The following is a 57,671-nucleotide window of genomic DNA, read 5'->3' on the forward strand; positions in this document are numbered from 1 at the left end:
CCGTGCGCGGCCGGACCGCGGTCCAGTTCGACCCGTAGCCGGTCACGCTGACTGTCCGACAGGCGGCATGACGCACCACTGGGTCCTCGTGAGGCCAGCGCCGCCGTGCCACCGGCCTGCCAGAGCCGTTTCCACTGGTAGGCCGACTTCGTACTCACCCGCAGCCGCCCGGCRACCTCGACCGGATCGACCCCGGCGGCGAACAGGTCCGCCGMCTGCACCCGGACCACTTCCCGACGGGCACGACCCTGYGCGGTAAGCCCGCCACCATCCGCATACCTCATGCCCGATACAAGCGTCGGACACGGCCGGGTCATACCCGGACAGACCGGATGTGATCAAACAGACCCCGACCATTCAAGATCTGTAACACCGGGTTGCTTGCTCCGTCGCCATGTTCACGTCCACGGCGCCGCCATCGACCCTGGCGGCGCCGTGAACGTCCGATCCCCGTGCCGCGGTGGCGTGGGGTGGGATGGCGGACCGGCTACCGTCAGCCGCCACGCATCGTTCTCGCCGATCCCACCCGCCCTCAGAACGGCAGGCGATAACGGAACGTAACCGTCGTCGGGGCGGTGTCGCGACCGCAGGTCCCGGCCCAGGCGCCCGGAGAGGACACCCCGTTCATGATCGTTCCCTGCACACAATTGCCGAATGCGCACACAATGCGCACACAAACCCATTTCGATCTTGAATAGATGATCTTCGATTTCGCAAAACCGCAGGTCAGAGACCATCTGTCTGGAGCCGGCGAGGGGACTCGAACCCCTAACCGCTCGATTACAAGTCGAGTGCGCTACCAATTGCGCCACGCCGGCGGGCGATCTCACGATACCCGACCGCCGCACTGAGACGCTGAGGCCACCGGCCGGTTCGCCGCCGGCCCGGCAAGATCAAAAGGGTACCCGTGGCGTGCCCCGCCGGTTGCCCGGCGCGAACCCGGCGAGCACCTACAACCGGTCGACGTGTCGGCACCCGCTCCTCGATCGTGAAGCGGGCGAGGAGCTCCAGCTCGGCCCGGTCGACCCAGTCGACCCGGTCAGCGCCGCCATCGGGGTACCCCGAGCGGCACCGATACCGCCGTCCACATTCTTGCCACCGAAAAATGTGGTGCCGGAATCGGTGAACAAATTTYGTCACAGCGGTTGTCGGGCAGTTCGTGGYGGTACGGTCGAGCACGAGGCCAGGCGTGCGGGAACGCCGTAAAGTGCCGTCTCCCGTGAATCGTCTCCAGAATTATCGGACGACGAGCTCCACCAAAGAGCCCCACCAAAGAGTGATTGACGTTGCTTGTCCGCGAGATAGGTTGTCCAAAATAGCGAAGGGCCAACCATGCTGATCGTTGCGTTGACAGGCGTCGCACGTCTGTGTGCCCGCCGTCGCTGGATCGCGGTCGGCATGTGGGCGGTGCTCCTCCTGCCCGCGGTGTTCTTCGTGATCGCGGGTCACGCGCAATACAGCCACGATGTGACGGTTCCCGGTTCCGAGTCGCAGCGGGCAATGAATCTGGCGCGCAAGGTGAYTCCGGGCGGCGTCCTGCCGGACACCGAACAGATCGTGCTGCACGCCAGGCGCGGCACGCTGGCGGACCCGCTGGTGCACCGACAGGTCGAGGAGCTGCTCGCCGATGTCGGGAAGCTGCCGGGGGTACTCACCGTCGCCGACCCGTTCGGACCACTAGGCAGGATGGTGCTGGGTGTGTCACCGGTCAGTGCCGACGGGCGCACGGCGGTGGCTCCGGTAATCATGAAAGCGTCGGCGCTCGAACTCGACCTCGGCGCGATCAAACGGGTCTCGGCCACGGCCCGGTCCTACGGCGGTCCCGAGCTTCAGGTGGAGCTGGGCGGACCGGGCGCGACCGCGCTCACCTCGGCCGGCGTCCCGATCCGACCGCTGCTGGCCGCTCTCGCCGTCGCGCTGGCGGTCTTGTGCCTGACCCTGCGTTCGAGGGTGGCCGCCATGATCGCCGCTGTCGTCGCGGCCATGGCCACCGTCACCACCGTGGCCGTCACGACAGTACTGTCCCACCATGTCCTGACTACTCCCTTCGCCGCTCTGCTTGGCGGCATGATCGCCCTCGGGGTCAGCCTGGGCGGGTCCGTCCTGGTCGTGTACCGGGCGCAGACCGCGTTGRCACGGGGTGTGGGCCCGGTCGACGCGGCCACCGAGGCGATGGTGAAGTCGGTCGCCGCCCTGGCCTCCGGTGGCGTGTGCCTGAGCGTGGCGATGACCGGCGTGCTCCTGCTGGACCTGGGCCCATTCACGGGAGTCGCCCTCGCGGCCGKGGTGGCCGGGGTGCTCAGCGCCCTGGTCACCCTCACGCTGTTGCCAGCGCTGCTCGTCCTCGGCGGCACCCGGATGCTGGGCTGGGTCGGACGGCATTCCCTGACCACGACGGGTCGTGGCCTACCGCACCGGCCGGGCGTGCGATCGTGGTGGGCCAGGCAGGTGGGGCGCCACCCGGCTGTCGCCGTGGCCGTGGCGTGTGTGCTGCTTGTCGCCATGGCGGCACCGGTGGTAACCCTGCGGCTCGGTGGCGCCGACGCGGGCGCGGAGCCCACGTCGGCCACCGCGCGACGCGCGTATGACGTGGTCAGCCGCGACTTCTTCAGCGGTCTCAACGGGCCGATGCTCGTCGTCGTCRACCGGGGGGAGGGCAGCCGGACCGTCGCCGTGACCGACGTCGTCGCCGCCCTCAACACGACGCCGGKGGTCAAACACGCATACGTTTCGTTCGACAGTCCCGAGTCGGGCCTGGCCCTGATCCAGGTACTGCCGCAGGCGGGGCCCCGGTCGACGGACTCCTACGATCTGGTGCACCGACTGCGCAACGACGTCCTGCCGGCGGTACTGCGGCCCACCGTGAGCCGCGCTTACGTGGGCGGGCAGGCGGCGTTGTTCGCCGACATGGCCGCGGACTTCCGCGACGCGCTGCCGATGTTCGCGTTCGTGGTCCTGCTCGCRGTGGGCGCGCTGACCTTCCTCACGGCGTCCTCGCGCGTCACCGCCGCCGTGCTCGCCGTTTCGGAGCTGTCGTGCGGCCTTGCGACGGTCGGTGTCCTGGCGACGGTCTTCCAGCAGGACCGTTTCGCCGGGAAACTGGGCCTCCAGGCCGGTCCGATCGAACCGTTCATCCTGGTCTTCGTGCTGGTCGTCGGGTTCGGCCTATCCCCGGGCATGAACCTGAGCCTGCTGAGCAGACTGCGCGAAACCGATGCGCCAGGCTGGCGGGCGCTCGAAGGCGACGCGGTCAGCCGCGGCCACGCCGACGTGGGGCACGTCGTCCTCACCATGAACCTCATCATGATCCTGGCGTTGTCGGTGGTCGTGGCGCAGCCGTCCCGCACGCTGAAGCTGCTCGGGGTGGGTCTGGCGGTCGGTGTGGCGCTCGACGCATTCGTGGTGCGAGCGGTCGTCCTCCCTGCGCTGGTGCACCTGGATCGGCGCCGTGAAACCGCTGGCGGCGTACCCGCGCAGCGCCGRCCGGCGAGGGCGGCCACGAGGTCGTACGACCCGCCGTCGGCGCCATCCCACGCGGGCAACGGCACGCGCGGCGGCCGTTTCTCCCGGAGGAGTACATAGGGATGGGGCCCGGGCGTGTTGCGTTACTTCCCCGTTATCGGTAGGTAGGGCCGCGCGAAACCTTCAAAAGTTAGATCATCCAATTCTACGGCTTACGGGCCACGGCGCCGTATCCATCCACTGCGGCAAAGCCCTCGGCGCCGTCCGGCTGCCACTGCGAGATCGACACCACACCCGGCTCTAGAAGGTCCAGACCGTCGAAGAAACGGGCAACCTGATCCGGACTGCGCAGGATGTAGGGGACCGCGCCCGTGTCGTCATAGCCCTGCTGGGCTTCGTCGAAGCCCTCGCTGGTGTTGGTGCTGTCCCACAGCAGTAGATAGCTGCCGGACGGGACGGCGGCCACCACCCGCGCCACGATCGCCCGTGCCTCATCAAAGTCGGCGACGTGCCCCAGGATCCCCATGAACATGACGACGATCGGCTCGTTGAAGTTCAGTACGTTCTTGGCACCAGCAATGATCCGGTCCGGATCGTGGAGATCAGCGTCGAGATAGGTTGTCACACCTTCCGGTGTGGTGTTGACCAGCAGGGCGCGGGCGTGTACTAGTACCAGCGGGTCATTGTCGACGTACACGATGCGGGAATCGGGTGCGATGCGCTGGGCGACTTCATGGGTGTTCTGCATCGTCGGCAGGCCAGTGCCGATGTCGAGGAACTGGTGGACGCCCCTCTCGCCGGCGAGGTGGGCCACAGCCCGGATGAGGAACCGCCGGGACTCCTTGGCCAGGGTGACGATCCCCGGGAACACCTTGATGTAGGCGTCGCCGGCCTCGCGGTCCACCGGGTAGTTGTCCTTGCCGCCCATCCAGTAGTTCCAGATCCGAGCTGAATGCGGCGTCGTCGTGTCGATCTTCGAATGGCCCGTCGGGTTCCCGGTGCCATTGTGCTGCTCAGCCACGTCTCTCCTTACGCTGGCTCGGCCGGGCGAACCCGGCGAAGCAGGAAGATCCAGTCGGAGTGTGGCCTGTGGGCCAACCTCGGCTACCGATTTTAGGGTATATCATCGCAAATAGCGGCGGATCAACTGCTGGGACATGTACTCTCGGCCGGCCTGTGGGGCGCCAGAAGTCGGCTTGGGCCTGTGAGCTGGGACGATGTGCGGCGCGGCTGCCGGCATCATGGTCACCTGCGTCGGTGTGGCTGTTCTATCTGTTCTATCTGTTCTGTCTGATCTTCGTTCGGGTGTGTGGGRCTGGCTGGTGCTGCTCGGCCGGTCGTCGRCATCCAAGGACATCGAGTTGCTCGTGCTGCGGCACGAGGTCGCAGTGCTGCGCCGCATCCACCCGAAGTCCGTTCCTGATCCGTGACCGGGCGGGACAGTTCACCGCATCGTTCGACTCACCGCATCGTTCGACGCGGTCCTCGCCGACGCGGTCCTCGCCGACGCCGGCATCACCGCGGTCGCGATCCCGCCCCGAACTCCCAGGCGGACGCCTACGCGGCCCGCTACAGCGAACGACGCCCCACCGTAGCCGCGATCTTCAGCCACCACGGCCCGACCAGCCCGTTGCTGATCTGACCAAGAAAAGGACCACACGTCGCCCCGCCCTCGGCGGCTTGATCAACGAATACGAACGGGCCGCCTAAAAGCCTAGATCAACGCCGATGACCCAGTTCTGGCACCCCGCAGGTTTCGGTCGGTCGATTTGACGCGTCCGGGCCCACGTCCTTCTATGACTTCATGACTGTGAGTAGTCAGTTGATTCGAAAGGTGCTGCTGCCTGCCGTCGGGCTGGGGGTCTTGTCGGCGCTTGCCGCGACACCCGCGGCCGCCGACGGTGGCCGCGGCGGGCCGACGCCCGGCTCCGGCGCYGCGGAGACCTTCCTTCAAGCGACACTCATGCCGTTGAACCATTCCGGCGCCCGCAGCACCGCTACCGCGATCCTGCGGGGCGACCAACTCACCATCTCGATCTTCAGTCGCGGGCTGGCGCCGGCTCTGCCGCACGCGCAGCACATCCATATCGGTGGCCGCCACGTCTGTCCACCGCCGAACGTGACCGGCACCGGCGTCCACGGCCACTTCCGGACCGTTGACGGCAACCCGTGGCGTGGCCCGGTCGCGGTGTCGCTGACCACGTCCGGCGACACCAGCCCGGCCAGCGAGCTGGCGGTGGCGAGGTTCCCGGTTGGGAATGCGACCTACCACCGCACGTTCACGGTCACCCCGGCGGTCGCCGCGCAGTTGCGGGCCGGTGAGGGCGTGATCGAACAGCACGGTGTCGACTTCAGCCACAACGGCCGCTACGACGGCCCCGGCCGCAGCGAGCTCAATCCGGCCCTGCCCGAGGAGGCGACCGACCCGGCGGCCTGCGGCCGGCTCGTCCCGGCGCCCGATGGCCGGCGGCACGCCCAGGTGAACTGATCGGCCGTCGTGGCGCAGGTGGGGCACCTGCGCCACGACGGGCGACCGTAACGAAGTCAGCGAACGGATGGGTTCATCAGCGTGGCATCCGGCGAGTCCGCCGGGGTCGTACGTCGGCCGCCCAGCCGCGGCGTCCAGCGGGGCCCTGGTGAACGAGCGCCAGGCCCGCGTCAGTGAGCATCGGTTGCAGACCACGCAGGATGTCGAGATAGGTCGCGCGTGCTGCGAGCGCCACGCCGGCGCGTAGTTCCGGGCGTCGGTGCGCGGCGGCGCCATGGCGCACCACGGCCAGCGCCGCCATGCTGGCCGGGCCAGGAGTGGGGTTCGGGTCTGCCGGCGGCGGAGGCTTGCCGCCGCCGAGTGCCTCGGCGAACCGCAGATACCAGTCGCACAGCTCGGTCGTCTCCACCGTGACCGCTTCCTGGGCTGCGGCCAGATCGGGCAGCGCGGCGGAGATCTCTATGGTCGAGGCGATCATGTTGACGCCGCCCCCGGCCCGCAGGATGTCGGCCGGCCAGGGCACGTCGCCGGCGTGCAGCAGCTGCGCGGTCCGGCGCAGCCGCAGCGCCCCGCCGACGACGGTCATGAGCGCGTCGACGTCGAGCCGGCCGTCAGGCTGCTCCGACAGGTACTGAYGGACCGCGTCGTCGAGCAGCCGCCCGGCGCGGATGGCATCGCGGGCCGCGGCGGCCACCTGCTGGTCCCGGCTGGGACGGCGGAGGGCCGCATCGTCCGAGCCCGCGGTGTCGGCGTCCTCTGTTCGGGATGCGCCGGCTGTTTGGGATGCGCCGGCTGTTCGGGAGGCGCCGACCCGGCTCACGAGCACACCGATGGTGTCCGCGGGGCCGTCCGGATGGCCCGACATGTCGGTATAGGCCGGGTCCAGCCAGGGCGAGGTTCGCGGCCGGGCGCTGGGCGGATCGTCATCACCGGGTGCCCGCATGACGACCAGGGCGAGGAAAKCCGCGCCCATCCGATAGGCCGCGGCGGCACGGTGCCGGATTACCGCCGCCGCTCCTCGCGGCCACAGCAGCGCTCCCACGGCCAGGCTAACCCCGAAGCCGATCATAACGTCCTGAATGCGGACCAGCCCCACCCGCCAGCCTAATGGTTCAACGATGTTGAAAAGGATGAGGATGGCAACGGTGAAGCCTGCCTGGCCCAGCGCGAAGAACGACTTCCGTCGCATGTAGYCGGCGACGAACACAGCCAGCGGCAGCAGCGGCCACGATACTACGGTGTGGGTACCGATCAGGGCGACGAACAGGCCACCCACCACAATGCCGATCCCGGTGCCCAGCAGGTCCCGCAGGATCGTCGAGCTGGTCGCCACCACGTTCGACCGCAGCACCGACAGGGTACCCAGCACGACCCAGAAGCCGTGCTGCACCTCGGTGTTCTGGGCCAGGGCGACAGCGAGGGCGAGCCCCACGGCGCCGCGGACGCTGTTGCGGAACCACACCGACCGGATGCTGGCATATCCGGCGGCCAGATCGGTGGCGGCGGCGCCTCGCCGGGTGAGCCGCCTTAGCCTGGCGGGCCAGCCACGCKGCCGCACCCAGGAGCGCAGCGCCGGTGYCGGCGCGGTCACCTGCAGCACGTTCGTCGCCAGCTCCCGGGTCCCCCGGGCCAGCCTGCGCAGCCGGAACGCCTCGGCGATCGCGAGGTCCGCCGGCGRCTGCTCCGACTCGGCGACCACGAGATCATCCATCTTCTGGGCCGATCGGGCGCTCCACCCGTCAGCGTCCGGCGCCGGCCGGCTGACTTGCCCCTCCAGGTAGTCCAGCAGGGCCGTGCGCATCCTCCGCTCAGCCCGCTCCAAACGGTCCAGGCCGAGCCTCTCGCTCGGCCGTGGACCGCGGTCGAGTCGATCGGCCGCGGCGGCGAGCGTGGCAGCGGCGGCGGTGTGGATCTCGGCAGCTTCGCGGGGGAAGCATGCCGCCGCGATCCGATTCCGGTCCGCACGCGGTTCGGCGAACGGGACCAGCCAGTTGACGTCCACGACGAGATACCCCAGCGCCGCGGTGCGCCCGCCGACACCGCTGGGCCGGTGCGCGGTCTCGGCGAACCTGCGGCGCAGGTGGAACACGTCGGTCCAGATCCGGGGAACTTCGTCCGCCCCGGTCCCGTCCGCCCCGGTCCCGTCAGACTGCGGAAAAGGCATGGTCGTCCACGCCACCCCGGCGGCCATCGACCGACACGCCTGGGCCAGCGCGGCACGCAGCCGTGTTGGGGGCCGCTCCGTCCACAGCACCATGGCCGCGGTGACGGCCACCACCATGGCGGCCCCCCAGCCGGCGAGCCGTTCCGGAATGGCGGACACCGGGCCAGGCGTCATCACCGACAGGACGAAGGCCATCAGCGTGGCCCGTCCGGCGGCGGCGAAATACGCGTTGAGGACCCCGGAAAACAGCACGACCAGGGCGACCAGCGCGGTCACCGGTGCYGCCAGCCAAGGTGTCCGGGAGCACAACGCGCCGATGACGATGAGCGAGACGGTGATAAGCACGAACGCGACGTAGGCCAACAGCCTGGTCTTGGTCGGCCCGGTGAAGTCGATGAACTCCAGCAGGGTGTAGGCRCCGAACCAGGCGAACAGGCTCAGCCGCACGTCCCCACCAGCCAGATAGGTGACGGCCAGCAGCGTGGGGGCGATGAAGGCAACCCGGACGGCCGCCTTGAGGTTGATCAGCCCGGGGTCGTCGGGGAACGCTCTGGTGAGCCGTCCCAGCCATCCGTCCTGCATCGGCCCCTCCACCTCTGCCCTGGACCATCGCCGTACCTACTTAAACCGTCCTAGCCGAACTGTCCTAGCCGACGGYCGGTGAATTTGGGGKACCTGAGTACGGTCTGYGGTCCCTGAACCGTGCCTGGCTTCCCACAGTTCGGCCGCTGCGCGATCATGCGGATCCGACCTCGTGAACGTTGGTGGTCACCGCGCTCGCCGGCCGTGCTGTCCTCGATCAGGGGCACCTACGAGGAGGCTTATCCAGGCCTCTCAGCTCAGATGATCTAGATCATGCATTGTCGTAGGGCAGGGCGCCGCTAAGGATCTTGATTGAAGGGTTCTGAATAGTCCTCCTGATCTATGTGGAGGATCTCCGGTCCGCGCGGCGGCACCGGTCGACGTCATTGCCTCCGTCGATGAGAATCTTGCCTGTCGGTATGCGGAGGCCTGGCACGAGGTCATTGCCGAGGGGCCGATCGTCGTGGCGCGGCTGTCAGCCTKGCCGAGCTATGTTCGCGTTCATCCACGGCCTGGAGGTCAACACCGGCGACCCGGCCGARCCGGAGCGTCCGCTGACCTGGGGTGTCGAGCCGGTCGTGCACGGACTTCGATGCTGTGCTCGATGGCCTGTCGCCGAGGGACCATGTTCGTGGTGCGCCCAGGCCGATCGGGCGCTGGCTGGCACCCAGAGCCAGGCGCAGAGTAGCGACGGAAGCCGCGCGGGCGGGGTTGTTCGCGGCGGCGCGTGCACTGTACTCCGCGCTGGAGGCGGACCTGGCGGGCAGCGCCGCGGCGGGGTCGACAGCCGACGCGCTCGAGGAGCTGATCCACGATCGGGGCAGGGAGGTGCAGCGGGCGCTGCTGCAGGCCTGTCTGGACAGGCTCGCCGAACGGGAGACGCGGGCCGGGGTGGCGCCGGTCGCCACGGTGGAGCGGTTCACCGGGCAGCGGGTCGGCGAGCGCCAGGCGGTCGAGCTGGCCCGGAACTGGCTGACCGCCAAAGCCCCCTACCTGACCGCCAAAGCCGCCTACCTCGGCTACGACACCGCGCTCGCCAACGGCTGGCCGATCGCGACCGGCGTCGTCGAGGGCACCTGCCGCCACCTCGTCAAGGACCGCCTCGACCTCACCGCCACCCGCTGGGGACTCGAATGAGGTATGAGGCTCACTGAGCGAGCGTCCGTTTGGGTTGATGGTGGTCTGTCTAACTCTCGGGGCGGCGGGGTCCACGTACTGACTTTTCTGGACCGGCACCTGCCGGCAGGCCGAGGGGCATGCGGACGGATGACCACCCGCCCATCGTCCAGGATTTCCGCCGCTCTGAAACGTTGTTCAACCGAGATTTCAAGAATCCTGTACAGTGCGGCACTTTGTTCCCTTGGTGCGAGTTCCACCCTGCTGCGGTCATCTTCTCAACCAGCACGAAGCGATGTGCTCTGAATGCGACTCGCAGGTGCCGGACGTCGGATGCATGAGGATACATTCATATCGGTTCTCGGGTTTGACGTCGMCCGACTCGGCTGCGGTAACGTCCCTCCCGTGCCGGCCGGTGCTGGCCGACACGCATCCGGATGTTCTGCTCGAGAGGAGAAAGAGGGAAAATGGCTCAACAGCAGCAGGTGCAGCAGGTGGAACAGCAGCTGCGGCAGAACTGGYGGCAGATTCGTTACCGTATCCTTGACCAGTTCGGTCAGGTGAGCCCGGCGGACCTTGACTCTGCGACGAGCGTCAACGACCTCGTCCAGCGGATCGCGGACAAGACGCACCACAGCGAGCGGTACGTCGAGAACCGACTCCTGGAGCTTGCGGGAGTAGGCGCGGGTGTTCAGGGTGGAGGAATCGCTGGGGAGCGTTTCGCCTCGGGGCTGGGCGGCGAGCAGCAGCAGCAGGGCCAGCCGTTCGGCGGGGGTCAGCAGTAACCCGACAGACGGGTGATCCGACGACACCGTCCGGAACACGAAACTCCGCCGGGTTGTCGGGATAATTACTGGTTCCGATCGTTCGATTCCGGTCGCTCCGGGGGTACAGCTCAGGCCGTCGCCTTYAGGAGCGACCGGAATTCGAGCAGTTCATCGATCAGCTCGATGGTCTTCCCATCGCGTGGTAGCCGCCGCAATTCGGCCAGCATCGCGTCGGTTTCCTCGAGAGTGGGACGCTCGTTAATAGTGGCGGCTATCGTCACAATGTCGTGCATAGCTGTAATCACCTCACCGTGCTGAGATTACCGGTTGGCCTGCCCGGCTCGAGGGTGGAAGCCGGGTGATACGTAGAAGGAGGCTCGCACGGTAGGGTTTCTGGGGCGTAAATCAGTGTTTCCTTCGCGTTAATGTATCTCTGATGAAGCTACAAAACGTGACGAATGATGCGTCGCGGGYTCTGCACCTCACTATCCGTAGGGCCTCCGCGGGTTCACGGATCTTGCTCCGCGGGTTTATGGATCTCGGTKACCGCCCGCGTGCGCACGCACTTCCTTTCCTACCGCCCCGGGTGGCCCGACGGCCGTCCAGCCGCCCGCCACCGACCGCATCCGGACCGTTCCTGAAGCCTGGCATTGTCCGCCGCCTCGTGGACGCCCTRCCCAGCGGTGCCTACCTCGTCCTCACCCATGTCCTCACCATGCAACCGCCGGCTTCGACCCGGGTCCCGCGGCCTGCACGACCGCGGCCTGCACGACGTTGTCGGATTCCGCGTCGTCGAACTGAGGGGCCTGGACCGGCTGGCCATCGATTTTCGTTCATGGGCCCGACGCCGTCTGGCTGCGGTGCCGGTGTCTGTGTGGGCGGGCCACCCCGCCCACACAGACACCTCCGGGTGAGCGCCGTAGGAGGGGTACATCGCTCACCACATCTCCACGTATCACCCAACAATACGCGGACAGGCCATAAGCATCTTGGGCTGATGTTGCCCATCTCGGGATGGTCCGTCTGGGCGGGGTTGTCGTTCTTGTCGCGTAAGACGCCTCTCTCGGTCGACAGGTTGCGACCCTCGTGCCGCCTTTCGTGATGTCACACCCAGATCTCTACGGAGAGTAGCAAGATCTGCACGAATCGAAGCGATCGACGATACCATCCGGTCATAGGATCACTGGATCGACAATTCAGTCGGGTTATGGAACAACGAAGCGGGTCGGCTCGTCGTCTATCGCAGCGGAACGGATCGGCTCTGCGGCGGCGACGGCCGCCGCGGGCCGCCGTACCCGGGCGGTTCCCCCCGCCGCCCGTGGGCGGACCGGGCCGGTTGCCCCCTCGCCCGGCACGGTCCGCCTCCATCAACCCACGAGGAGCCCATTCCGGTGATTGAGCACGCTGTCCGCATCGCTCGGACGGTCCTCGTTCCCCGACACCACTGGGCTAGGAGGCAGCGCGTGACCCRCATGGGCGACGGCCGCGACAGTACGTCTGGCGACCGGTCCGCGGTTGCCACGTTCTCAGCCTCCTTCCATGATGTGGTCGCAAACGTCGAGAAGGTCATCCGCGGCAAGCGTGAGGTGGTGGATCTCGCGACGATCTGTATGTTCGCCGACGGCCATCTCCTCGTCGAGGATGTCCCCGGTCTGGGGAAGACCTCCCTGGCCCGCAGCCTCGCCGCGTCGGTGGGCGCCGGCTGTCATCGCATCCAGTTCACGCCCGACCTGCTGCCCGCGGACATCATCGGGACGATGGTCTACAACCAGCGTGCCGGCGAGTTCGGACTCCGCGCGGGCCCGGTGTTCACCAATCTTGTCATCGGCGATGGGATCAACCGCGCCTCGCCGAAGACGCAGTCGGCTCTGCTGGAGGCCATGGAGGAGGGGCGGGTCACCGTCGATGGGACCGGCTATCCGGTACCGCGGCCCTTCATGGTCGTCGCGACGCAGAACCCGATCGACCTGGACGGCACGTACAGCCTGCCCGAGGCCCGCTTGGACCGGTTCCTCATGCGACTGCGGATGGGATATCCCTCCCTCGCTGCGGAGCTGGAGATCCTCGATGGTCGGCAGGTGGGTCGGCGCATCGAGGATCTGAGACCGGTGATGCGGGCGGAGGACGTGGTKGCCCACGCGGCCCGGACACTCGCCATCCATGTGGCACCCGCCCTCCGGCGGTACATCGTCGATCTGGTCGCCGCGACCCGCACGCTGCCGGATGTCGTCCGCCTGGGGGCGAGCCCACGAGGCAGTATCGCGCTGCTTCGGGCCGTCCAGGTGCGTGCCGCGTCGCAGGGACGGGCCTTCGTGACCCCCGACGATGTCAAGGTGCTGGCCAAGCCGGTCCTGGCACACCGGCTGGTGCTGAGCCCCGAGGCGGAACTGCGCCGCGTCATCGCCGAGGACGTCGTGGACGAGGTCGTCGAGACCATCCCGTCCCCGCGTCGTCTCGTCGGCATCTGACCGTGGCACTCCGGTCGGCCGACATCGGGTGCCGGACGGGCCGGCGGATGGACCTTGGACTCCGCCGGATGGACAGCATGGCCTCGACGGTGTGGCCTCGACCGAGGGGCCCGTTCCCGGCCGTACTCGCGCAACGGCTACAGATAGCCCGAACAGGCCGGTACCCCCGGAATGGGCTCGTTCTGTCCGTCCAGGGTGACGACTGTAGCCRGTAGGTACTCCCATGCCTGGCTGTATCCGTGTTGGCGCGGATGTCCGGTGGGGCGCCCGGTCGCCTTGCATGCGCGCACGAAACGACGCTCGGCCGCGGGATCCCGCAGATCGGAATGCATCACCTTGACGGCGGCCCGGCGATCGAATATCTCCTGTTCCGCGCGGTAGACCGTGCTGAAACCGCCGTGCCCTATCAGCTCGAACGATCGGTACCCCTCGATCATCACCGGCTCCACGCAGTTCCCGCGTCTCGTCGCGTTCTGGCCCGTCGCGTTCTGGCCCGTCGCGTTCTGGTCCGTCGCGTTCTGGCCCGTCGCGTTTCGGCCCGTCGCTCAAGCCCAGCGCAGTCCCGCCCCGCCCACCCTGCTTGCGACGTGGGCGCACCCGGGAGAGTGGGCTTTGTCCGAAAGATGGGACTGTGCCCGGAAGATGGGACTGTGCCCGGAAGATGGGACTGTGATGGTGCCTGCCGGCGTCGTGGGGGCGCTATGCCGCCCCGTGCGTGTGGCGTTGCCGATGACCGCACCGATGTCCRTGCGGTGCCGCGCCGCATGCCGTATGGAAGAACGATGCAGGAGGAACGCGTGGCGGACGAGCGTCGGCCCTTCGCCGACGACAGCGGGACCCCCGAATCGGTCTGGCAGGGATGGGATCCGGGGTGGGCGGAGCTGGACCTGACCGTTCCGCCCACAAACGCGGTGATCGTGGCTCCCCACCCGGACGATGAGGTGCTGGGCATCGGTGGTCTGATGACCATCCTGTCTACGCTGAGTGTGTCGCTCACCGTTGTTGCTGTGACTGATGGTGATGCATCCCATCCCGGATCTCCGACGCTGTCGCCGGCCGAGCTTGCGCGGCGACGGGTGGCGGAACAGCATTCCGCTCTCGCCGAACTCGGCCTGGCCCAGGTACCGGTGCATCGGGTCGGCCTGCGCGACGGGCGGGTCGCCGGGCACGAGGAGTTGTTGGCCGACCAGCTGGAACCGTTGCTCACCGCCGACGGGTGGCTGCTCGCGACGTATGCCGGGGATCGTCATCCAGATCATGAGGCGACGGGTCGGGCGGCGGAGATCGCCGCCGCGCGGGCGGGCACCCGGCTGCTCGAGTACCCCATCTGGACCTGGCACTGGGCGGTGCCGGACGACCCGCGAGTTCCTTGGGCCAGGGCGCGACGGGTGCATCTTCCCGTCGACGTGCATCGGGCCAAGCAGCGAGCGGTCGACTGCTACCGCACCCAGATTGCTCCGCTTTCAACCCATCCGGCCGATGCTGCGGTGCTTCCGGCCGAGGCCTTGGCGCGGCTCCTGCGCCCAGCCGAGACGGTCTTCGTCTGACCGTTGCGGGTCATGAAGCATGAGTAGGCGCCTTGCTCGCAGCCACCTGTTGCCGGATGGCGGCCCCACAGCCGGAGCAGGTCTTCGAGCTCACGTCCGGTTGCCCATGCGGTGACACGGGCAACCGGACGGTCAGGGCCGGGACGCCGGTCGGCGGGGGAGACCCGCGCGTACACCGCGGCGGCTCCCGCGGGGCGTTCGACGGCGGACGGCTCGACCAGGATCAGCTGCCCGACCGGGCGCGCCGGTACGGGCAGCTTCCCTTCCCGAAACCAGCGGTAGGCGGTGACGTAGTGGGCACCCGCACGCTGCGCCCCCTGCTTCAAGTTCACYCACACATCGCATCACTTACTCAACAGCCAGCAGGTCGCTGCCCCGCGGGGACATCTCCCGCAGCGGCAGGCTGCGGTCGTCGAAGGCCGCGGTCGTCGAAGGCCGCGTCGTCCGCGGCGGTGATTCCGAAGACGCTCGGCCTGGTGCCGATCCAGCGATTGATCAGCCAGTGCAGCAGGTTGATGGTGACGATCGCCGGAGCGACGACGGCGGCGACCCCGGGAATCGCCGGCTCCAAGGCCAGGGACAGCACGATACTCGTGATGCCGTTCTGTTGGGAAGCGGCCAGATAAACCCGGTCACGTCGGGACATGCGGTGGGTCAGAAGGTAGCCGACGAGACCCTGTGCGGCGAAGGCTGCGGCTCCCAGAGCGGCCCCGTGGACAAAGGCGATTCCGCCGGAGAGAAGCAGGMCGAGCGCGACCGCCGCACCATAGAACGCGACCCGTACGGTCCTCTCCACGAGGTGGGGGAAGAAGTCGTCCCCGCGCTCGGGGAAGAGCTTGGCATCGGGACGGAGGATCAGCCCACCGATTGCTACCGCCAGCATGAGAAAGAACCCTGCTGCCACCATGATCAGACCCGTTGTCAATGCCAGGGCGCTGGTCGCGTTTCTCTTGGCGCCCCGCCACAGCAGGGCGGTGAGGGTGACGAGGCCGAGGTTGAGCGCCAAGCCGACGAAGAAACCGCTGACTCCCGACGGTCCACCGAGATCCGGCGTCATCGCGGGCTGGTCCTTGACGAACGTCGAACCGACCGCTGTGACCAGGGACACAGTAAGGAGTACCGTCACGGGATCGTCGAAGGCAGCCCAGCTGCGCAGGAGATCCTGACCGCGTTCGGACATTCGCGAACCCGAGGTGAGCGTGGCTACCGACAGGGGATCGATCTGGGCGACCACCACGCCAAGAAGAAGGTACAGCGGGTCGCCGAGCGCGAGGGCCAGGGCGCCACCGATCAGCAGGGCCTTGAGGGCGACGCCCACGGTGACGACGAGCACGATCCGGCGGATGTCCGCCCAGGCCGCGCGGGCGATCCCCAGCGTGGCGCCRTACAGGCCGACCGCCAGCAGCACCGCGATGGCCATCCGATAGCCGTGCACCTTCGAGATATTCGGCAGGTGGAACAGCTGAAACAGCGCGCTGAGCGCGACACCCACCCCGATCAGGCTGACCAGGGATGCCAGCTGGCCGAAGGACTGTGCTCTCTGGAGCGATCTCATGGCCCGGTCGGGTTCCAATGGTGGAACGGCTGTACCGGTCTCCCCGCTGGCACCCCGGCGACCGCCGGGCTGCCKGGATGCGGATACGCATCCGTGCCCTGCGTGTGGAGYGACGGGATAAGGGCGCATCGACCTCTGAACAGTGACCGAAGGCCCTGCATCGAGCTCTACCTCCCCGTGATGTTGGACGGCGGAAAGAGGAGTTCTCCTCCTACTTGCCATCGCCCAGAGTGGTCGCCGTGCAATGAAGCTAGTGCAATGAAGCTCGCGCAGCCGGCATCCGTAGGTTAAGTCCAGACGCCGCACCGGTTCAACCCCAGGCGGTGGTTGCCACATGATCAATTGCCATGGCGAATTTTTTGCCGGGTAGTCGACGATGACGGCTTACTGGCCGTCTTCCTATCCAGCTYGTGTGATGACGCCCTCGTGTCTGTGTCCGCGTTCGGCCTGCCCGGCCGCACCTTTCATGGCGGGCGTCGGCGTCGGATGGTGCAGATGAACCGTATGATGCGCGTGCAGTCCGGCGACCCGGCGATACCTCGCATTTCATCTGTGTAGGTGTCGTCCGCGCGGGTGGGAGAGCATCGGGAGGGCATTCCAGGGGGCATGGCCCGGTTTTTCGACGTCAGTCCTGAAGCACATCTCGGAATCTTGATGTTTCTTGATATTTTTTGTAGAGTTGTGACATGTGTCTAAATATATAGTTATCCGCGGTCGTATCGCCTACCGGCGGGCGGCCTTGACGCCGAGGCCGCTGCCACCGCCCGCGGGATCGGATGGCGGACGAACGATGAGCCCGTGAGCCCGTGAGCCCGTGGTCGGGGCCCACGGCCCCACGGGTTCGTGTGTTCATGTTGCGGACAGGTTTCGGTGGGGGACGCTGGTTGGCCCGCGGGGCCCCCGCAGCTAGTGTTCGGGGAGTGGAATCGTGGCTGAACGCAGCCGGCGTCGAGGGGACCGGCGCCAGTTGGGAGTCGATCATTCGCTACTGGTAGGCATCCCCGGGTCATCCGTGCCCCGTCCCACAACTCCATACCGATGCCGCTCACGCCCGTGCGGGAGAGTCCCGGTCGCTCGCCGTTCGGGACGCCGAAGGAGCAAGYTCTCCCCATAAACTCTCAGGCCCCCAACCGCCGGGTCAGGCAACTCTGGAAAGTGGACGCCGTGGGGTGTCCCGCCGACGGTGAAAGCCGCGTTCCCCGCCCGCAGCTCCCCGGACTGCCGGCGKCGGCGCTGGTGAAGCTCTCAGGTCAATGACAGAGGGGGAGGCCCGCCGCGGCGCCGGCATGATCCGTCGTCGCCCGACCTCCGGAGCAGTCATCATGCCTGACGTCACCCAGTACGACGACACCCCCTATGCCGATGGACCGGCCACGGCTGCCGATGGACCGGCCACGACCGCCACGACCGCCACCATCAGTCCCGCGTCGTCGCACGCGCGGTCGGGGGCGCCGCGACAGGGCAGTGCCGCGGCGGTGGGCAGGAACGGTGCGAGGCGGCTGCCCGCCGCGGCCATCCCGCGGTTCGCCGATCGGCACATCGGCCCGGACCCGTCATCCCAACGGGAGATGCTGGATGCGCTGCGGGTGGAATCACTGGCCGCGCTCACCGACGCGGCCGTCCCGGCAAGCATCCGTGACCATGATCTGGATCTTCCCGCGGCGCTGAGCGAGCCCGCGGTGCTCGCGGCCCTACGCGCGTTCGGTAGCAGGAACCGACCGGTTTCCTCGATGATCGGGCTGGGATTCCATCCCGCGGTGATGCCGGGAGTCATCCAGCGCAACGTCCTGGAGAACCCCGCGTGGTATACGGCGTACACGCCGTACCAGCCGGAGATCTCCCAGGGCCGCCTGGAAGCGTTGCTCAACTTCCAGACGATGATCACTGATTTGACCGGCCTTGCGGTGGCCGGAGCCTCCCTGCTGGACGAGCCGACCGCGGCGGCCGAGGCGATGCAGATCGCGTTTCGGACGGCGAAGGGTTCCCGCGCGACGTTCCTCATCGATGCCGACACCCTCCCGCAGACCGTCTCGGTGGTCGCGACCAGGGCGGAGGCGCTGGGGATCAATGTGGTGGTCGCGGATCTCGCAGCCGGACTCACGGCCGTGGGCCCGGCGCAGCTGGATGCGGCCTTCGGCCTGCTGCTGTCCTATCCCGGGCCGGCGGGCGTCCTGCGGGATGTGCGTGCTGTGATCGCATCGGCGAGGGAGCGCGGCATCGTCGTCACGATCGCCGCCGATCCGCTGGCGCTGACCCTGCTGCGGGCGCCTGGCGACCTCGGCGCGGACATCGCGGTGGGGAGCACGCAGCGGTTCGGACTACCGCTGTCCTTCGGAGGCCCGCACGCCGGCTACCTCGCAGTGCGCAAGGGGCTGGAACGGTCCCTGCCGGGGCGGCTCGTCGGGGTGTCGGTCGATGCGGACGGCGCACCCGCGTACCGGCTCACCCTGCAGACCCGTGAGCAGCACATCCGACGGGAGAAGGCGACGAGCAACATCTGCACGGCCCAGGTGCTGCCCGCGGTACTCGCCTCCATGTACGCGGTCTACCACGGCCCGGAGGGCCTGGCCGGGATCGCGCGTCGCATCCACGGGCACGCGGTGCGCCTCRCCGAAGGCCTGCGCGCCGCCGGTGTGACGGTGGTGCACGACGCGTTCTTCGACACCGTCCTCGCCGCGGTGCCGGGCCGGGCCACCCAGGTGGTTGCGGACGCGTTGGCGCGGGGCGTGAACCTGCGGCTGGTCGACGACGACCACGTGGGTATCTCCTGCAACGAAACGACGGGCCAGGCCGAGCTGGAGGCCGTCCGGTCGGCCTTCGGGGTGGGCCCGGAGGCGACGGCGGGCATCACTTGGACCGGGACCGGGACCGGGACCGAGATCCGGACCGGGGCCTGGACCGGGTCCGTCGCGGCGGCGAACGATCATCTCGTGGCCCGCGCGGACCAGGCGGACCAGGCGGACCAGGCGGACCAAGCGGCGGACGAGCCGGTGGCGCTGCCCGCCGAACTGGTGCGTACGGATCCCTACCTGCAGCATCCGGTGTTCCACGACCATCGGTCGGAGACCGCGATGCTCCGCTATCTGCGTCGACTGTCCGATCTTGATCTGGCTCTTGACCGGGGCATGATCCCCCTGGGGTCGTGCACGATGAAACTCAACGCGACCACTGAGATGGCCGCGGTCACCTGGCCGGAATTCGCTGACATCCATCCATTTGCCCCGTTGGACCAGGCCGCCGGATACCTCGCGATGATTCAGGACCTGGAGCGTTGGCTCGCGCAGATCACCGGATATGCGGGGGTCTCCCTCCAGCCAAATGCCGGCAGCCAGGGTGAGCTCGCCGGGCTGCTCGCCATCCGGGCCTATCACCGCGATCATGCTGTTCCCGGATCCGTGGTGCGAAACATCTGTCTCATTCCCTCCTCGGYGCACGGGACGAATGCGGCGAGCGCCGCGATGGCGGGAATGCGGGTGGTCGTCGTCTCCTGTGACGACGACGGAAACGTCGACCTGAACGATCTGGCCCGCAAGGCCCGCGCGAACGCGGACGCCTTGGCCGCGCTGATGGTCACCTACCCGTCGACCCATGGTGTGTACGAGGAGGRCATCGGGCAGGCGTGCGCGATCGTGCATGAGGCCGGCGGTCTGGTGTACGTCGACGGAGCGAATCTCAACGCTCTGGTGGGGCTCGCCAGGCCGGGGCAGTTCGGGGCCGACGTGAGCCACCTGAACCTGCACAAGACGTTCTGCATCCCGCATGGGGGCGGGGGTCCGGGGGTCGGCCCGGTGGCCGTGGTCGAGAAACTCCTGCCCTATCTGCCGAACCACCCGCTGCGGCCGGAGGCAGGACCGGCCACCGGAGTGGGCCCGATCTCGGGATCCCCGTGGGGCTCGGCCGGAATTCTTATGATTCCGTGGRCCTACATTCGGATGATGGGGGCGGACGGCCTGCGCCGGGCAACCTCGGTGGCCGTCCTGAACGCCAACTACATTGCCCACCGGCTGCATCCGTACTATCCGGTGCTCTACGCGGGCCGGGACGGGCTGGTCGCCCATGAGTGCATTCTGGACCTACGGCCGTTGACGAAGCTGACCGGCGTCACCGTGGACGACGTGGCGAAGCGTCTCATCGACTACGGTTTCCATGCTCCGACCATGTCATTCCCGGTTGCCGGAACACTGATGGTCGAGCCGACGGAGAGTGAGGATCTCGGCGAGATCGATCGTTTCTGCGACGCAATGATCTCCATTCGGGCCGAGGCGGACAAGGTCGGAGACGGTATCTGGCCGCGGACCGACAATCCCCTGCATAATGCTCCGCATACTGCACAGATGGTTACCGCCAACGAATGGTCACACGCTTATCCGCGATCGGTGGCGGCCTATCCCGTCGCTTCGCTGCGGGCCGCCAAGTACTGGCCCCCGGTACGTCGGATCGACGGCGCCTATGGTGATCGCAACCTGGTCTGCACCTGCCCACCGGTGGGATCCTTCGCCGCGGAGCCGGTCGACGAGCAGATTCTCGCCGGAGCCCGCTGAGGACGGGATGCCGGCGCGGCCGCCGTCGATTTTCTCCATCGCGGCGGCGGCCGATGCGAGGTCGAACGGTCTCGCTGGGTAGTCTGCCGCGACTTCTGAACCCTTCCCTTGCGGAAGGGTTCAGAAGTCGAACTCTTTCGTGACGTAAGGATTATCGGTCGAGCGGGGTCGAGCGGGAATGAAGTGGACTTGAAATTCCTGTTACTGGTCTTGACCGTGGATCATGTTCGCCCAATAGTGGTGTACTGACTGTCATAATGGGTCATTCGGCGATGACACTCCRGCAGGTCACCGCTTGAACAACAGGAGGTCGCGGCGGATGGATCCTCGGATGGAAAAGCAGCTGGCAAGGGCCCGGCGGGTGGCGGTCGACATCGGCCTCGGCCCGGCGCTGAAGCTGGTGCGTGACAACGTCGTTCCTACCGCCCGCCRCAATCGCAGCGACGACCGGCATCTGGCGCTGCTGCTGTCCTTCGTCCTCCGGGAGGACTCGAACTGTATCGACGTGGGCGCRCACAAGGGTGACGTTCTGCGGACCATCCTCCGGCACGCCCCGGGAGGCCGGCACGTCGCCTATGAGCYGTTGCCGCACATGGCCGCGGCGTTGACCACCGATTTCCCGGCGGTGGAGGTACGACAGGCCGCGCTCGCCGACCAGCCGGKGGTGCTGCCCTTCACCTACGTCCGCAGCAGGCCCGCCTACAGCGGGCTGCGTGATCGGGTGCCCGACAGTGAGGACGTCGAACGGATCGAGGTGGCCGTCGAGACGCTGGACGACGCGATGCCGGCCGACTACCGGCCAACCTTGATCAAGGTTGACGTCGAGGGGGCCGAGTACGGGGTGTTCAAGGGCGGCCAGAAGTTGATCGGCTCCAGCCGGCCGCATCTCGTCTTCGAGTTCGGTGCCGGTGCCCGGGACTACGGTACGACGGCCGACGAGATGTACACGCTCGTCGACAATGATCTCGGACTGCGCATCTTCGATCTGGACGGCGACGGTCCTTACACGTTGCCCATGTTCCGGACGACCTTCGCGTCGGGGGCGCACTTCAACTTCGTCGCCCACCCCTGACCCGCGTCGCGGAAACGTCCGCGACGGCGGTCGTCGGCCTGACTTGCCGATCATCGGCTCGTAGTGGTCCGGGCGAAGCTCGCCCTTCGTGACCGCGCCAGTCGAGATCCGTCCGGACGGGGCGAATCCCGCACAATGATCGGACAAATGATCGGACAATAGTGCCCATCGGGCTTCAAATGTTCCTGTACGAAGAGCAACCATTCGATACGGTTTCGGTAGGTCGCGGCGTCCGACCCGTCGAAACCAGACGGGTGGGCTCAGTGGCGCTGTAGGTGCCGTGAGCGGCAACGGAATGCCGCAAGGCACCACAGGCGTACGTGGCCGGTACGCGTACCACCCGTACGTCCACACTGAGAGGCTGCTCATGGCCCGGTCCCTCCGKGGCGGCTGTTCACCGCCAGCCGGTCCTGCACGGTCGACAGGTTCGATTCCCTCGGTCAACCCGACAACGAACGCCCATCAACGGCATCACGTTCAGCTGGACGACKCACCGGCCCGGACCTCCCGGTGGACCCCGGCGCCGCTGCCACGTCCGCTGTCMCGCACGGATCCCGCGTCGCGAACCGAGGGGTGATGCCGGCTCCATCGTGGCGGCGCGCTTGGCGTAGCCACGTCTGGCTTGTCTATCTCTGTCTCGGTCTGATCGCCATCCTCGTCTACGGCCAGTTTCCCACGACCGGCGGCCCACGTGCCGTCCGGCTGGTCATCTACCTCTGCCTCAGCGCCTCGGCCGCGGGGGCCGTGTTCCTCGGCCTGCGACGCCAGGAGTTGGCCGACCGACGTCCCTGGCTGCTGATCGGAATCAGCCAGGTGATGTACGCCATAGGCGATGGTGCCTTCTACATCTTTCACTATGTGCTTGACATCACAGAGTATCCGGCCTTGCCGGATGTGTTATATCTGGGCCACTATCCGCTGTTCGTCGTCGGTCTCGTTCTGCTGACCCGGCGACGGACCCAGGAACGGGACATCGCCGGCCTGCTCGACGGATCGATGTTCCTGCTCGCGGCGGTTCTGTTGTCCTGGCTCTACCTGATCGCGCCGCAGGTGCGTGCGGACCATGATCTGTTCGTCGGCGTCACCTCGGTGGCCTATCCGGCGATGGATCTGGCGCTGYTGGGGGTGGCCATCCGTCTCGTGCTGGGGCACGGGAGCCGCCCACCCGCCTTCTTCCTGTTGGCGGGCAATCTGCTCGCCAACCTGACCGCCGACACCATCTACGTCGTGCAGCAGACGAACGGGACCTTCGAGGTCGGCAACTACCTCGACGCGATCTGGTTGACAGGCAACCTCGCCCTCGGCGCCGCCGGGTTGCATCCGACCATGGTCGACCTCACGCGGCCGGCGTCCCCGCGTGCGCAGGCGCGCAGCGGCCGGCGCCTGGTGGCACTGTCGAGTGCCGGGCTGGTGGCTCCGACCGTGCTGGCCGTGCAGGTGATCCGTGGTGATCTACGGGATCTGCTGGTCGCCGTGGCCGTAAGTGCGATCATGATGATTCTGATCATCGTTCGGATGGCGGGCCTGGAGGCCGACCAGCGGCGTCTGGCGATCACGGACGGGCTGACCGGCCTGCKTACCCGCCGCTATCTGGAGACCGAGATGAGGTTGGCGGCCGGTCGGGTACGACGCACCGGATCCGGAATGGGGCTGATCCTCGTTGACGTCGACCACTTCAAGTCGGTGAACGACCGATTCGGCCATCCGGCTGGTGATCAGGTGTTGACGGAGGTGGCTCGGCGACTGCTGGTCGTGACCCGTCCCGGTGACGTCGTCGCCCGTTACGGGGGTGAGGAGTTCGCGCTGCTCACGCTGAATGTCCGGGGAGACGCCCTCGCCGATATCGCCGAACGTCTGCGCCGCGGCGTCGGACGAGAACCCGTCCGGATCGTCCTGCCCGCGCCGCGAGTTCCGGATCCGCCGGYCCGCACGGGGGAGTCCGGGGCTGCGGGGTCTGCGGAGCCGACGAGGGCGCGCGGCCAGGCCCGGTCGGGTGCCGGTGTCCGGGGAGACACCGGCGAGGAGTCGCTGCTGATCGCTGTGACGGTCTCGGTCGGAGCGGCGGCCCTCCCCGATCACGCGGACGACACCTTCGCGCTCGTCGCAGCCGCGGATCGCGCGCTGTACGCCGCCAAGGCCGCGGGACGGGACCGGGTCGCGGTCGGCTCCGCCAGACCGGGCCATGACGTCGGTGGGCATGACGTCGGTGGGCATGACGTCGGTGGGCATGACGTCGGTGGGCATGACGTCGGTGGGCATGACGTCGGTGGGCATGACGTCGGTGGGCATGACGTCGGTGGGCATGACGTCGGCGAGAGGGTTGGTTCGAGTAGACAGCCCCCAGCCCCGGATGCCGTATCCGCCGTGGTGTCCCGGCGTACGCGATGGTGAGCGCGGCCACGGCGGCGGGCAGGTCGGCGAGCGCCGCCCGATCGTCCGTCCTCGGGATGGTCCGGCCGCGCGCCGGTCTTCCTTCCATGGCCATGATCGAAAGAGAGTAGGACGCCGTGAGCGATTCTGCCCATCCGGTGGCATCGGCGGGCCGTGTGGGGGTAGTTCTTTCGGATCGGTCCTGGAGTAACCGTTCCGGGCGCTTGGTCGGGTACTCTCCGTGGCACGGCGGGGTCATGCGCCGTGCTGGTGCGGCGCCGAGTGTTCGCTCCTTGTCCCAGAAGCGGTGGTTGTTCCCCCTCGAGAAAGATGGGGAGTGACGGACACGGTCGTAAGACCGATACTTTGACGCTCCAGCACCTGCATGTGGCGGACCGATCGTTCCCGGGTGGTCGAGAGGCGGAAGCGGTGAACCGGAACACGCGGGGAGGTACCGGCTACGACTCGGGCGGATGAGGCGTTGTGAACGGAGGTACGCAATCATGCGGTCCGGGGTGGCCGGGGGATTCCCTACCCAGCCCGTCTGATACCGCCGGCAATGCCGCACCAGATCCCCATCTGGACGTCATCACCGGTACGGGCTGTCCGTACCGAAGAAAGGTCACGAGAGAGGGGCGTCCGTGCGAACGCTCGAACCCACCAGCCTCGACCTCGACTCAATCGAGGTCGACAAACTCGCCAAGGGCATCACTCTGAGTCTGCTCATCCCGGCCCGTGGCCCGGAGGCGGCTCGAACTCTCGGCGACATCATCGCACTCAACCGGCAACGCTGGATGCAGGAGCGTAGCGTGCTGGACGAGATCGGCGTGGTTGTCGACCCGTCGTCGGACGGGGACGAACATGGCCTGATGCGCATCGCGACCGACGCGGGCGCCAGCTGGGTCGTGCGTGGGGAGTCGGTCCTGCAGCGTCACGCGGGCCGAGAGGCCACCACGACCGGCGGCAAGGCGGGTGCGATGCGTAGTCTCGCCTATCTTGCGTTCGGGAGTCGGCTCATCTTCCATGACGCCGATCTGGAAAGCTATGATCCATATACAGTGGGTGTCCTGGCTGCCGCCGCGACTGCCGATAACGCCCCGCTTTTCGTCAACGGAAGTTCGCGTAGAGTGACTGGCGACGGGCAGCCCGGGGGGCGAACCACCGAGATGYTGCGGTCGCTGTTGTCGAAACAGCTCGCCAGGTATGTGCCRTCCATCACTCGGACAATCCAGYCGCTGATCGGGGAGTTCGTCATCGACGCGGACGTCTTCGCGGCGCTGGCGTTCTCGCGGGGGTACGGCGTCGAGACGTCACTGAAGGTTCTGGCTCTCGATCTGCTCGACTACTCCGATAGTCTCCAGGTCGAACTACCGATCAAGTATCAGGTCGGCCAGCACTACCACAGCCTGGTCAAACAGTTCCATGAGATTAGTTTCACAATCGATGTCCTGGAGGCGTACTTTCAGCGTCGGCGGGTCGACCCGCACGTCGCCATCTGGCAGATCGCCGACAACTACGACCTGCTTTTCCCGGGTCGTACGTATGCGTTGCACCGGCCGCCGGGCTACGACGACACCGACTTCGTTCCGCGGCTCGGCTTCTACCAGCCGTTGGCCACGGCACCGGCTTATCAGGCGCGGTTGCCGGAGATCAAGAGTACCCGTCGGGTCGCGCTCGACGCACTGGGGCGGCGAATGCGGACCTCGGCCTGACCGTCCGGCGGCCGGTCGCCGGGCAGCTGAACCGCTGCCCGGCGACCACCGGACCGTCAATCACCGGACCGACTGGCCGGCACCGGGTGGTCACTTCGCGACCGGTCGGCCGGCCGGCGGGACGGGCATCACCGTGGCGAGGTTGTACCCGCCTCGCCACACGCGGATGATCGCGTCCGCCATCTGCCGGTCGAACAGTTCGTCGATGTCGTCAAGGGCGGGGGGGAGGTGCCCGAACATCTCCAAGGAGATGAAGCCGTGYAACTGGGTCCAGACGGCCAGGCACACGGCGAGTCCGGCGGCGTCGATCGCGACGTCGTGGTCGCGTCCCCAGGCTTGCAGGCTGGCGCGCATCGGCGGGGTGAGCTGGGCGTCCACCGCGGCGGTGTCGATCATGCCGGCCCCGGTCGACTCGCTCATGCAGCGGAACAGCACCGCGACCGCGCGGTGCAGCTGTGTGATCATCCGGTCGTTGGTCGACGTGGCACAGGGAATGCCGGGACCGAAGATCAGTCCGTATTCCGTCGGGTGGTCCAGGGCCCAGCGGCGCTGCGCGCGGGCGACCTGGAGCCAGCGTCGTAGGTKGTCATGCGGATCGGCCGCGTCGAAGGYCGCCTCCAGGGCCTCCGCCAGCGAGGCGAACCCGTCCGCGACCAGTTCGGCCAGCAGGATCTCCCGGCTGTCCACGTAGCGGTACAGGGCCGATGGGGCCATGCCCATCACCCGGGCGACCCCCCGTAGGGAGAGCGCAGCCGGGCCACGCTCGGCCAGCTGGGCGCGCGCGGTCTGTTTGATCTCGTCGAGAGTGGCCTGCCGCAGTCGTTCGCGACGGGRAACCGGACTGCTCACCACGGTCATGGTGGGTCTCGACGAGAACGCTGTCAACTTTGCGAACGGATGCGTCTTGACACGAGCAGCGATCGCGAACACTGTTCTCTTCAGCATCGCCTGCTCTTCGGAGGGTTCCGTGTTTACTCCGCTCGTGACGCGCCGCCCGCGTCTGGTCCTCGTCCTTACGCTCCTCGTGCTGCTCGGCGCCGGTGGGCTCGCGGGCGGTGCCTTCGGCAAACTCCAGACGGGGGGGTTCGACGATCCAGCGTCGGACTCCTCCCGAGCCGAGGACGTCCTGGACGCCCGCTTCCACGGCCGCCCGAACCTCCTCCTGTTGGTGACCGCCCGGGCGGGCGATGTCGACGACGCGGCGGTCGTCGCCGCGGGGAAGGAGGTTGCGGCCGATCTCGCCGCCCAGGCCGGGGCGAGGGACGTCGTGTCCTACTGGACGGGGGGCGGTCCGGCGCTGCGCTCGCGGGACGGTCGGCAGGCGCTCGTCGTCGCCAGTGTCCAGGACGATGACCAGGCCGCCGACATCGTTGATCATTATGGGTCGTGGGCGGACGCGCCGGGGGCGGTGACGGTCCGACCGGGTGGGGCCGCGACGGTCGGGGAGGACATCAGCGGACACGTCTCGGCCGACCTCGCCGCCGCCGAGTCGTTCGCCATTCCCATCACGTTGGCGTTGCTGGTCATCGCGTTCGCGGGCGTGGTCGCCGCCCTGCTGCCGCTGGGTATCGGGCTGCTCGGCATGCTGGGTGGCTTCGCCGCGCTTTCGGTGATCGGTGAGCTTACCGACGTGTCGATCTTCGCGGTGAACCTGGYGACGGCCCTCGGCCTGGGGCTGGGCATCGACTACTCGTTGCTGATGGTCAGCCGGTTCCGGGAGGAACTGGCGGCGGGTCGGGACCGCGCCACCGCGGTGGAGGGGACGGTCCGCTCGGCCGGCCGGACGATCCTGTTCAGTGKGGCGACGGTGATCGTGGCATTGGCCGTGATGCTCGTCTTCCCGCCGTTCTTCCTGAAGTCGATGAGCTACGCCGGGATCTCGGTGACCCTCGTCGCGATGCTGGCCGCCGTCGTGGCCCTGCCGGCGCTGCTGATGGTGCTCGGCGAGCGGGTCAACGCCTGGGGGATCGGCGGTCTGCTCGGGCTCGTGCGGCGTCGCCGCGCCGGTCGTGCCCGGGGCGGCGAGGCGATCGGGCCCGCGGGCGCGGCGGGGTCGGCGCCGGTCGGGTCGGCGCCGGTCGTGGTGCGGGAGGCGGCCGACTCGCCGTTCTGGCGTCAGGTCGCCGGCACCGTGATGCGCCACCCCGTGCTCACCGGCCTGCCGGTGATCGCGGTTCTGCTCGTCCTCGGGGCGCCCTTTCTGCACGTGAACTTCGGCACCCCGGACGACCGGGTGCTGAAGCCGGGCTCGGCGGACAGCCGGATCGTCGGTGACGCCCTGCGGGGCGCGTTCGCCGCCGACATCGGCGGCGCGCTCGACGTCGTCGTCCAAGCCACCGGGCCGGGCATGATCGACCGGTCCGCGCTCGCCTCCTACGCGACCGCGCTGTCCGAACTGCCGGACGTGGCCCGGGTCGACAGCGCCCTCGGGTCCCACATCGACGGGCGCCGGGTCGTACCGCCCGGTCCGGCCAGCCGCCGGTTCGCGATCGCCGGAGCGGATTCCCTCCAGGTCGTACCTGCGGTGGACTATGCGTCGGACCATGCGCAGGCCCTCGTCCGGGCCGCGCGTGCGGTGCCGGCGCCCGTGGGGACCAGCGTGCTGATCGGTGGCGCATCCGCCGTCCTGGTAGACGGCAAGACCACGATCGCCGACCGTCTCCCGGTCGCCCTCGGGCTGATCGCGCWGGCGACCTTCGTGCTGCTGTTCCTGTTCACCGGCAGCGTGCTGCTACCGGTGAAGGCCATCGTGCTCAACGGGCTGGCGATKTGCGCCGTGTTCGGCGCCTCAGTGTGGATCTTCAGTGACGGCCACCTGTCCGGGTTCCTCGACTTCACCCCAGGCCCGCTGGACACCTCCATGCCGGTCCTGCTCTTCTGTATCGCCTTCGGGCTCTCGATGGACTACGAGGTCTTCCTGCTCTCCCGGATCAAGGAGGCGCACGACGCCGGCGCGCCCAACACCGAGGCGGTCGCCACCGGGCTCGCCCGGGTCGGGCGGATCGTCAGCACCGCCGCCGCGCTGCTCGCCGTCACCTTCGTCGCGTTCGGTACCTCGTCGGTCCGGTTCATCCAGATGTTCGGGATCGCCACCGCGCTCGCGATCGTGCTCGATGCCACCCTCATCCGCGGGGTGCTGGTCCCCGCCTTCATGCGGGTGGCCGGCGACTACAACTGGTGGGCCCCTGGCCCCTTGCGGACTTTGTATCGGCGGTTCGGACTACGCGAATACTCCGTCCCGGAGCAGGGCGGGGTCAGAACCGTTCAAAGCCGCGCCGGCGCTCCCAGTCGGTGACGGTCCGCTCGTAGCCGGCGAGCTCGACTTCGGCCGCATGGGCCAGATGGGCGACGACCCGATCACCGAAGGCGGCCCGGGCCACCGCACTGGCGCGCCATCGGTCCACCGCCTCCCGCAACGTCGCGGGCAGCCGTGGCACGTCCGGCATGGTGAAGGCGTTGCCCACCCGTCCGGGTTCGAGCGGGAGACGGTGCTCGATGCCGTAACGGCCGGCCGCGATCATCCCGGCGACGGCGAGGTAGGGATTCGCGTCACCGCCCGGCACCCGATGTTCGACGCGCAGGCCCGGCCCGTCGCCGACCACCCGTATGGCGCAGGTCCGGTTGTCCCGTCCCCAGCTGACTCCGGTCGGAGCGAATGAGCCCGGTGCCAGGCGCTTGTACGAGTTCACGTTGGGCGCGTACAGCAACGCGAAATCGGCCATGYAGGCGAGYTRCCCGGCCACGAACGAGCACATCAGCGCGGACATCCCGGCGATGTCGTCGCGAGAGCCGGGGGGTGGGAAACCGGGGGGTGCGATGCCCGGTGGGGCCAAGCCGGGGTGCCGGACGAGCGCCCCCTCACCTTCGGGGGACGGCGCGAACACACACGCCCCGTCCGTCCCGCGCAGGGACAGATGAACATGGCAGGAGTTCCCCTCGCCCTCGTCGTACTTCGCCATGAAGGTCAGGGCCTGCCCGCCCGCCGCGGCGATTTTCTTGGCGGCGGTCTTGTAGAGGGTGTGGTTGTCGCAGGCCTGCATCGCATCGGYATACCGGAACACGATCTCGAACTGTCCCGGATGGACCTCCCCGCGCGCGGACTCGACCGCCACCCCGATGCCGGCCATCGCCCGCCGGAGGCGTCGGACCAGATCGTCCAGGCCTTCCGTGCCGGAAAGCGCGTAGTCGATGTTGTAACGGCTGGCCGGGGTGAGATCGGTATAGGAGCGCCGCGCAGCTCGACGGTAGGACTCGCGGAAGACCAGGAACTCCAGCTCCGTCCCGGCGAAGGCGGTCAGACCGGAGGCTGCGAGCGCGTCGAGCTGTCGACGCAGYACGGCACGGGGAGCGACGCCCACCGGGGACCCGTCCGGCCAGAACGCGTCCGCGAACACCACCGCGTCGGACGGATGCCAGGGTGCGCGGCGCAACGTGGTGAGGTCGGRCTGGAGCCGTAGATCACCGAAGCCGTCGTACCAGGGCGAGTGGGGGTAGCCTCCGTCGGTCTTCATGTCGACGTCGACGGCGTGCAGGTAGGTGCAGGCGCCGAGGCCATCGGCGAGCACCGGTCCGGTGAAGTGCTCCGGGGACACGGCGCTGCCGACGAGCCGGCCCTGCAGGTCGACGGTGGCGACGATGATCTCCTCGACCGGTTCGGCTCCGGCCAGCAGGTCACGCAGCACTCCCCGGCCGGCCGCGTTCTCCCCGAGCGCCTGATCGGACGATGACCCGGGGCCGATCGGGCGGGGCTGGACCCGCGGTGCGGGCCGCCCGATCGGCTCAGGTGGCTCAAGCGGGTCCGGGGGGTCGGGACGGGCCGGAACCTGGGCCGATGGCGGGGTCGGAACCGGCGACGATGTCATGCGTTCTCCGTTCATGCCGTAGGCGGCGCCGGTTCCGTCGGGGCTGCCGGTCGCGCCGGGCCCGTCGTGAGGGTGGACACATCGTGCAGTGGGTTCGCGACCTCRCCGTGTATCAGGTCGAAGCCTCCGTCCCGGTCGGCGCGATCGTGGAACCCGGCGCCCGCGAACTGCTCGCGGTTCAGGCAGACCCGACCGAACGCCGGCCCGAGGAGATCGATCGAGGCGAACCGCTCCCGCAGGGCCGGGAACCTCGCGTGGTACTGGTCGACCGTCGCCCGCACGAGCCGCCAGAACTGGTTCTCGTCCACATCGAGATGATCCGCCACGAGCACCGCGAAGAAGCGGAAGTGCCCGGYGAACACCGCCGAGAGCAGGGAGTKGGCCAGGACCGGGCCGGGCCACCGCCGGCAGTGCTCGACCGCCTCCGGTGGCATCCCCCGCCGCTCGGGGAACTCGCCGGACACCAGTTCGATGTCCGCGCCGAAGTCCTTCACGGCTATGCGGCGGGGCATCTCCTCGGCATCGAAGATGCACAGGACGTTCTCGCCGTGCGGCGTGAAGGCCACGCCGTACCGGTACAGGTAGTGCAGCAGCGGCGGCAGGAGAGCGGCGAACAGCGCGGCGAGCCAGTCGTGCGCCGGCCGGCCCGAGCGGGCCACGAGCTCGGCGACGACTGCCCGACCGTCGGAGCCGACCGCCAGCAGGGACGCGAGGCTGCGCGCCCGCTCCCCGCCGTCGAGAAACCGCTCCACCGGATCACGCCAGAGCACGCCGAGTAGTTCGTGGAGGCGGTAGGGCGCGTCGGGGACGGCGTCGTAGGCCGGGTGCCGGACGGTGGCGCCGGCGACCTCCGGAAGCGGGAGAACCCGGGTCACGTCGCGCAGGAAGGGATCCGCGTCGCGAAGCCCGAGCAGCCAGCTCGACATCGCCGGCCCGGCGATGGCATCAGCCGCCGACATCCCTCGCCACACCAGCGTGTTACGGATCATCAGCGCGAGCTTGACGTTCCGCCGGTCCGGCCGGTCGACGTTGGCGAGGGTGCGCACCGCCTGCAGGGGCAGGTACCGGTCCGGTGCTTCGCCCAGCGGTACCAGCAGGCCGGTGGCGATCTCGGCCGCATAGAGCGGCACGATTACGTTCTCCCACTGCCACGGGTGGACGGGTAGCCAGACATAGTCGGCGATCGTCGTACCGGCGGGTGGTCCGGCGGGTGGGGCGGAGAGGGGCGCGGGGCCCGGCCGGCGTGGCTCGTCCGGCAGGGCGCCGCGGAGCACATCGGTGAAGTGGGCGCGGGTCTGCTCGTCGAGTTCCGTGGTGAGCAGGTCGGGCACGGTCGGCGCGCCCTGGCCAGAAAGGTCGATGGCCTTGGGGGCGATGGCGCTGTACCGCCCGATCGCGCGGTGTGCGGCCACCCATCGCAGTCGGAAGGGCCGGCGCGCCTCGGGGGCGTAGACGGCCGCGGCCGCGCCGAAACCGAGCCGTCCCTTGTTCGCGACGAGACAGGGATGGCCGGTCTGGTACCCATCGAGCGCGACGAACGGCAGATCGGCGAGATCCACCGCGGGAATCGCCGTTCCGAGCAGATGATGATCGGCTGCCTGGGTGGCGAGCAGATCGCGTACCACGTCGGCGAGGACCGGATCGGACCAGCCGAGCAGGACCTGCATGTCCTGGAGAAAGCGGATCGGGTCGTCCGCCGGTGCGGTGCCCGGAACGGTCGGTGCGGTGCCCGGTTCGGGGGGGCTGCCGTCCGGGCCGGGCGGCGTAACCGAGCGGGTCAGCGTGGCGGCATCGATCCACCAGGACCCGAATGTGCCACGTCGGGCGGTGAAAGCGTATGTGACGCCCCCGGCTCGGAGCCGGTAACCCTGGATGGGACCCCGTCCGATCGGGGGGTGCCTGCGCCCGTCCGGGGTCACGCCGCGCACSGCGGGATCGCTCGTCCGTGCCGGTGCAGTGGGTGGCGGCCCGCCCGGGGAGCCCGCCGGCCCGGCCGCGGCATCCGCTGGCTCGTCGGGTTGCGGACTGAGTAGCTCCTCGTAGGCCATTTCGGCGATGAGCTTGGCCAGCAGGGCACGGCCGGCCTGCCGCCATCGGTCCGCCGACCCGGTCCGCCCCGGGGACGGTGCCGCGGGCGGTGGCGCGGACCATGACGTGGTCAACGCCCGGCCGTCCCGGCCGTCTTGGTCGGGGCCGGATCGCGCGGCCGTACGCGCCGCTCGCCTAAGGCCTGGCCGTTCCCGTCAGGCTGGCCCGACCGGGTGGGGACCCCGAAGGTCGTGAACGCCGACGGCGACGGCAGCCGGTAGGCGTCGCCGCCGGTCAGGTCGTCGAGGATGACCGCGGCGCGCCAGGCACCGAGGCCGAGGTCGGGCGTCACGACGCCGTGCGTGTGCAGCTCCGCGTTCTGGACGTAGACACGGCCGGTCAGACCGGCGTCGGTCGCCACCCGGTACCGGGCGTCGACGCGGAAGCGGCCCCTGTCGTCGACGTCGATCAGTCCGGCCATGGGATCGAGCAGGGTCGGCCGGCGGGCGGCGTATCCGGTCGCAAGCACCACCGCGTCGGTGTGGACGGGAAAGGCGCGGTTCTGATCGCGGTGGCGGCAGCCGAGAGTGATSTCACCGCCCCGGTCCCGCTGCGAGGCCGTCTCCACGACGACGCCCGGCAGCAGCGTCGCCGCCACGTCCGCCCCGCCGATCGTCCGTTCGTACAGCAGGTCGTAGATCTCCGCGATGGTGTCCGCGTCRATCCCCTTGTAGAGCTGCCACTGAGCCGGAACGAGCGTGTCCTTGGTCGTCTGCTCCAGACCGTGGAAATAGCGGACGAAGTCGGGGGTGAACTGTTCGAGGCCGAGTTTGGAGTACTCCATCGGTGCGAAGGCGGGGGTGCGGGTGATCCAGGTCAGCTGATGGCCGGTCACCGGTTGTGCGCGGAGCAGATCCGCGAACACCTCCGCCCCGGACTGTCCGGAGCCGACCACCGTGACCCGGGAAAGYCCCGCCAGCGCGGAACGCCGCTGCTGGTACTCGGCCGCATGGAAGGCCCGCCCGTTCGGCATCCCCGCGAAGGCCAGCGGCATGATCGGTTCGGTTCCGATCCCGAGGACCAGGTGCCGAGCGGTCACCACCCGTGTCGGGGACGCKCCGGACTGCCCTGCCTGATCGGACCGGTGGGGCTGGACGATCGTCACTTGGAACAGGCGGGTGTCGGGATCCCAGCGGACCGCCTCGACACGGGTGCCGAAGTGGGTGGAGTCGAGACCGTCGGCGACCCACCGGCAGTAGTCGTCATACTCCCGGCGGGGGATGTGGAACCGTTCGTAGAGATAGAAGCGGAAGAGCCGGTCATGCTCGCGCAGGTACGCCAGGAAGGACCATCTGCTGGTCGGGTCGATCAGGGTGACGAGATCGGCGAGGAACGGCACCTGCAGGGTCGTACCTTCCAACAGCAGGCCGGGATGCCAGCTGAAGGCCGGCGCCTGGTCGAAGAAGACGGCCCGCAGGCCGGGYAGCCCGTCGGCCAGGGCCGCAAGCGACAGGTTGAACGGCCCCAACCCGACCCCGACCACGTCGTAGGGCGGTTCGCCCCCCGCCGGCAGACCCGCGAACGCCGATCCGTCGTCGACGGTACGCGGGCGCTCGCCGCGAGCTGTGGACGGGGCGCGGAAGGTCACGAGGCCTCCAGGAGCGGGTTGGGGATCGGCACGTACACCGACTGAGTGGCCACCGGTCCGACCAGTTCGTCCCGCCCGTCCACGCAGGTGCGCAGGTTGGCCTTGCATGGCAGGGTGGGGGAGTCGAGCAGCCTGGTGATCAGTGCTCGGCGAGCGGCGGGTGGTCGCAGCCCCCGCCCGCGTGGGCCATCCTCGTCCAGCCGATGGAGCAGGCCACGCACCCGCCCGAGCAGGCGGCGCTCGTCCGCGACACCCGCGACCCCGAGCGCGCCGGCGAGGGCGAAGACGTTGTTCACGAACAGGTAGTAGATGGTCCTCTCGGCCACCAGCGCGTCATCGAAGATCGCGTTGAGCCCGGTACCGAAGCCGGGCAGCAGCTGCTGCACCTCCGCCGTGGCGGAGGTGGCCACGTAGTAGCCCTGGCTGTCGCGGTACCAGCCGGCGATCGGCCAGCCCGCCGCGTCCAGGGTGACCAGGGTGTTCTGCAGGTGGGCCTCGACGCCGATCCCGAAATGCAGGTAGAGGTCCACCACCGGGGCGGCTACCACGGTCAGGTAACGGTCGAACCAGGCGTCGGTCAGCGTCGGGAGGGGATCGCTCAGCGAGCCAGCCAGCGTCGTGAGGATCCGGGGAAGCATCGCCGTCCGGGCCCGGCCACGGCTGTCCGTGGTCCGCTCGGGCCTGGGCGCGATGAGTGCCGCGGCGCACACCACCCGGTCGACTGACCCGAACGGATTGACCCGGACGGCGGTCTCCAGCCCGACGCCGTCCTCGTCGCGCCCTCCGTCGCGCCGCTCGCCGGACCCGATCCGCAGCGGTGTTGCGGGGCCGGTTCGGGGCCGACCCTCCCCTCCCGGTCGGGTGACGGCCACCCAACCGGGCTCCCCGATGAGGCGGAAGTTCGGATGTCGGGCGGCGAGCGCCGCGCCGAGACCGGCGTCGATCAGCCTCGCGGTCATCGCGCCGAGCCGCAGCTCGTCGAGCTGCAGCACCCGGCGCGAGTTGGTGATCCGCATCCCCAGCGAGAGCTTGAGCATCACCGGGATCTCCGGCCGCCAGACGGTACGCAGCGACGAGGTGGGATACCACCGGTGCCCGGACACCCCGAGGTCGATCAGGCGGCCGTCCGCAAGCAGCTCGGCGACCGGTTCCCGCCTGCTGACCTCGTCCGCCTGCCAGGGATGCGCGGGTACCACGACGTAACCGGCGGGAATGTCCGGGCGATCGCGTCCGCCGGTCCGAGGGGACCCCGTGAGCCCGGGTGGGCCATGTCGGTCTGGTCCGGAACCGGACGCGGCCGAGAGGTCGGACTTCGGCTCCTCGGCCCCAGCGTCTTCCCTGGCCAGATCCGCCAGCAGCCGGATCAGGCCCCGGCCGTTCGTGCCGAGGGCCTGGTCCCGCCCTCCGGAGCGGGTCGTCGTACTGCCCGAGACGGTCACCACGGAGGGATGGGCTGCGAACCAGTGCAGCGCAAAGGACCCGCCGACTTCCGGAGAGTAGGTGGCCAGTGCCTCCGGCGAAGCCCCCTGGCGACTCTTGGCCGCCGGATGGAACGGATGACCGGTGATCAGGGCCTGCTCCGCGGCGAGGAACGGGGGGATGGTGGCCGGGTCCGGCCCGGGACCGCGGGCCGCGAGGCAGCTCGCGATCCAGCCGGCGGAATCGATGATCCTTCCCAGCGCCTGGGCGCCGAGGGCCGGCGGTAGCCCATCCCGCGTGACGACCTCTCGGACGAGCAGCGCGGCGAGCAGGCCCGCGTCCACCGGGGCTGGTTCGCGGGCCGCGGAAACCAGGCGTGGTGGTCCGAACCCGTGCCATCCGGCCGGGGAGTGGTGCGTCAACGTCGCCCGAACGGACAGGCCGGATGCGGGTAGGTCGATGCCGAGCGTCCGGGCGTCTGCCGGTAACCGGACGCCTGTCTCCCGCACCCAGCACCGCAGCAGAGTCTCCGTGACGATCTCGTCCGCGATGGTCGCGTCCGCGATGGCCTCGGACTGCGGTCGATCGCCGGTCACGACCGCCGCCGGGCCCTGGTGGAACCACCGGCGGCAAGGACGTCCCCGGTCTCGGCGATCAGCCCGAGCAGCGCGTCGACGTCCGCCGTGGTGGCGTCGGGATTGAGCAGAGTCAGCTTCAGGAAGACCGCGTGACGGGGACCGAGTTGGGTGCGCCCCACGACGGCCCGGCCGGCGACGAGCAGTTCCCGGCGCAGCCGGGCGTTGATCCGGTCCACCCGGTCGGGGGAGGGCGGGCCCGCGGGRCCGGATGCGGTGGGGCCGGACGCGGTCGGATCCGAGATGGCCTGTGGCGGCCGGTAGCGGAAGACGAGGGTGCTGAGTGTTACCGGGAAGGCGAGTTCGAGACGGGGGTCGGCGCGCACCGTCCGTGCCGCGTGCTGCGCGAGATCATGGCAGGCATCCACCCGGGCGCCGAGACCGTCGCGGCCGAGGGCCCGAAGGGTGACCGCGATGGGGAAGGCGTCCGCGCGGCGGGTGGTCCGCAGCGACCGGCCCAGCAGGCTGGTGAAGCCGGCCGCCTCGTCATCCTCCGGGTTGAGGTACTCCGCCCGTGTCGCGAGGCTGGCCCARCCGTCGTCGCGGGCGGTGAGGAAGACCCCGGCCGGCGCCGGCTGCCAGCCGAGTTTGTGCAGATCCAGTGCGACCGAATCTGCGAGGTCGAGTCCGTCCAGCAGGCCGGCCAGCCGCTCGGACAGCAACGCGCCGCCGCCGTGGGCGGCGTCCACGTGAAACCAGCAGGCCGCCCTGCCGGACCTTGCCTCCATGCCCGATGGCCTGCTCGGGTCCTGCGACCCACCTAACCGGAGGCGATGTTCCTCGACCACCGCGGCGATCTGCCGAAGCGGGTCGACCGCGCCCGCATCGGTGGTACCAGCGGTGGCCACGACGATGGCCGGCCCGGCGTGCGCGGCCAGGGCGTGACGGAGCGCCTCGACGCGCATCCGGTGCCGGTCGTCGGTCTCGATGACCAGCACCGGAGGCGCGTCGATCGCGAGCAGGGACGCCGCCCGATCAATCGAGAAGTGTGCCGCCGCCGAACGGAACACCCGAGGTGCCGGCCGGTCCGCTCCTCGGTGCCCGGGGCCTCCTTGGTGCCCGGCATCGTGACCTGGGGCGGCCGGGCCCAAAGCGTCTTGCCCGGTCGGGCCACGGCGGGCCGCGTCCCGACCGAGGAACAGGCCCATCAGGTTCGATTCGGTCCCACCGGTGGTGATCGTGCCGGTGGCCCGGTCCGGATCGAAGCCGACCAGTGCGGCCAGGGTCGCGACGACCTCGGTCTCGATCGTCGTGGCCGCGGGAGCCTGGTCCCAGGAGTCCAGGGACGGATTGAGGGCGCTCACGGCGAGGTCGGCGGCGACCGCGACCGCCAGCGGAGGGCAGTGCAAATGGGCGGCRCACCACGGGTCCGCCGGGTCCGCGGAACCGGCGGCCAGGGCTTCGACCAGGCCGGTCAGCGCGGCCGACGGGCCGATTCCGGTCCTCGGTAGCAGGGTCCCTGTACTGTCCGGGGGGGCCGGATCGGCCGGGGCCGGATCGGCCGGGGCCGGATCGGCCGGAGTCAGGCCGAGGGCAGCTCTGGTCATGGCGCGCACCACCGGTGGACCACCGGCGGGCAGCGGGCCGCCGCGGATCCGGCGGCCATCGTCGAGGGCGGCCAACGCGAGATCGACCATCGGCCGTAGCCCCGGGAGGATGGGGATCTCCCGCCTCCGTGGACCGTCCGTGGACCCCCCGTTCCTCCGCCCCCGTTCCTCCGCCGACGTGGGCTTTCCGGCTGGTGCGGACTCTCCGGCCGGCGCGGTGGCGACAGGTGTGTCAGGGCTGCGCGGGGGGATCATCCGGCGGATCCGAACCGGACGTGGGCCTGATCGGCGGGTGGGTGTCCCAAAGCCGCGTGGACGGAGAGCCTGCGGACGGCGGCATCGATGGCGTCGGCGAGGATCGCGAGGACGCGATCGCCCTCCTCATCGCTGAGGATCAGCGGTGGCAACAGCCGGACGACCGCGCCGTGYCGCCCACCGAGCTCGATGATCAGGCCGCGGCGCAGACATTCGGCACGTACCAGACCGGCGAGTCTCGCGTCGGCGGGATGCGCGCCGACGAGGTCCGGGGCTGCGGTCGGATCGACCATCTCGGCGCCGAGCATCAGCCCGCGGCCGCGTACGTCGCCCACCTGCGGCCGGTTCCGGGCGATCTCTGCCAGGCCGGTGAGTAGGCGCGTGCCGAGTCGGGCGGCGCGTTCGTCGAGACGGTCCTCTCGCACCAGGCGCAGCGTGGCATGGCCCGCGGCCATCGCCAGCTGGTTTCCACGGAAGGTGCCGGTATGTGCCCCGGGCGCCCAGGTGTCCAGCTCAGACCGGTAGGCGATGACGGCCAGTGGCAGCCCGCCGCCGATCRCCTTGGACATGACGATGATGTCGGGGGTGATGCCGCTGTGCTGCGCGGCCCAGTACTTCCCGGTGCGACCGACTCCCGTCTGGACCTCGTCCAGGATCAGTGGGATGCCGCGGCGACGGGTGATCTCGCGGATGGCGCGGAGCCAGCCGTCAGGAGCGGGAACCACCCCGCCCTCACCCTGAACCGGTTCTACGATCAGTGCCGCCGGCCTGACTACCCCTCCGGCCGGGTCATCGAGGAGACGTTCGATGTAGCGGGCGGACAACTCGGCACCGTCCGGACCGGGGGCGCGACCGGACCCCACCCCGAACGGGCACCGGTAGGGGAARGGGAACGGCAGCCGTACGACGGATGTCGATGGCGGCAGAGGATCTTTGACGGCGACGTTCCCGGTCACGGCCAGGGCACCCGCCGTCATTCCGTGGTATCCACCGGTGAACGCGAGGATGGTCTGGTTGCCCGTCACCGTCTGCGCGAGCTTGATGGCCGCCTCGACCGCGTCGGCGCCGCTCGGGCCGCAGAAGTGCAACTTCACATCGCTCCCCATGCCGGCCGGCAGGCAGCCACGGAGTTCGTCGGTGAAGGCGTCCTTCTCGGGGGTGGCGAGGTCGAGCGTGTGCAACGGGGCGCCTCGGGCAAGCATCGATGTGATCGCCTCGGTTACCACCGGATGGTTGTGTCCCAGCGCGAGCGTTCCGGCGCCGGCCAGGCAGTCCAGGTAGCGGCGGCCATCCGCGCCGAGAACCATGGTTCCGGACGCCCGGACAGGCACGATCGGGAGGGTCCGCGCATAGGTCCGTGCCGCCGATTCGCGCTGACGCTGACGCGCGAGGATCGTGGCCGGGTTCGCGGCGTCCGTGGGTGCGGACCTGGGACCCGTGGTGGGGGCTGCAGGCGTGGACCTGGCGGCGACGGGGGTCGTGGTCGGGGGGGTCGTGGTCGGGGGGGTCGTGGTCGCAGGGGGCGTCGTCGTGGCTCTCGTGGTTACGGAAGGCACGGTCGCGGGGGGCGCCGTGCGGCCGGCTGAGCCGCCGGCGGCGTCACGAGCGGAAACCGTCATCGCGGGCGACTCCCTTTCGCGCAGGCTGATTGAGGGAAGCCTAACTTAAGCCAGTCGCACCATGGTTGCTCCGCGCAAGGTTATGGTGGTGCCAAGCAGACGTGGTGGTCTCTTCATAGTCCGTCCGGGGGAGTCGGGTTGCGGCAGAAACATCGGCCTCAGGCTGTGGTGTTTGCGGCATGTCCACTACACGCCCGTTGATCAGAATCAGACAACCGGTTATGGCGGTGACGAACGTCCCGCGACCGTCCGGCGGCACGGAAGCCGGATGCGGTCCGTGTGATGTATCAGGCACCGTTTGCGGATCCGATCCGTGTTTCGTCGCCCCACCATCGGGCTAACCGACAGCGTCGGGTCCAGGTGGAGACCACCYATCCGAGACCACTGTCTGGACCACCCTTCTGGACCATGCGTCCGCACTCGGCAGCCCGCGCCACACGCCATCGCTCCTGTGCGCCTGGCGGCAGTGCGCCTGGCGGCAGTGCGCCTGGCGGCAGTGCGCCTGGCGGCAGAGGGGATTGTCCTGTCCCTGGCGAGGGACGCGGCTGAGCTCGGACAACTGATGGAGTCTCGGACGACTGATGGAGTGACGACTGATTGGAGTGAGGAGTCGATCTGGTGGACCTGCCGCCCTCGGCCGCGCCGCTGCGCGCCCTGCCCGCCGAAAGCCTCCCCCGTCCGGTGTTGACCGCGGTGCGTGCCTGGCCGGCCGGCGCCGGAGAGGTCAGCGCCTACTTTTACGACCCGGCGGCGGCCGCGCGGAACGCCGCGGCGCTGCGGGCCTGCCTGCCCATGTGGGCGGAGGTCTGCTACGCGGTCAAGGCCAACAGCTTTCCGCCGATACTCGACGCCCTGTTGCGTGGGACCGGTCCGGACATCCCTCGGTCGGGGCGGGAACGGAGTGACTCCAGCCCGGGCGCCACCCCGACCGACGCCAGGAGCGACGCCAGGACCGGCGCCAGCGGTCGGGGCATCGACGGTTTCGAGGTCTCCTCCGCGCACGAGGTGCGCCTGGCGCAGGCAGCGTACGGCCGGGTCGACTCCGCCCGACGTCCCCGCCTGGTCGCATCCGGACCGGGAAAGTCGATGACCCTGCTTACCGCGCTGGTCTCGGCCGACGTCGACGTCGTCAACGTCGAGAGCTTCGGCGAACTGCGCCGCCTGGACGCCGTCGCGGCCCGRCTCGGCCGTCGGGTGCGGGCGGCGGTGCGCGTCAACCCGGCCCAGGTAGGCCTGGCAGGCTCCCTCCAAATGGGCGGTCGGCCGAGTGCGTTTGGCATCCCCGAAACGGAGGTCCCCGCCGCGCTCGAACTCGCGGCGGATCTGGCCCATATCGACGTCGTCGGATTCCATGTCCACGCAGTGTCCGGCAATCTCGATGCCGCCGCCCATCTGGGCTACGTCCGGTGGTGTCTCGATTTCGCCGTCCGGACGGCTGCCGTGGCCGGGATCGAGCTGCGGATGGTCGACGTGGGCGGTGGATTCGGGGTTCCGTTCGAACCGGACCGGCGCGGTGACCGGCCCTTTGACCTAATCCGATTTGGTGAGGGACTAAGTTCGCTGCCGGTGCCGGACGGAACTCGGGTAATCTTCGAGCCGGGGCGGATGCTGGTGGCCGACTCCGGCTGGTACGCCGCCGAGGTGATCGACGTCAAACATTCCTACGGGACGGAATTCGTGATTCTGCGTGGCGGAATTCATCATTTCGCGCTGCCGACATCGTGGGAGATCGTCCATAACTTCGCCGTCGTGGAGAGATCGGGCCGGAACGGTGGGCCGGAGCCGGAGCACACGCGGGAGGCGGTGGTCGAAGGTCGTCCGGTGACGGTGGTCGGGGAGCTGTGCACGCCGGAGGACACCCTCGCCCGTGACATCACGGTCGATCGGGTGCGGCCGGGTGACGTCGTCGTCTTCCCCATGGCGGGTGCGTACGGCTACGAGTTCGCACTGCCGGATTTCCTCGGCCACCCCCGGGCCCGGCGCATCGAGCTTCGGGGAACACGGCATGCTCCGTTCCCCACCGATCGGTCGAGCTGATCGGATACCCGGGAGAGGAATGTTCCTTCAGCACCAGGTAGCACCAGGTTCAAGCTCATCGCTCCAGCCGCCATGGCAGTTATTTCTGACATTCTAGACAATATTACTCCAAGTCGCATTTTTCGGGTTATTGACAATCTGTTGATGGGGCGATACGCAGTGTTTATCGACTTGGYGCCCAAACGGGACATTGCGGACGGCGGGGGCCGATGTGTCGTGGTTCTGGCCCGTTCGGCTGGTCAAAAGTAGGACTTCTGTCACAATGAATAGATAACTAGCAATCTATAGTGGCATTCCTATCAGATCAGCCGTGACTGCCGATCGGGAGTCACATCAGGACACGGCCGGGAGTATCGATCGGGGAGAAGACCCATGTTTTCGTACCTACATCGTCTCAGGACCATCAGCGTGCTCGGCGCGGCGACCCTTGTCGGCGGGCTGCTCGGCGGCGGTGGCTACGCCTACGCGCAGAGCGGTTTCACCGGCAACCCCTGGGTGTTCCGGGCGACCAACCAGAGCGCTGAGGGGCTTCGTATCCAGTCGACGGGCGGGCCCAACGGCCAGCTGTTCATCGTCTACGACCATCTGAACCAACCCATCTTCGCCGTCAACAAGGCCGGCGGCGCCGGCGTGTTCGGGGACAACTTCAACGTCCACCAGGGCAACGACATCCTGCATCCCTGGGTGCGGATCAGCGTCACCGATCCGCAGCCCGCCGACTGCGTGACCACGGGCCAGCTCGTCATCGGGGGCTCGACCGGTTCGGGTGGCCGCATCTGGCGGTGCGTCGTCGGGCAGGGATGGACGTCCGTCGTCTGACGGGACGTGGCCCGCGGCGGGGCGAGGCCCGCTTGGACGATCGTGACGTCACGCGGCGTCACGATTCAGTGCCGCATTGCTTTTCAAGTAGCGCACGCCCTTTTGTAACCGGCGTCACAGAACCTCTGCGCTGACCCGCTGACCCGCTGAGCCGCTGAGCCGCTGATCGGGTGATTCGCCAACCATGCCGGACCCATCCGCTGCGGGGGAGGGCCGGGCGGGGAATGACGTGACGGCGTCAGGGGCCGTTGGTGATGATCGTGACGGCCGCCTCGGCGTCGTTTGGCCGGGCCGCCTCCCAACCCGCGCGTGCCGCTCCGGTGCGGCCTGATCCGGCACGGTCCGATCCCGGCCGCCTCGACAGGACCGGGAAGGGGGACATCCCGAAGGCGGACGACAGCAGGGCCGATGCGGAGGCGGCCGGGGGACGTGGCGCGGGACGGATCGGTGGGGAGTACCGGGCGGCCGGGGCAGAGCGGGTCACAGTGGTGGGTTCGGTGGGTTCGGTAGGTTCGGTGGGTTCGGCGGGTGACGACCCGTCGGCGGACGACGGCCCCTCGGGCAGCGAGGAGCTCCCGGCGCCCGGGGAGGCCGCGCCGTCGGCTTCGGGGACGGAGGCGGACCGCCGACCCACCACCGGCGCCGGCGGAACCGGCACGGGCAGGTCGAACCACAGGTACTTCCCTGACTCGACCGCCACCGTCCCCCAGCTGCCCGCCAACGTGTCGAGAACCAGCAGGCCGCGACCGCCCTCGGCGTCCGGCGCGACCTCACGCCGCTGCGGCAGAACCGTCGAGGTGTCCGACACGGACGCGTGGATCAGACCGGGCCGTATCTCGATAAGCAGCCACAGCGGCGGCTGCCCGTATTTGACCGCGTTCGTCACGAGCTCGCTGACGAGCAGCTCGGCGGTGCCGCGCAGGTCCTCGGGAAGGTCCGCCAGCCGGATGCCCTCGCGGAGCACCCTGCGGGCCTGCGGGACGGCGGAGGGCAGATAGGGGAGCTCGGCGAGTATGTGGGTTGCGGGTGGGCAACTGGACGTTGCCTGCCGTACCACATCCATCGGGACCGAAGACGCGCTCATCGACCACCAAGCCTGTGCGAGGATATCGAGGTGGCTCTACCCACTGGGTGGGGATTGAAGCCTCTGTTTCCGGATCGCACCTCTTGAGGCTATGTCGATCTGGCATCCGGTGCGGTGCCGGTGGCGCCTCCTTTCCGTGGGCCTTCGTGCCCGCGGGGCCCGGGGGGACGCCCGCGGGCGTAGCGGAGGCGCCTCGGAGGTACCCCGAAGCGTCCATCATGCCGGTCAGCCGGGCACGCGCGCCACGAGGATCGCGACATCGTCGCGCAGGTTGCCGCCGGCAAACCGCTCGGCGGCGGCCAGGACGCGATCCGCGATCCCCTGCGCTGACAGGCCTGCGCATCCCCCGATCGCGTCGAGGAGCCGGTCCTCGCCGAGCAGCTTCCCGCCATTGCGGGCCTCGATGACCCCGTCGGTGTAGAAGACCAGTGACTCGCCCGGGCGCAGGACGATCTCGAACCCCGGAAACGAGACCTCGTCGTCGTCGAGGACGCCGAGCAGGGTTCCCGGGCGACCGACGAGCGAGGCGCGCCCGTCGGCGTGCAGCACCACCGGCTGGGGATGGCCGGCGAGGAACAGCCGSAGTCGGATCCTGGTGCTGGTGCTGGTGCTGGTGCTGGTGCTGGTGCTGGTGCTGGTGCTGGTGCTGGTGCTGGTGCTGGTGCTGGTGCTGGTGCTGGTGTCGGTGTCGGTGTCGGCGGGCTCGCCCTCCGCGGGTCCGCCGGCCGGCGCCATGATCGTGGCGGCGGCCAGGGTGCAGAACCGACTCTGCCCGTTCGGATGAGACGACGCGGCGTCGCGCAGGGTCCGGTTCAACTCGAGCAGCACCTCGCCGAGCTCCGTACCCCGGCCCGTCAGCAGCCGCAGGACGGCGCGGGCCACCCCGGTCACGGTGGCGGCCTCTGCACCCTTGCCACAGACGTCGCCGATGGCGATCGTCCAGCCGAGCGGACCCCACAGCAGGTCGAAGAAGTCGCCGCCGACGTCGAGACCCGCCGACTGCGCGGCGCCGTAGGCGGAACCGAGATCCAGTCCCTCGATCATCGGCAGCTCCGGTGGGCGCAGACCCGCCTGGAGCGTGCCGGCCAGTTCCACCTGCCGGCTGTAGAGCCGGGCGTTGTCGACCGCGAAGGCGGCCCGGCGCGCGAGGTCGGCGAGCAGATCGATCTCGTCCGCGGCGAAGGCGTTGCCCTCGGGGCGRCCGAGCGCGAGCACCCCGAGTACCCGCCGCCGGGCCCGCAGCACCATCACGAGCGCCGGTCCGCCGAGCGCGGTCAGTGAACGCACTCGGTCTCCGCTCGCGGAGCGCACCGCCGCCATCAACGGGCCGTCCGGGTCGACCGCGGCAGCGGTGAGGGCGCCCGCCGCGTTCTCCTCCGCGTGTGCCGCCGCCCACAGGGCGGGATCGGCGTTCTCCCGGTGCAGGTACACCGCGCACCACTGGGCCAGCCGCGGGACCGGCAACCGCGCGAGCAGCGCCAGCGAGCGGCTCAGGTCCAGGCTGCCCGCCAGCAGATCGGACGCCTCGGCGAGGAAGGACAGCATCCCGATGCGGCGCTCCTCGGCGCGTCGCATGTCGCCGCCGCCGAGGGCCAGGGCCATCCATCGGGTCGTCAGGCGGATGCGTTCCAGGTCCAGCCCGGCCGCCGCGGCGGMATCCATCCGGCGGACGTCGCCGGGGACACCCACTCCGCCCGAATCGCTGGTGCCGCCCGAATCGCTGGTGCCGCCCGAACCACTCGGGCGGCCGCCGGCCGCCGGCCAGAGCAGCAGTTCGCCGAGGCTCTCCTGCGTCGGATCCAGCGGGAACAAGAGCGCCTCGGTAACCGGGCCGACGGCCCCGAGCGTGGCCACGGTCTCCGACCGGCCGCCGTCGCGCCCGGGACGCCGCACCAGCCCGGCGGTGACCGCGAGYGCGTCCACCAGCTGCGCGAGCAGCTCACTGACCTCGCCCTCGGCGGTGAGGGCACGGGCGGTGTCCCGGGCTATCAGCCGGACCGGACGCGGCGCCGGTACCACGGGGGCCGGTACCGGGCGGGGCGCGGGACAGGTCACAGCCACAGCGGGACTGGTCACAGCAGCGGTGGGCGAGCCGTCGCCGGCGGTTTCCAGGCGGAACCAGACGGTCTTGCCACCGCGGCCGTGCTCGGTCCCCCAGCTCGTCGCGAGCGCGTCGACGAGGGCGAGGCCGCGGCCGTCCTCGCGCAGCCCGTCGATGCCGAAGTCAGCGTCCTCGACCTTCTTTACCCGGGCCATGCCGATGCGGACCGGATGCCGGTCGGTGACCCCGACCCGCACGCCGTCACCGTCCGCGCGCACCTCCACGGTGGCCGAGGTGCCCGCGTGCACGACGACATTGGTGACCAGCTCGGTGACGAGCAGAAGCGCGGAGTCMAGCAGGTCGTCGTCCAGCTGCCCGTGCAACGCCTCGAGCAGGAAGCGCCGGGCGGCCCGGGGGGAGTCGGGCGTCGGTGGCAACGCGATGGCGCGCGCCGGCATCGTCCCACCCCCTGCTGCGCCATACATGTACTCAGTCTCTCCTGCGTTGTCCATCGTGAGGCGGATACTGGCGGCTGGTGTCACCTGTCCACCGACGCCGCCCCACGCCGGTGCCCGTGGGAGACCGCCCTTGACCCGGGCCCTCCGCCCGGCCCGGGACCCGAGACGATCGTGTCGACTGAGCTCAGGTAGGAGACCAATGAGCCCCGCATACGACCCGCAACCCTCGGCTCGTCATGATCTGGATGCACCAGGCGGTGACGCTACCGCGACCATCGTGCCCCATGCATCCCTTCCCGTGGACGACACTCGGGCGTCGCGGGCCGCCGCCGACGAGCTGATCGCGGATCTCCTGCACGGGCTGACCCGCCTGTGCGAGGGCGACTTCTCGACCCGCCTCGCGGCGCGGGACGGCTACGCCGGTGACGTGGTGCGCAAGTTCGACGAGCTGGCCGCCATCCAGGAGCGCCACGCGCGTGAGCTGGCCCGGGTCAGTAAGGTGATCCGCCGTGACGGTCGGCTCACCCTGCGGATGGAGGACCTGGGCAACCCCGGCGGCTGGTCCGACATGACGCAGGCGGTGAACTCCCTCATCGACGACCTGGCCCGGCCGACCCACGAGGTGGCGCGGGTCATAGCGGCGGTGGCCGAGGGGGACCTGTCCMAGCACATGGCGTTGGAGATCGCCGGCCAGCCGGTGCGCGGGGAGTTCCTGCGGATCGGCACCACGGTGAACACGATGGTGGACCAGTTGTCGTCGTTTGCGGACGAGGTGACCCGGGTCGCCCGTGAGGTGGGCACCGAGGGCAACCTGGGCGGGCAGGCCAAGGTCAAGGGCGTCTCGGGGGTGTGGCGGGACCTCACCGAGTCGGTGAACTCGATGGCGGGCAACCTGACCAGCCAGGTCCGTAACATCGCTCAGGTCACCACCGCGGTTGCGCAGGGTGATCTGAGTCAGAAGATCACGGTGGACGCCCGCGGTGAGATCCACGAACTGAAGTCGACCGTCAACACGATGGTCGACCAGCTCTCCGCGTTCGCCGACGAGGTCACCCGGATGGCCAAGGAGGTCGGCACCGAGGGCAAGCTAGGCGGCCAGGCGCAGGTCAAGGGCGTTTCCGGGGTCTGGCGCGACCTGACCGACTCGGTCAACGTCATGGCCGGCAACCTCACCACCCAGGTTCGCAGCATCGCCGAGGTCGCGGCGGCCGTGGCCCGCGGCGACCTCACCCGGCAGATCACCGTCGACGCCCGGGGCGAGGTCGCGGGCCTCGCGCACACCCTGAACACGATGGTGGACCAGTTGTCGTCGTTTGCGGACGAGGTGACCCGGGTCGCCTGGGAGGTGGGCACGGAGGGCAACCTGGGCGGGCAGGCGCACGTGCGGGCCGTGTCGGGGGTGTGGCGGGACCTGACGGAGTCGGTGAACTCGATGGCGGGCAACCTGACCAGTCAGGTCCGCAACATCGCGCTCGTCGCCACCGCCGTCRCCCGCGGCGACCTGTCGCAGAAGATCACCGTGGCGGCCCAGGGTGAGATCCTGGAGCTCAAGGACACCCTGAACACGATGGTGGACCAGTTGTCGTCGTTTGCGGACGAGGTGACCCGGGTCGCCCGCGAGGTGGGCACCGAGGGCAACCTGGGCGGGCAGGCGCATGTGCGCGGGGTGTCGGGGGTGTGGCGGGATCTGACGGAGTCGGTGAACTCGATGGCGGGCAACCTGACCAGTCAGGTCCGCAACATCGCGCTGGTGACCACGGCGGTGGCCCGCGGCGACCTGAGCCAGAAGATCACCGTGACCGCGCAGGGTGAGATCGCCGAGCTGAAGGACACCGTCAACACGATGGTCGACCAGCTCTCCTCGTTCGCAGCGGAGATCACCCGGGTGGGCCGGGAGGTTGGCGTCGAGGGCAAGCTCGGCGGTCAGGCCACCGTAGCCGGAGTCGCCGGAACGTGGAAGGACCTCACCGACAACGTCAACCAGCTGGCGTCCACGCTGACCATCCAGCTGCGGGCGATCGGCGACGTCTCCACCGCGGTGACCCGCGGTGACCTGACCCGGTCCATCTCGGTGGAGGCCGAGGGCGAGGTCGCCGAGCTCAAGGACAACATCAACCAGATGATCGCGCGACTGCGCGAGACCACCGAGGTCAACGCCCAGCAGGACTGGCTGAAGTCCAACCTGGCCCGGATCGGCAGCAAGATGCAGGGCCAGCGCGATCTCTACGCGGTCTGCCAGATGATCATCAGTGAGATGACGCCAGCGGTCAACGCCCAGCAGGGCACGGTCTACCTGCTCGACTTCATCGAGGGTGACAAGCTGCGCTACGTCGCCGGCTACGGCTCGGTGCCCCGGCGCCGCTCGGACGGCACCTTCCTGTTCGGCGAGGGACTCATCGGGCAGGCGGCCCTGGAACGCGACCGTATCCGAGTCGAGCACGTACCAGCCGGCTACCTCAACATCCGCAGCGGACTCGGTGAGGCGCCGCCGTGCGACCTGGTCGTCGTGCCGGTCGTGTTCGAGAACCAGGTGCTCGGCGTCATCGAGCTGGCCTCGTTCTCGCCGTTCTCCGAGCTGCACYTCACCCTGGTCGACCAGCTCGTCGACACCATCGGGGTGGTGCTGAACACGATCATGGCGAACGCGCGGACGGAGGAGCTGCTGGCCCAGTCCCAGCGGCTCACCCAGGAGCTGCGTTCGCAGTCGGTCGAGCTGCAGCGGACGAATAACGAGCTTGAGGAGAAGGCGGCGCTGCTCGAGGAGAAGAACCACGAGATCGAGCTGGCCCGCATCGGGTTGGAGGAGAAGGCCGAGCAGCTGGCGCTGTCGTCGCAGTACAAGTCGGAGTTCCTGGCGAACATGAGCCACGAGCTGCGCACGCCGCTCAACAGTCTGCTCATCCTCGCCAAGCTGCTGGCCGACAACCCGGACCGTAACCTCTCCCGCAAGCAGATCGACTTCGCCGAGACGATCCACTCCGCCGGTTCCGAGCTGCTCGAATTGATCAACGACATCCTGGACCTGTCGAAGGTCGAGGCCGGCAAGATGAACGTCGATGCGACCACCGTGCGCACGGCGGCGCTCTGCGACGCGGTCGCCGGGGTCTTCGGCCCCGTGGCGGAGGAGAAGGGCCTGTCATTCCAGGTCAACCTCGCTCCCGACGTGCCGGCCGAGTTCGTCACCGACGAGCAGCGCCTCCAGCAGGTGCTGAAGAACCTCCTGTCGAACGCGGTGAAATTCACCGACACCGGCACCGTCCGGCTGGACGTCACCGTCGCCCGGCCGGATCTGCCCTTCCTCTCGCCGAGCCTGTGTTCCGCGGGCACGGTGTTGTCGTTCGCGGTCACCGACACCGGAATCGGGGTCGCCGTCGAGAAGCTTCGGATGATCTTCGAGGCGTTCCAACAGGCGGACGGCACGACGTCGCGTCGCTACGGTGGCACCGGGCTCGGCCTGTCGATCAGCAAGGAGATCGCCCGCCTGCTGGGCGGGGCCATCGCGGTCTCCAGCGTGGTCGGCCGTGGGAGCACCTTCACCCTTTACCTGCCGTCGGCCCCGCCGGCGCAGACGCCGCCCTTTGGGGTCACGCCGGGCGAGCCAGACAACGTTCTCATGATCGTCGATCCGTCGGGTCAGTACCTCGGGCGGCGGTCGGGTGAGGGAGTGGACGCGGAACCGGGTGGYGGACCCGCGCCGTCCGCCGGCCGCGATGCCGGGCCCGCGAACGGATGGCAGAACCCCGACGCCGACCGGTTCGGCACGGCGGCACTCGCGCCCTCGTCCCCGTCTTCGTCTTCGTCCCTGTCCCCGACCCGTTCCGGGCCCGGCGCGGGGGGAACCGCCGGGCACGGGGACGCGGGTGGGATCGGCGGCGCCCACTGGTCCGCCGCGGCCAGCGGACCGGCGGAGGGCTCGGCGGCCTTCACGTCGGGCTGGCGGCCGAGCGAGCCCGTCACGGTGGGGACTCCGTTCCTCACCGAGTCCACCGAGTCCACCGAGTCCGCCAGCCGCCCGCTGACCGAGGGATCGGAAGGATCCGATCCCCTGGTCGGCACCACGGTGCTGGTCGTCGACGACGACGTCCGCAACGTCTTCGCGCTCACCAGCGCGCTGGAGATGTACGGAATGCGGGTCCTCTACGCCGACAACGGTCATGATGCGATCCGTATGCTGCAGCAGGACACCCCGCCCGTGCACCTCGTGCTGATGGATGTGATGTTGCCGGGCATGGACGGCAACGAAACGACCTCGATGATCCGTGACATGCCGGCGTTCGCGGACCTGCCGATCCTGGTGCTGACCGCCAAGGCCATGCCGGGAGATCGGGAGAAGAGCATCACCGCCGGAGCCACCGACTACATCACCAAGCCCGTGGATCTGGAGCATCTCCTCGGGGTGATGCGGTCGTATCTGTATTGATCAGATCGCGTATGGTGCGCATTCGGGTGGCTATCGGTGGGGTGGTGAGATGCCGCCGGGAGCGATCAGTGATCATGTAGGGGTGGCGACGCCCACCACGGGTCGGCAGGGCGATCGCGAAGGAGGAGGCAGGCGGGTGACCGAGCGGACCGGCGGTTCCGTCGACGGYGAAGGTGGGCCGAGCACGGAACGGCCCCGCAGCAAGATCCYGCTGGTCGACGATCGAGCGGACAATCTGATGGCCCTGGAGGCGATTCTCGCCTCGCTGGATCAGGATCTCGTCACGGCGTCGTCGGGTGAGGAARCTCTCAAGCGTCTTCTGGTGGACGACTTCGCGGTGATCCTGCTGGACGTCCAGATGCCGGGGATGGACGGTTTCGAGACAGCGCACCGGATCAAGCAGCGGGGGCGTACCCGAGACACTCCGATCATCTTTCTGACGGCGATCGACCGCGAGCCGCATCACGCGTTCCGCGGCTACGCTGTCGGCGCGGTCGACTACATCGCGAAGCCTTTCGACCCCTGGTTGCTCCGGGCCAAGGTCAGCGTCTTCGTCGAGCTGTTCGAGAAGAACGAGCGGCTGGCCGAACTGGTCCACCAGCGTGTTCGCGACTTTGATCTGATGACGGAGATCGCGGAGCGGCTGATCGCGTTGGACGTCCTGCTGGAGGGCAGCAGCCGCAGCTCCGCCGAGGAGACCCTGGCTGCGGCCGGGGCCGAGGTCCGCGGACTCGTCACCCGGTTGCAGCCCTTCGCCCGGCCGACGAACGCCTGATCGTCCACGCCCGTCGGCGGGCATCCGGCCTCCCGCCAACATTAGGCGGGATGGCGTGGGTGTGGGTGCTCGACCACCACAAGGGGGCGCCCGGCCCATGGCTCGCGCCGATAACATGAATTTGTCGACCAGATCCGCCGCCGTGCCGGCACGGCCGGTTTGTGCAGTCGTAGGAGGTTTCGTCGTATGGCGATATCCCGGCGCAACCTCCCTGGGCTCACCGGGACTGATCTCCAGACTATCGGTCCGTATACAGTTGAACGGAAGCTGGTCGACGCCAGGACAGGACCAGTGTTTCTTGCACGTAACGGCGAGGCGCGTCCGGTCCTCGTCAAGACGATTACTGCGCCCTTCGGGCGGGACGCAGAGTTCCGTCGGCGCCTGCGCGTCGACCTCGACAACATCCGCCGGTTGGCGCCGTCCTGCCTCGCCGCCATCCTCGACCTCGACACGGGCGCTCGCCCCCCATACGTCGTCGCGGAGTTCATCGACGCTCCGACTCTCGCCGCAACCGTCGCCGGCGGCGCAGCGTTGTCCGGACCAGACACCTACCGGCTCGCCGTCGGGCTGGCGACGGCTCTGGCCGCACTGCACGAATTGGAAATTTTCCTCGGCGACCTGAAGCCTATCAATGTGGTTCTTTCCGGGCAGGGAGTGCGGCTGGTTGACTTCGGGCTCTTCCGAGCGATGAATGCGGTAAGCATCAATAATCCGGGCGGACCGCCGTCCGGTATCGGAACACTTGCGTTCATAACGCCCGAACAGGCTCTCGGGYAGACCGCCACCGTCGCATCGGATGTCTTTACCTGGGGCGGCATGCTGTTGTTCGCCGCGACCGGCCGGCCGCCATTCGGTGCCGGAACGCCCCGGGTCCTGCTGCAGCGGGCCGTCTACGCGGAACCCGACCTGTCCGTGTTCTGCCCGGAGCTGCGAGAGCTGGTCGCGGCGGCGATGCGCAAGGACCCGAAGCGCCGGCCGGCCGCGGCCGAACTGCTCGAACAGCTGATGGCCTATCCGACACGAAGCGAGGCGGAGCCGGCGGTCGAACCCACCCGGCGTCTCGCCCTGCCGGCGGGTGTCATCGAGACGCTGGTGCCGGTGCAGACGAGGCGGACGGTCGAGTCCGAGACGAAACCGGAGGTCGTAGGCACGAGCGACCTCGCCGCTCCTGCCATCGGTGCCATCCACGGCCTCGAGATCGTGCTCGAAACCGTGACCGTACTCGAAACCGTGACCGTGCTCGGGACCGGGCCGGCCGCGGAGATCACGGCCGTCCCGCCGGCCGCGGAGATCACGGCCGTCCCGCCGGCCGCCGCGGTCGCCCTCGGCGCCGTCCGTACCGGAGCAGAACCGCGGATGCGTCCGTCGTCTCCCGGTCCGTCGTCTCCCGGTCCGTCGTCTCCCGGTCCGTCGGCCGCTCTGGCCGGTGTGCCCGCCCCACTGCCCACCGCGGCCGCGAGAGCGCGCGCAAGCTACGTCCAGGAGGGCACCGGGAATGTCTCCGCCTTGTCATCACCATCGTCACCGCGGGATCACCTGGACCGCGGGTGGCTTCGACGCGTGCTCTCGATCGGCGTGGCGGTCTCGGTGCTCGTCCTCTCGACCGTTGTGATCGTCGATACGCTGCGGGAGCGCAGCGCGGCGGCCACGTCGCGTGAGGCGGCCCGTGGCGCGATGCGCCTTCTCGACCGGGAACCGGATCTCGCCGGCCAACTCGYCGTCTCGGCCTACCGCATGGCTCCGACCTCGGCTGCGGCGGAGGCGCTGGTCAATGCGAGCATCCGGCAGATCGGGCCGGCGACGGGAGCGATCCGCGATCTGCTGATCACCCCGGATGGTCGATATCTGATCATCGTCGGTGACTTCGGCGGGTCGGTGTGGAACATCATCGGCCCTGGCCGGGTGCGCTACATCACCGACCTGCCCGCGGTGGCCGCGGCCATGGGAGATCGCAGCCCCCTCGCGGCCGGGGTCGCCCCGGCGGCCGCGGTGAAGGGCCTGCTCGCCGTCGCGCTGATACCCGCATCCGGTCCGGCCACGGGTGTGCGGGCGTCCACGATCATGGTGACGGCGGGGACGGACGGGGTGATCCGGTTATGGCGGCTGGCCCAGCCCGGGTCCACGGACGACGGTGACCTTCAGTCGGCGATCAACACCGGTCAACGGGTGAGTCTGCTCGCCGAGTTGCGGGGACACACGGGTGCGGTGGCGAGCGTCGCGGTGAGCGGGGATGGTCGAACCCTGGCCTCGGCGGGCGCCGATCGCGTCGTCCGTCTCTGGGACATCGGCCATCCGCAGAATCCTCGCGCCCTCGCCGAGCTGCCCCAGCCGGCGGAGGTCACCAGCCTCGCCTTCACCCCCGACGGCGACTCGCTCGCGGTCGGGGGGGTAGGCCATCTCTCCGTCTGGGATGTGACCGCTGCCGGGCAACCGCGCCGCCGGGCCCAGCTGACCGCCCCCGCCACTGTCCGCAAGCTCCTCGTCAGCCCGGACGGCCGGTGGCTCGCCGTGGCGAGTACCTCCGACGGCGGCTCGCTGACGGAGATCTATGGGCTGGACAGCCCCCGGGGACTGCACCGCCTCACCGCCATCGCGAGCCGGCCAGGCCAGGCCGGTTCGATCGCGCTCTCCGCCGACGGGCGGGTCCTCGCTGTCAGTACCCCGGCCGGTCAGGTAACGCTCTGGGACATGCGCTCACCATCCCGGCCGGTGCAGCGGGCCACCCTGCCGGTCGGCACCGCGCCGACGGCGACGGTCTTCGGACCTCTGGGACATGAGGGCGTCCTCGCAGTCGTAGCCGGTGACGCCGTCCGTCTCTGGCAGCTCGACCTGCTCGCGGCCGAGGACGAGATCTGTGCCAGGGCCGAGGGCCGCATCAATCGGGAGCAGTGGCGGACCTACCTCGGTCACCGGCACTACGACCCGCCCTGTGACTGACCCGCCCGGTGACTGACCCGCCCGGTGACCGGCCCGCCCGGTGACCGGCCGGGTTGGTCGCGTTCCTCGTGATGTCCGGCCTGCTGCTGGTGGTGGTGCCGCGGGTGCGGGCAGGTGAGGATGCCTCGGGGAGCCGGCAGGCGGCGGCTATCGCGAGAAGTGGCGCGCGGCGCCGTAACCGGGGCCCTGTTCCGGGCGGCCCGTCCGGGACGTCCATCGCCACTGGACCGAGATGCGTCCGGCGACGTGCTCCGGGACCCTGGGCACCGCGTGCAGCCAGTCGGCTTGGGCCCGACCTCCCAGCACGATCAGATCACCGCCGGCCGGGGAGAGGTCGCGAGCGCCGGATGCCTCCGGGTCGTTGAGGATCCGTCGGCCGGGCKGCAGGTGGCGAGACTTGATCAGGAACGGTCGCCGGGCACCGAGGGTGAGGATGGCGATCACCGTGTCGTCGAGCCAGCGCATCTCGCGGTCCCGGTGGAAGGCGACGCCGTCGGCTCCGTCCCGGTACAGCGACAGGCCAAAGCCGTCGAACTCCACGCCGTAGGTCCGCCGCAGGGTCCGGTAGGCGTCGAGCAGGGCGGGAAAGGCGACCGGCCGACCCCGCGGGATCCAGGCGCTCATCCGTGGTTCGGTGACGTGGCGTTCGTAACGCCACATGGTTCCCTGTCGCCAGGGGATCTCGGCATGCAGGGTCTCGTACAGCTGGTCGGCCTCGCGTAGCCATCCGCGCGTGACGTCGACCCAGGACCGGTCGTCCAGCCAGATCCGTTGCACCGACGCGGTGCGGTCGACCGCACCGTTGGCGGGCACCGCGGTGCCGTCGGTCTCGCTCGTCACCCGGCCGACGCTACCCGGCCGACGCCATCMGGCAGGCCCCGGTCCGGGGCCGTCCGGCGTAACCTGCGAGATCCAGGAGGCATATTCCGTGAAGGTGAACAGGCGAGGATGACCTGCGCAGCACCCGACCCGGGGACCTCGACGAACCTCGAAAGCGATGTCCGTCGTCTCACCGCAACCGCCTTCACCRCAACCGCCGTGGTCAGGACCGAACGAGCCGCGCGATCGCGGCCGACGCCTCCCGGATCTTCTCGTCGGCCACCGGACCGCCTTCGGCGGCGGCGTGCGTCACGCAGTGCGTCAGATGGTCCTCGAGGAGCCCGAGGGCGACCGACTGTAACGCCCGGGTCGTCGCCGAGACCTGGGTGAGGATGTCGATGCAGTACTTGTCCTCGGCAATCATGCGCTGTAGCCCCCGGACCTGGCCTTCGATGCGGCGAAGCCGAGCGGTGTAATCGTCCTTGGTGTTGGTGTAGCCGTGCATCCATCGCGCCTTCCCGTCCAGGTACCCCCCTACGGTACCTGGGCCGGAGCCGGTCGTCGGATTGGGATTCGGTGAGATACCGGCGCCAACCGCCGACTGGAATTCGAACCGAGGCTCCTCCCGGCBGTGACACGTCCCACAATCATCACCGTGAGTGAGAATTCTCCGCCCGTGCGGTATCAGCGGCGCGGGTCCTCCAGGACAGGCTCGGGTTGCCCGTTCACGTCCTGCCCAACTGCGCGGACGCCGCCCCGCTGGCTGGGTACCCGGCACGGATCGTTCCTGGCAAACCGCACCCGGCGCCCCATAATTGCGCCAGGAAAGTGCCGAGTGGTGCACTTTCTMGCCCTGGTGGCGGGGGCTGGTGGTGACGAGTGGGTTCGCCGMCGGATCAGCGGTCGACGTGGTGCGGTGGAAGATCGGCGAGGAGTCGTTCGATGTCCGGGTCCTCTTCCTCGGACAATGACTCGTCACCCCAACCGATCTCGCGTTCGTCGTCGAACAGCTTGTCGTCGTGCGGCTCTGTGGCCCCCATGATCTTCCCCTCGTGTGGCGCAGGTTGTTCGCAACGGAGGTCCCGGCGCGGGATACGGCCTGGTGCCGCGGTCTGGTGTCGCGATCCCGACAGTGCTTCGGGTGAATCGTTTGCAGGATTGGATGCGGGATTGGACTCCGGCCGGGTACGGGTTAGGGCCGGCCGTTGTTCGGCGGGCTGCCCGGAGTGTGCTTATTACTTCCCGATGGCCGCCGGCATGCTACCGAGCGGGCGGCCACCCGGCCACCCGGCCACCCGGCCGCTTGGCCGCCCGCTCGCCGCCGGTCAATCTACGCCGCCGCTGCCGTCTCCGGTGGGTGCCGCCGCTAGGGCGTGCCCGATTATCTCGACGACCAGGCGCAGGGTCGCCCGGCTTCCCGCCAGGAAGGCATCCGTCTCCCGCTGGGACCAGGCAGAAGCGAGTATCCCGGGCTCCGGTACCCGGGCGGCCAGGAGCGCCCGTATCGACGCCCGGTAGCGGCTCACCGTGATCGGCGGATCGCCGACCGGATCTTCGTCGTAGTCCTCGTCCCGGTCTAACAGCGCCCGGACCTCATCCAGGCGGCGCGGGGTGGGGGGCATGGTTTCCTCCTCCATCTATTTGCTACTCAGCAAATTAGACCCTAGCGAGGTTCTTGAGGAAGAGCAAAGTGGTTACGATGTTCCGCGTGGACGACGGTGAGCAGTTGGTCGGCATCGGGGACATCGCGTTCCAACTCAAGATCACTCGCCAGGCGGTGGACTACTGGACACGCAAGGACTCCCGGTTTCCGGCGCCCTTGCAGGTCATCAACGCGCCGATGGGTAGCGGTSCCAAAGGCACCCGGGTTTGGCGCAAGCGAGAGGTAGACGCCTGGATCGTGGAGCACTATCGGCGGCGCAAACAGTAGGCGTCCCGGCCATCGGCCGAGGCCACCGCATCAGGTCAGATCTGTCGGYACCAGCGGCTCCGGGCCACCCCGGTGGCGCGGCCGGTTCAGGGTGGCCGAAAAACGCCGCCAGTGGGGCGGAAGGGCTTCCGTTAGATGAGTAAGTCCGAACTCCGGGCTGGCCGTAGCCGGGCCTGAAGAGATGGCTTCCAAGGTCATGGTGTGACGCAAGATCTGGAAACCCTCGCCGGCATCTCCCGGTTACCGCATCCGGGGGCCGGTGGGTGAGCCGCGGCGGGGAGGAGCTGGGTGCTCGGTGTCCGGGCATGCCAAAGGCGTMCAGGCCGAGATGCCCGGACGCCTTGGGCGGATCCAGCGGCTGGTCAGGCCGCCGCGGTGCTGGAGGCCGGAGTCGACGTCGTCGAGGAGGCCGTGGCGGTGCCGCCCGACGAGGTCGAGGACGACGAGTCCGAGCTGACGGAGCTGTTGGTGCTCCCCCCGGATGTCGCCTCGCT

Annotated in this window: 37 protein-coding genes, 1 tRNA gene, 2 pseudogenes and 2 riboswitches (1 of these 42 running past the window's edge); of the genes and pseudogenes, 18 read left to right on the forward strand and 22 right to left on the reverse strand. The window is 69.1% G+C overall.

All coding sequences use genetic code 11. The annotated features are described in order from the left end of the window. A partial coding sequence (locus CcI156_RS13880; protein ID WP_254847419.1) for a helix-turn-helix domain-containing protein occupies window positions 1–221 on the reverse strand: 221 nt, incomplete at its 3' end. Between the two features lie 521 nt (window positions 222–742). Next, window positions 743–818 (reverse strand) — tRNA-Thr (locus CcI156_RS13885). A 514-nt stretch (window positions 819–1,332) separates the two neighbouring features. Here CcI156_RS13885 and CcI156_RS13890 point away from each other — a divergent pair. Next, window positions 1,333–3,582, forward strand: a complete 2,250-nt coding sequence (locus CcI156_RS13890; protein ID WP_076806101.1) for an MMPL family transporter — start codon at window positions 1,333–1,335, stop codon at window positions 3,580–3,582. 85 nt (window positions 3,583–3,667) lie between these two features. On the opposite strand, the gene CcI156_RS13895 is transcribed toward CcI156_RS13890, so the two are convergent. Then, a complete protein-coding gene (locus CcI156_RS13895; protein ID WP_011438444.1) occupies window positions 3,668–4,483 on the reverse strand; it encodes an SAM-dependent methyltransferase in 816 nt (271 codons plus the stop codon). Window positions 4,484–4,769: 286 nt separating this feature from the next. On the opposite strand from CcI156_RS13895, the gene CcI156_RS27410 reads away from it, so the two are divergent. Together CcI156_RS27410 and CcI156_RS13900 are read left to right on the forward strand one after the other, a co-directional pair. Next, entirely contained in the window at window positions 4,770–4,892 is a 123-nt protein-coding gene (locus tag CcI156_RS27410) for a hypothetical protein (protein ID WP_256382305.1), read from the forward strand. A 404-nt stretch (window positions 4,893–5,296) separates the two neighbouring features. Continuing rightward, a complete protein-coding gene (locus CcI156_RS13900) occupies window positions 5,297–5,950 on the forward strand; it encodes a hypothetical protein (protein ID WP_235608997.1) in 654 nt (217 codons plus the stop codon). Between the two features lie 76 nt (window positions 5,951–6,026). Here the strand turns inward: CcI156_RS13900 and CcI156_RS13905 are convergent, their stop codons facing one another. Then, entirely contained in the window at window positions 6,027–8,696 is a 2,670-nt protein-coding gene (locus CcI156_RS13905; protein WP_076806104.1) for an FUSC family protein, read from the reverse strand. 984 nt (window positions 8,697–9,680) lie between these two features. Between CcI156_RS13905 and CcI156_RS27785 the strand changes: the two are divergent. Both CcI156_RS27785 and CcI156_RS13915 read left to right on the forward strand, forming a co-directional pair. After that, window positions 9,681–9,830, forward strand: a pseudogene (locus tag CcI156_RS27785) (ISKra4 family transposase); the annotation flags it as partial. Window positions 9,831–10,279: 449 nt separating this feature from the next. Then, on the forward strand, window positions 10,280–10,597 hold the full coding sequence (locus CcI156_RS13915) for a hypothetical protein (protein ID WP_076806106.1): 318 nt from the start codon (window positions 10,280–10,282) through the stop codon (window positions 10,595–10,597). Between the two features lie 110 nt (window positions 10,598–10,707). On the opposite strand, the gene CcI156_RS25695 is transcribed toward CcI156_RS13915, so the two are convergent. After that, the gene (locus tag CcI156_RS25695; RefSeq protein WP_023841005.1) at window positions 10,708–10,872 is read right to left on the reverse strand and encodes a hypothetical protein; all 165 of its coding nucleotides are present in this window, start codon (window positions 10,870–10,872) and stop codon (window positions 10,708–10,710) included. A 1,179-nt stretch (window positions 10,873–12,051) separates the two neighbouring features. Between CcI156_RS25695 and CcI156_RS13920 the strand changes: the two genes are divergently transcribed. Then, window positions 12,052–13,047, forward strand: coding sequence for a MoxR family ATPase (locus tag CcI156_RS13920; RefSeq protein WP_011438438.1), 996 nt, complete (start codon window positions 12,052–12,054; stop codon window positions 13,045–13,047). A 137-nt stretch (window positions 13,048–13,184) separates the two neighbouring features. On the opposite strand, the gene CcI156_RS26940 is transcribed toward CcI156_RS13920, so the two are convergent. After that, complete coding sequence (locus CcI156_RS26940) at window positions 13,185–13,484, reverse strand: hypothetical protein (protein ID WP_254847420.1); 300 nt, start codon at window positions 13,482–13,484, stop codon at window positions 13,185–13,187. A gap of 345 nt (window positions 13,485–13,829) precedes the next feature. Between CcI156_RS26940 and CcI156_RS13930 the strand changes: the two genes are divergently transcribed. Then, window positions 13,830–14,594 carry a PIG-L deacetylase family protein gene (locus tag CcI156_RS13930; RefSeq protein ID WP_049761006.1) on the forward strand — a complete coding sequence of 255 codons (765 nt, stop codon included), beginning with the start codon at window positions 13,830–13,832 and terminating at the stop codon, window positions 14,592–14,594. 86 nt (window positions 14,595–14,680) lie between these two features. Here CcI156_RS13930 and CcI156_RS26945 read toward each other — a convergent pair. Both CcI156_RS26945 and CcI156_RS13940 read right to left on the reverse strand, forming a co-directional pair. Next, window positions 14,681–14,926: pseudogene (locus CcI156_RS26945) on the reverse strand (IS607 family transposase); the annotation flags it as partial. Window positions 14,927–14,946: 20 nt separating this feature from the next. Further along, window positions 14,947–16,149 (reverse strand): hypothetical protein, encoded by a 1,203-nt coding sequence (locus CcI156_RS13940; RefSeq protein WP_076806108.1) that lies wholly within the window; start codon window positions 16,147–16,149, stop codon window positions 14,947–14,949. Window positions 16,150–17,194: 1,045 nt separating this feature from the next. Beyond that, window positions 17,195–17,292, forward strand: a riboswitch (glycine riboswitch). Then, a riboswitch (glycine riboswitch) is annotated at window positions 17,293–17,416 on the forward strand. 55 nt (window positions 17,417–17,471) lie between these two features. Here CcI156_RS13940 and gcvPB point away from each other — a divergent pair. The 4 genes from gcvPB to CcI156_RS13960 all read left to right on the forward strand — a co-directional run bounded on the left by gcvPB (window position 17,472) and on the right by CcI156_RS13960 (window position 25,844). Then, on the forward strand, window positions 17,472–20,690 hold the full coding sequence (gene gcvPB / locus CcI156_RS13945) for an aminomethyl-transferring glycine dehydrogenase subunit GcvPB (RefSeq protein WP_083718533.1): 3,219 nt from the start codon (window positions 17,472–17,474) through the stop codon (window positions 20,688–20,690). Between the two features lie 331 nt (window positions 20,691–21,021). After that, window positions 21,022–21,762, forward strand: coding sequence for an FkbM family methyltransferase (locus tag CcI156_RS13950; RefSeq protein WP_254847421.1), 741 nt, complete (start codon window positions 21,022–21,024; stop codon window positions 21,760–21,762). Window positions 21,763–22,338: 576 nt separating this feature from the next. Further along, entirely contained in the window at window positions 22,339–24,153 is a 1,815-nt protein-coding gene (locus tag CcI156_RS13955) for a GGDEF domain-containing protein (RefSeq protein WP_139341506.1), read from the forward strand. Window positions 24,154–24,773: 620 nt separating this feature from the next. Further along, window positions 24,774–25,844 carry a hypothetical protein gene (locus CcI156_RS13960; RefSeq protein ID WP_076806114.1) on the forward strand — a complete coding sequence of 357 codons (1,071 nt, stop codon included), beginning with the start codon at window positions 24,774–24,776 and terminating at the stop codon, window positions 25,842–25,844. A 90-nt stretch (window positions 25,845–25,934) separates the two neighbouring features. Here CcI156_RS13960 and CcI156_RS13965 read toward each other — a convergent pair whose 3' ends face one another. Further along, window positions 25,935–26,702 (reverse strand): TetR/AcrR family transcriptional regulator, encoded by a 768-nt coding sequence (locus CcI156_RS13965; protein ID WP_076806117.1) that lies wholly within the window; start codon window positions 26,700–26,702, stop codon window positions 25,935–25,937. Window positions 26,703–26,811: 109 nt separating this feature from the next. Between CcI156_RS13965 and CcI156_RS13970 the strand changes: the two genes are divergently transcribed. Beyond that, window positions 26,812–29,139: an MMPL family transporter gene (locus CcI156_RS13970; RefSeq protein WP_076806185.1), complete on the forward strand. Its 2,328-nt coding sequence runs from the start codon at window positions 26,812–26,814 to the stop codon at window positions 29,137–29,139. Here CcI156_RS13970 and CcI156_RS13975 read toward each other — a convergent pair. The 6 genes from CcI156_RS13975 to CcI156_RS14000 all read right to left on the reverse strand — a co-directional run bounded on the left by CcI156_RS13975 (window position 29,099) and on the right by CcI156_RS14000 (window position 39,857). Beyond that, window positions 29,099–30,706, reverse strand: coding sequence for a glutamine synthetase family protein (locus CcI156_RS13975; RefSeq protein ID WP_254847422.1), 1,608 nt, complete (start codon window positions 30,704–30,706; stop codon window positions 29,099–29,101). The genes CcI156_RS13970 and CcI156_RS13975 overlap by 41 nt on opposite strands. Before the next feature lie 11 nt (window positions 30,707–30,717). Then, on the reverse strand, window positions 30,718–32,868 hold the full coding sequence (locus tag CcI156_RS13980) for an IucA/IucC family siderophore biosynthesis protein (protein ID WP_076806119.1): 2,151 nt from the start codon (window positions 32,866–32,868) through the stop codon (window positions 30,718–30,720). Continuing rightward, window positions 32,865–34,307, reverse strand: coding sequence for a lysine N(6)-hydroxylase/L-ornithine N(5)-oxygenase family protein (locus CcI156_RS13985; protein WP_083718539.1), 1,443 nt, complete (start codon window positions 34,305–34,307; stop codon window positions 32,865–32,867). Before CcI156_RS13985 ends, CcI156_RS13980 begins: the two co-directional genes overlap by 4 nt. A gap of 71 nt (window positions 34,308–34,378) precedes the next feature. Then, on the reverse strand, window positions 34,379–36,397 hold the full coding sequence (locus CcI156_RS13990; protein WP_023840995.1) for an IucA/IucC family siderophore biosynthesis protein: 2,019 nt from the start codon (window positions 36,395–36,397) through the stop codon (window positions 34,379–34,381). Then, the gene (locus tag CcI156_RS13995) at window positions 36,394–38,073 is read right to left on the reverse strand and encodes a pyridoxal-dependent decarboxylase (protein WP_051875276.1); all 1,680 of its coding nucleotides are present in this window, start codon (window positions 38,071–38,073) and stop codon (window positions 36,394–36,396) included. Before CcI156_RS13995 ends, CcI156_RS13990 begins: the two co-directional genes overlap by 4 nt. A 161-nt stretch (window positions 38,074–38,234) precedes the next feature. Next, window positions 38,235–39,857, reverse strand: coding sequence for a diaminobutyrate--2-oxoglutarate transaminase family protein (locus CcI156_RS14000; protein WP_076806124.1), 1,623 nt, complete (start codon window positions 39,855–39,857; stop codon window positions 38,235–38,237). A 618-nt stretch (window positions 39,858–40,475) separates the two neighbouring features. On the opposite strand from CcI156_RS14000, the gene CcI156_RS14005 reads away from it, so the two are divergent. Together CcI156_RS14005 and CcI156_RS14010 are read left to right on the forward strand one after the other, a co-directional pair. After that, window positions 40,476–41,894 (forward strand): diaminopimelate decarboxylase, encoded by a 1,419-nt coding sequence (locus CcI156_RS14005; protein ID WP_023840993.1) that lies wholly within the window; start codon window positions 40,476–40,478, stop codon window positions 41,892–41,894. A gap of 372 nt (window positions 41,895–42,266) precedes the next feature. Beyond that, a complete protein-coding gene (locus CcI156_RS14010; RefSeq protein WP_011438422.1) occupies window positions 42,267–42,713 on the forward strand; it encodes a hypothetical protein in 447 nt (148 codons plus the stop codon). Between the two features lie 238 nt (window positions 42,714–42,951). Here CcI156_RS14010 and CcI156_RS14015 read toward each other — a convergent pair whose 3' ends face one another. Both CcI156_RS14015 and CcI156_RS14020 read right to left on the reverse strand, forming a co-directional pair. Continuing rightward, a complete protein-coding gene (locus tag CcI156_RS14015) occupies window positions 42,952–43,797 on the reverse strand; it encodes an ATP-binding protein (protein ID WP_011438421.1) in 846 nt (281 codons plus the stop codon). Window positions 43,798–44,022: 225 nt separating this feature from the next. Beyond that, the gene (locus CcI156_RS14020) at window positions 44,023–46,323 is read right to left on the reverse strand and encodes a SpoIIE family protein phosphatase (protein WP_076806126.1); all 2,301 of its coding nucleotides are present in this window, start codon (window positions 46,321–46,323) and stop codon (window positions 44,023–44,025) included. A 172-nt stretch (window positions 46,324–46,495) separates the two neighbouring features. On the opposite strand from CcI156_RS14020, the gene CcI156_RS14025 reads away from it, so the two are divergent. From CcI156_RS14025 to CcI156_RS14035, 3 genes are all read left to right on the forward strand, one after another. Beyond that, window positions 46,496–50,716, forward strand: a complete 4,221-nt coding sequence (locus CcI156_RS14025) for a HAMP domain-containing protein (protein ID WP_076806127.1) — start codon at window positions 46,496–46,498, stop codon at window positions 50,714–50,716. Window positions 50,717–50,852: 136 nt separating this feature from the next. Further along, entirely contained in the window at window positions 50,853–51,491 is a 639-nt protein-coding gene (locus tag CcI156_RS14030) for a two-component system response regulator (RefSeq protein ID WP_076806129.1), read from the forward strand. Window positions 51,492–51,782: 291 nt separating this feature from the next. Continuing rightward, complete coding sequence (locus tag CcI156_RS14035; RefSeq protein ID WP_254847424.1) at window positions 51,783–54,428, forward strand: serine/threonine-protein kinase; 2,646 nt, start codon at window positions 51,783–51,785, stop codon at window positions 54,426–54,428. A gap of 147 nt (window positions 54,429–54,575) precedes the next feature. Here CcI156_RS14035 and CcI156_RS14040 read toward each other — a convergent pair whose 3' ends face one another. From CcI156_RS14040 to CcI156_RS14050, 4 genes are all read right to left on the reverse strand, one after another. Next, on the reverse strand, window positions 54,576–55,268 hold the full coding sequence (locus CcI156_RS14040; RefSeq protein WP_076806133.1) for an alpha-ketoglutarate-dependent dioxygenase AlkB: 693 nt from the start codon (window positions 55,266–55,268) through the stop codon (window positions 54,576–54,578). Window positions 55,269–55,470: 202 nt separating this feature from the next. Next, entirely contained in the window at window positions 55,471–55,752 is a 282-nt protein-coding gene (locus tag CcI156_RS14045) for a metal-sensitive transcriptional regulator (protein WP_011438415.1), read from the reverse strand. A 391-nt stretch (window positions 55,753–56,143) separates the two neighbouring features. After that, the gene (locus tag CcI156_RS25700) at window positions 56,144–56,287 is read right to left on the reverse strand and encodes a hypothetical protein (protein WP_023840989.1); all 144 of its coding nucleotides are present in this window, start codon (window positions 56,285–56,287) and stop codon (window positions 56,144–56,146) included. A 285-nt stretch (window positions 56,288–56,572) separates the two neighbouring features. Next, window positions 56,573–56,869, reverse strand: a complete 297-nt coding sequence (locus tag CcI156_RS14050; protein ID WP_023840988.1) for a hypothetical protein — start codon at window positions 56,867–56,869, stop codon at window positions 56,573–56,575. Window positions 56,870–56,946: 77 nt separating this feature from the next. Here CcI156_RS14050 and CcI156_RS14055 point away from each other — a divergent pair, with 77 nt between their 5' ends. Next, the gene (locus tag CcI156_RS14055) at window positions 56,947–57,177 is read left to right on the forward strand and encodes a hypothetical protein (RefSeq protein WP_175637588.1); all 231 of its coding nucleotides are present in this window, start codon (window positions 56,947–56,949) and stop codon (window positions 57,175–57,177) included. Window positions 57,178–57,539: 362 nt separating this feature from the next. On the opposite strand, the gene CcI156_RS27790 is transcribed toward CcI156_RS14055, so the two are convergent. After that, window positions 57,540–57,671: the final stretch of an FmdB family zinc ribbon protein gene (locus CcI156_RS27790; protein ID WP_076806187.1), read on the reverse strand. It continues 246 nt past the right edge of the window; only the last 132 of its 378 coding nucleotides appear in the window; its start codon lies beyond the right edge, outside the window; the stop codon is at window positions 57,540–57,542.

The organism is Frankia sp. CcI156 (genome assembly GCF_001983015.1).
Classification (GTDB): Bacteria; Actinomycetota; Actinomycetes; order Frankiales; family Frankiaceae; genus Frankia; species Frankia casuarinae.

What these genes read in the sequence shown, in the direction of transcription:
- CcI156_RS13930 (WP_049761006.1), top strand. Translation starts at nt 13,830, where the DNA reads ATGCAGGAGGAACGCGTGGCGGACGAGCGTCGGCCCTTCGCCGACGAC.
- CcI156_RS14010 (WP_011438422.1), top strand. Translation starts at nt 42,267, where the DNA reads ATGTTTTCGTACCTACATCGTCTCAGGACCATCAGCGTGCTCGGCGCG.
- CcI156_RS14015 (WP_011438421.1), bottom strand. Translation starts at nt 43,797, where the DNA reads ATGAGCGCGTCTTCGGTCCCGATGGATGTGGTACGGCAGGCAACGTCC.
- CcI156_RS14045 (WP_011438415.1), bottom strand. Translation starts at nt 55,752, where the DNA reads ATGCACGGCTACACCAACACCAAGGACGATTACACCGCTCGGCTTCGC.
- CcI156_RS25700 (WP_023840989.1), bottom strand. Translation starts at nt 56,287, where the DNA reads ATGGGGGCCACAGAGCCGCACGACGACAAGCTGTTCGACGACGAACGC.
- CcI156_RS14050 (WP_023840988.1), bottom strand. Translation starts at nt 56,869, where the DNA reads ATGCCCCCCACCCCGCGCCGCCTGGATGAGGTCCGGGCGCTGTTAGAC.